Raw genomic sequence first — 48,878 nt, forward strand, 5'->3', positions numbered from 1 at the left:
CGGTTCGACGACGTCGACGGGTACCGGTTGACCGCGTTCGCGACCAACACCACCCGCGGGCAACTGGCGAACCTGGAGTTGCGGCACCGGCGGCGGGCGCGGTGTGAGGACCGGATCCGGATCGCGAAGGACACCGGGCTGCGGAACTTGCCGCTGAAAGGGTTCACCGCCAACCAGATTTGGTGCGCCATCGTGATGCTCGCGGCCGACCTGATCGCCTGGACCCAGCTGATCGGGTTCGACGCCGAGCACGAGGCACGCCGCTGGGAAAAGAAACTACGGTTACGGGTCTTCACGATCCCGGCCGCTATCGCCCGGCACAGTCGCCGAATCCTGTTGCACATCAAGGAAACCGCAGCAAACGCCGACCTCGTAATCACTGCCTGGAAACGACTACACGACCCCGCGCCGGCAGCGACCGCGCCGGCAGCGACCGCGCCGGGGTGACCACCGGCACCCGTCCCGACGACCCCGCACGACTACCGGCCACGTGGAAACCGGCGCCCACCGCGAACGACATCGCGGGGACTTGTCACACCCATCAGGCAGAATCGACACCAGAACCGGCGATCACGCCGTCAACGACGGCACACGTCCGCCCGATGAAAGATCGAGGCTAGTCCTCCGGTGGCACCTCGGCGCGACGGAACGGCTTGGCCTGCACCGGCTTGCCGTTGCAGTGCAGCGACATGTTGCAGCGGCTCGGTGCCGTGCTGGAGTACATCTGCCAGCGTCCGCACACCGGGCAGATCGCCACCTTCGACTTGGGACGCAGAAGACCCAGGACATGGGTGTTGGCGTTGACCAGCGACATCTGGGTGTCCGTCAGCCGCAACGGCTCTGGCAGCACCCCGTCCAGGTCGGCCCAGCACGTCACCTTCGCTGCCGCCAGCACCGAGATACCCAACCCGATGCCGTGCAGCATCGAGCGAACGTGCTCCGGCAACGGGGTAGCGGACTGGTTCACCTCGGGGGCGGTGAACCAGATCGGCTTGGTGGCTTCGGACATGGGCGAACGGTGCGACGCGCCGACCGGGCGGTTTAGAAGTTGTCCAGGTCGAAGTCCGGGACCGGCATCGCGCCGACGAGCGCTGGTTCCTGCTCGAACGCAGGCTCGGGCTGAACAACCGGCTCGGCGACGGGCTCGAGCTCGTCAGGCATAACCTCCGGCTCCGGGTCAGGTTCGGTCGACAGGAAGGCATCCACCGGGTTCGGCTGGGGCGCTGGTGCGGTGCCCACCGCAGCGGGTTCGGTTTCAGCAAGCTCAACAACGGGCTGCTCGGTCTTGGTGGCGCGCGGCTTGCGCGCGGCCTTCGGCTTGGCAGCAGGCTTCGCCGGGGCAGAACCAACCTTCCGCATCAACGCGACTCCCAGCAGCGCGGTTGTCTCGTCGCCGTGCAGCACGGCAGCGACCGCCGTACCCGTGGCGAAGTCGAAACGGGACGCGATCAGCAGCGCATCGAACTCGTCCAGTCCGGACGCGGGAACGCCGCCCTCGATTAGCCGGGTAGCCAGATCCAGGTCGCCTTCGGCGATTGCCACGACGACGCGGCCGGTCTTGAACGGGACAGTCTCAATGGCGTCGATCAGGTCAACGCTCTGGTCGGAAAGATTGCTCATGCCGCTACGGTGCGACGGCTCTTCGCTGCGCTCGGCCCATCGCATAGCCGAAGCTGCTTACGACGCTGCGTCGCACCGTCTCTTGGTGAACTACCCGATCGTCCCCGACAACGCTCCGCTGGCAATCGTCACCGGCACCACGCAGTCGCCGCGGATTGTGCTGGAGTCCATCCCTGAGCGACTGCGGCCTTGGGCGCTGACGCTGGGAGCGACACTTACCGACGACGGGCGATTCTGCTTGGACCGCGGACAACGACTGGACGCCGCGTTCGAGCAGGCCGGGTTGATCGTCGTCGACGAAGCTGGTGAGCAAGCCGAAGTCGGCGACCTGGAATTGCCCTTGGTTGTCGTGTCTGGTCAGGTCGTCGAGATCTACCCGCGCCTGATGCCGGTGGCCGACGTCGGCGCGGCCCTGCCCGGCGCCATCTGGGACGCCGCGCAGGGTCGGTTCGAGATGCTGCTACCCGATGGCGGGATGGACGCTGCGCTGCGCGCCGTGCTGGAGAAGTGGACATGGTGGTACCGCCCGGTGGCGGCGCCAACTCCTGCGGCAGCGTTGCGACAGCCGCAGCCTCACCGCAGCGTAGGGGCCGCCCCGGTGCCTTTCGACACAGACGGAACCGTCGCTGCGCTGCACGGGGTGTCGATGTCCGACCTGGACGCCGTCGACCCGACCACGGTCGCCGGGCTCGCCGGAATGGGGATTGTGTCCGCGTACGACCTCCTCCACACGGTGCCCCGCGGTTACCTGGACCGCTCCAACCCCCAACCGGTCGATCGTTGCAGCGTCGGAGAACAGGTCGCGTTCGTCGGTGAGGTTGTCTCCGTGAAGACGCCGCCACGAGGAAGCAGCGGAGCCTCGATCGTGAAAGTCCGCGACACCGGCTCGGCCCACAAGCAGCAAGTGAGCCTGACGTGGTTCAACGCGGCCTGGATCGCCAAGAAGTTCCGAGTGGGGGACCGCCTGCTGGTCTCCGGCGTGCTGGGGGAGTGGGTCAGCCAGTCGGGCTATTGCGCCCTGCAAGTGCGAAACCCTATCTGTGACCGCATCGACGGTGACGGGTCTGACATGACCAACGCCGTCATTGGGGTGTACCCGGCATCCGGCAAGCATGGGGTCACCACTTGGAGCGTGCGACGGGCAGCGAAGGAGGCCGCGCAACGGTTGCCGCCCACGACGGACCCGGTACCGCGCAACATGACGCTGGCCCGTGGCCTGCCTGACCGGCACACGGCCCTGGTCGACCTGCACTTGCCGGCGACCATGAGGCACGCCCAGTCTGCCCGTCGCAGAATCGCGTACGACGAACTGCTGCGCTGGCAACTAGCACTGGCCGGGTCTCATCGAGCGTTGGGTGCATCCGCGGGTATCGCGCATGTCGCACGGGGCGAGTTGTGGGCGAAAGTGCTTGGCGTGCTGCCGTACTCATTGACCGGCGCGCAGCAACGCTCGGTCTCGGAGATCGCCGCCGACCTAAGCGCGCCACACCCGATGAACCGGCTGCTGCAAGGAGAGGTCGGCTCGGGCAAGACCTTGGTCAGCCTCCTGGCGATGCTTCACGCGGTCGATGCCGGATCCAGCGCCGCACTGATGGCACCCACGGAAGCCCTTGCGGCACAGCACCATCGAGACTTCGCCGAGCTCGCTGACGGTATCGAACTAACAGACAGCGACGGCGTCACACGCCCGGTGCGGGTTGAACTGTTGACGAACAAGATCACTGGCCGAGCCCGCAAACAGGTACTGGCCGGGTTGGCCGACGGGTCCGTAGACATCGTCGTCGGCACCAGTTCGTTGCTGGCCGAGCAAGTGCAGTTCCACCGGCTCGGGCTCGTGGTGGTCGATGAGCAGCATCGGTTCGGAGTGGAGCAGCGAAAGGCGTTGACGGACAAAGCAACCGGGGGAGCTATCCCTGACCTGCTGGTGATGACGGCAACGCCTGTGCCGCGCACCGCGCTGATCACGGCTTTCGGCGACCTGGACGTGTCGGTGCTGGACGAACTACCTCCGGGCCGCTCACCGATCGTGACGCACTGCGTCGACCCTGACCAGTTGACCAACGCCGGATCTGCGGTGTGGGCCAGCGTGACCCAGGCGTTGAACGATGGCCGCCAGGTGTTCGTGGTGACTCCGAGCATCGCCGACTCCGAAGCCAAGTCGGCCAAGGGTGCCGATGTGATGGCGGCAGAAGTGTCGACGTTGCTGCCGGGCCGCCGGATCGGGGTCGCGCACGGCAAGCAGACGCCGGCGGAGCGCTCCGCGGTGATGGACGCGATGCGCGCTGGCACGTTGGATGTGCTCGTGGCGACCAGCGTCATCGAGGTCGGTGTCAATATCCCGAACGCGACCGTGATGGTGGTGACCGGCGCCGAACACTTTGGCATCACCCAGTTGCACCAGTTGCGCGGCCGGGTGGGGCGCGGACAGCACGCTGGTAAGTGCTGGTTGGTCCCGTCCAAACCCGCCTCGACGCTGGCCGATTCGTCACAGTCCCGTTTGCAGGCACTCGTCGACTCCACAGACGGGTTCGAGCTCGCACGCCGCGACCTGGCCATTCGTGGGGCCGGATCACTCACGGGCACCAAACAGTCCGGCAAGGCGGGCGACCTGAAAGTGGCCGACCTACTGACCGACACCGACCTCATCGAATGGTCCCGCGCCGACGCGCAAGGGCTGATCGAATCCGACCCTCAACTGCGCCGGCACCCCACGTTGCGGGCCGAAATCGAAGACGTGATCGGCCAAGACGGGATCGACTGGCTCGGAACTCGCTGAGCAAAAGACACCGCCCACCCCGGCTTGGCTCTCGCGCGGGGTGGGCGGTGTCGGCTTGGTAGGGTCAGGCAGCCCGGCGCAGTAGACCAATCTCCGCCAGACGGTCAGCGAACTCGTCACGTACCGCGGCAGGGATCTTTCTGCCCTCGGGGATGTTCGTCAGCAGCTTGCGGGCGAAAGTCCACGTCTTGTCGGGGAACCCGGCCTGCGAGCCAGCCAAGGCCAGGGCCAGAGCCTTGGACCAGGTCGCCCCGGTGGCGTCGTCCTGCGACAACGCCAGGACCGACTGACCCAGCGCCCACACGACGTCCGGCTCGATCCGGGCCCAGTCGACGCTGGCCGGGTTGGCCAGCGCGGCCCGCGGATCGAGCAGGCGGTTCGTCCGCAGGAACTCGCGGAACTGCCGGTGCGCCGCATCACCGACCAGGCCCTTGACTGTCGCCGCGATAGCGTCCGCGTCGTCGGGGTGCAGGTTCGCTAGGACGTCGACCGTCTTAGTCCACGACCGCAGGCTCGGCCACGGACCCGAGCACGCCGACACATCGTCAGGGGTCGCATCGCGCATCGAGGGAACCTGACGCAGGAACGAAGCGACCTGCGTGGACCAGAACAACCGGCTCGGGACGTCGCCACCGGGGGCCAACTCGTCCATCGAGGGCACCGGCATGTCGGTGAACCCGGCCACCAAACCGTTCGCCCAGGAGTCGAAGTCGGTGACCCATTCCAGGTGCAGCATCCGGTTCGCCACTGCCGCAGGCAATTCCACCGCGCCGGTCGCGACACTCGGAGGGTTGATCGCCGCGATGATCGCGGTGTTGGCAGGCAACGGGGTGTCGCCCACCCACCTTTCCTCCAGCACCCGGTGCATCGCCTTCATGGTGTCCTCCGAGGCGTGGTTCAACTCGTCCAGGAACAGCCCCGGACCCTTGCCGGACTCGCCCGCCTTGACCAGTCGCATCGCCCAGCCGAGCGCGGCGTAACCCGTGAAGCCTTCGACGGTCTCGACCGGTAAGCCCAGGAAGTCCGAAGGCTCCCGGTTGCCGCCGCTGACGACCTCCAAGTGATGGCCCCACGCGGACAGCCAGTTCGATAAGGTTGCCGACTTCGTTTGGCCAGGGTTGGACGAGAACACGATCGGGCAACCGCCCTTGATCGCGGCGGCAGTCACGCGCATGGTCACGGTGCCGGGGAACGAGGTTCGCTTCGTAGTAGTCATGCGCTTACGGTGCGACGCGCGCTGTCTGTCCTCGACGCCGAGAGCGCCGAGGACGTGCTCGCCGTTGGCCGACGGGTGGCCCCGCGAGAGCGGGTCCGTCGGGCAACCACCAGATCGAGGTCACCACGTGCGGGCGGCGATGCCTTGCATCGGCCCGCACCGCCGCCGGAGACTCGGCTCCGGCGGCAGATAGCTCAGAAGTCGACGTAGACGACCTGTGCCCATTCCGGGGTCGGCATCCCACCGTCCGCTTGGGTGCCGGTGATCGCGATGATCACCGGGAACGGGGGAGCCTCCGACGGCCAGTAGGTGCCACCGTCGGTGCCGACGATCACCAGCGACGGCAGCGGCTTCATCTGCGCTGCACGGACCAGACCTGCACCCATGTCGGTGCCACCCCGGCCCTGCACGGCGTTCAGTGTGTCGAGCCCGGCGTACGGGCGCGGCTCGTACGCGACAGAGTCAACGTCGATCACTTGGAGCCGGTTACCTTTGATACCAGCGGCTTTGGACACGCCCTCAACTTCGTTACCGATCGCGTTCAACTCAGCCACGCTCATCGACCCCGACGTGTCCCGCACAAAAACCACGTCCAAAGTCGGCTTCACCTGGCCAGGCAGGATCAACTTGCGGCCACCCAGGGTCGCGTTGTGACGGCGACGGTTACGCCGCGTCGGCGTCCGGTGACCGCGGCCCGCGACGGCCAGGTTGCGCCGCACCGCCGACCGCAACACCTGCTGCCACGGCACCTTCGGTGGGGCAAGCCGCTGCTGCATTTCAGTGATCATGCTTCCCGGGATGTCACCGCGGCCTTTGCGCACCGCATCGGAGATTTCGTGCGCCACAGCGTCCAGCGCAGCATCAACGTCAGCGCCCGACGAGCCACCGTAGCCCTCGCCCAACTCACCGCCGTCGTCGGGCAGTTCGCACGGCGCGGACTGCCCGCCGGAGGCCGAACCGCAGCCACGGAACGGCTGACCGTTTCCATCGCCGGACTGGCCCTCGCCGCCGGACTGACCCTGCTGGCCCTGCTGGGACTGACGCGCGGCACGCTTGCCCCGGATCACGCCGTAGTAGTGCTCGGCGGTCAAGTGTTCCGGCTCACCCAGCGTGGCCGGCGTGATGAAGTTCGTGCAGTCGAAACCCAATGATTCCAGGTCGTCGTTGATCGCCGCGTCGCCCCCGGCGTTGAAGTCCCTCTGAGCCTGAGCGTCGTTGTCGGACAGACCAATCGCCCTCGCGCGGGCGTCGTGCTCCTGCCAGACGTGTCCGCACTCGTGCAGCAGAGCGAAGGCCAACTGCTCCTGCGGCCAGTCCGCCACAGCATCGAAGTTCACGTAGCAACGCAGCCGACTGTCCACGGCGAAAGAGTCAATCGACGTTGTGCGCACCGGCACGAACCGAAACAGGATCGGCGCCAGGTACGGCATCTTGTCGGCCGCGGCGTCACGCCACAGCGCAAACCGCGCCCGGTCCGCCTGGGAAGGGGTCTGAGTCGTCGTCATGCTGTTACGGTGCGACGCAGCGGCGCTGTGCTTGCTGCATCGCACAGGTTTCGCCCGCCCGCGCTACGCGCAAACAGACGACACCGATCGCGACGCGGGCCGCTGCGGCAGGCCCCGCGCTGGCCGACTCGGTTAGCGGGGTGCACCGGCCACGGCGAGTTCCAGCGGGACGTTCAGCGACTCGACGGCAGCCCCGTCGGTGACGGCGCGGCCGGACCATCGGGTACCGGAGTTGATCACCCCGTCAAATGTTCTCGGCTCGGCGGTCAGGAACAGTCCCTGCGGCATCGCCGCAGCCAGGCCCGCCTTCGAGGAGAACGACAGTTCCCCGCACAGGCGACCGTTGACGTAGGTGATGGCCCCTAGCGTTGCCCGGACTACCGGGTCGCCCGGTTGAGCGAACAGCAGGACGGAAGTGTCGGGCCGCAGTTTGCACGGGTCGTTGGGGTCGCCCAGCGGCACCGTGACGACCTTCGTGGACCGCTCGGTAACCTCGGTGCGCACGACTTCGCCGGATTCGATCGCTTCCTGACGGGCCAATTCGTCCATCGCCAGCGCGCCGTTCCACAGCGTCGCGATCGAGCACGACTTGCGGTACTGCTGCGCGGCGGCGCGGTTCGTGCGGGCGTAGGCCAGGTCGTCGGCGCGAAGCGCGAACTTGTCGATCGACGTCAGCAGCGAACCCACCTTCGCGGTCAGGGTGCCATCGGTGCGGTGCTGCCACTTCGGGGTCACGATGCTGGCCAGCGAAGCAGCGACGCGCGATGGGTCGCTCTCACGCACCCGCATGATTGTGGTCCATGTGGCCAACGTCGAATCCATCGTGTCTGGCAGCCAGTACGCCCGCTCCAACGCCTTCGTCAACACGACCTGGCGACCGGTTGCGGGGAAGCTGCCGGTGACCTCGATCGCGTGTGCGAGGTTGAGCAGGTTGTTGCGCTGCAACAGGCCAACCAGCGCCGCGCGCTCGGTCGGCGTCGGGAACACCAGCCGATAGTCGAGCAGTGACGAGAGCGCCGCCTGCGGCAACGCTTTGCCACCCACCAGCACTTCCACCCCGCGAGGCGTGATCTGCACGATCGCATCGCACTGGATCGCGCCAGCCCCGTACAGGGTCGGGGCGCAGCCGCCAAAAGCCGTGCGACGCAGGGGTAACCGGCCCGCGGCAACCGCCGTCGACGACGCCGCGCGTTGAGTCTGAACATACGAATTGGTCATGCCCGTACGGTGCGACGGGCCGACCGCGCTGCGCGCGAACCGACGGAACCGATTGCGACGTCCCCACGCTGGTCCGGCCGTCCATCGCAAACGCGGACGGGACCAAGCGCGCCGCTTGTACTAGACCGTGTCGGTCAGTTCCCGCAGAGCGGGCAACCGTCGGTCGGTCCGCCGGCGGGCACGCACATCGCAGCGGCCATCTCGACGCGGTTGCGGTTGTCGCCAACGAGTTCGATCCGCAAGTCCGCGACATGCACGTCGCCATGCTGCGCTCGGGCGTCGGCCAAGCGCTGAGCCAGAACCGAGAACGCGCCGCGGACTGCGATAACGCCGTCGTTGATCTGGGTCGCCACGACGGTCACGCCAGCGTTTCGCTGGTGAGGGCACGGCGCAGGTTGCGGTGCGCTCGGACCTGCTTGGGGGCCAACTCGCCCATCGGGCCGGTGCGCCACGCGCCGTCGTGGACGAACGAAAGGTGCGCGGTGTGACGGGACGCCATGACGCACAACCGGCCCATGTCGGCGTGGTGCGCCGACGCCTGCCCACCGGCCAGAGGGTCCACCGCAACGACAGCGGCCCACTGACCGCCCTGGATTTCATCAGCGGTGCCGATCCCGACCTGCCCGAGTCCGCCCGCGAACAGCATCGCTCGCAACGCAGTGACCTGGGACCGAAGCGCAGCACACACCACAATGTCGCTGTGCTCGATGGGCCGCACGCCGTGGTCGCCCATCAGCTCGGTGCCGACCAGTCGCCACACTGCCGCGATGGCGGCGCTCAGTAGGCCCTGATCGGTTGCGCTAGTTGGAACCGAAACCGTTTGCACCCCAGCCAGTTCCGGCAGTCTCGTGGTACCGGCGCGCAAGTAGGTGTCGGGGCGTCCAGAGTCGAACGGGAACGGGTAGAGCGGGTTGATCGCTGCTGCGGTCGCCGCACCCAGTCGGTAGGTCGTCGGCAGGCTGGAAGTCCAGGAGTCTGAACGTGCGCGTAGCGTCGCCGCGAACGGGGCGTGTGGTGCGGACTTCCAGGCGTACGTCGCCACTGGCACGACCGGGCCGATCTGGCCTGGGTCGCCGACCGCGATCACCTGCTCGAAATTGGCTGCTGCGGCCGCACCTTCCTCAGTCGTCGTCTGGTACGCCTCATCCACGATCAGCGTCCGCCCCGACGACTTCGACATCTTCAACGACGCCAACGTGCGGATCTCCACCTTCGCGGTCGGCGCGTGGCTGGAGAAGCCGTCCATCGGTGCCTCTTTGGACAACGCCAGGTGAATGGTGGACGGGTCGACGCACTGACCAAGACGCTTGGCCAGGTCGCGGGCTTGGTTGCGGCGCGGAACGCCGATGGTGACGCGCTGACCCAGCCGGGTCACCAAGTAGTTGGTGATCTGACAGATCGTCGTCGTCTTTCCGCCACCGGGCGGAGAATCCACCACAATCGCCGGGGTGCCGACCGCCGCCTGGTACAGCACCTGCGCCACCAACGAACCCTCTGTCAGCACGATCGGTGCATAGGGGTCTGCAACGGGTTCGATTGCGGCGCTGTCGGGTTCGACGCTGTCGGAGTGCTGCTCACGGGCAGGCGAACGACCGAACAGGTCGTCGAGGTCGTCCAAGCCGGGGCCGAGAACGGCTGCTGTCTGAGTCATGCACCTACGGTGCGACGCCCGCCCGCTTCGCGATCGTCCGGTGCCAGGCTTCGCACACGCGAGCACGCTCGCGTCATGAAACTGACTTCGACGTCCGCCCGCTGATGCTCGGCTAGAACGGTGCGTCGCAGGCTTTGGAGACCGGCCAGGGAGCCAGCTTCGCCTCGAAGTCGAAGTTGTCGTCGCTGTAGTGACCGTCGTCGTCGGTGCCAACCCACAGGTCCGGCTGGGACCAGTCGGACCCCGTCTGGCTTGGTCCGGTCAGCGACGTCTCAGGTTCGTCGCGGTGAGTGGGGGCGAAACGGCCCGCGGTGTCGCGAGCCTGAACAGCCGTTGATGTACCCATGCCTATTTGGTTGGCGGGGCTACCCGCTTGCCGTTGCAGAACAAGTCGACATGCAAGGTCACCGGGTCACCGTGTGCGGTGCCGGAGGTTCCGGTGCGCCGGAACGTGCAGTGCTGGCGGAACTGCTCGGCGCCCATCGACAGCCCGTACGTGGCAACAGCCTGCCGGTACAACAGCAGTTGCAGCGCGTCGTCGTCGACGCTGTAGGCCCGAGCGGTGGCGGTGTGCTGCTGCCATGGGAAGTTCGGTGTCCCAACTCCTGGCCCGGCCAGCCCGGTCAGTCCGTGGAATCCGCCGAGCAACGCCGTGGTCGCCACCAACGACGCGACCAGCGCGATCCCGGCACGTAACCACCGGCGGATCACCCACCACAAGAACAGCGCTACCAGAGCCACCACCAGGATCGCGGCAGGTGTCTTGACGATCCACCGCAACATCGCGGTCAGCCCGCCGTCGTACAGGGAGACCGGGGTTGAGGTGTACGGGATCGGGATGTCCATGCACCCGACGGTGCGACGCGACGGCGCGGCGGCGCTACGTCGCACCGTACGGGCATGAGTACCCTCACGGCGCAGCCCAGCCTGTTGGACAGCTTCATCGAGTCGTTCACGACTGGTGCCGCTGAGACGACTCGGCGCGCCGCCCTGGAATGTCCGCGTGAACGTGCGCTGGGTGAAGCGCACCGGGTTGCCCCGGAGTTGGCACCTGCGTTGCTTCGCGCGTGGCATGACCGCCACGACGCCGAGCACGAAGGCCCGATGGACCAGTGCGCCGATGATGTGTGCAGCGTCGAAGACCCCTTGGCCGCGGCTGTGCGCGGTTCAGAGTCGGCGGCTGATCAAGCCCGGACGTTGCACGTCCAGCACTGCGCCGGCGGTCCGGTCGAGCTGTGCAGCAGCGGCACCTGCGCGGGGGCCAGAGAATCTGACAATCCGTTCGTCGCGGCTCATCAACTCGCCGGGCACGGAATGCCGTTCTGGTGCTGCACGAACGAACTCTGCCGGGCAGCAGACGACTTCGCGGCACAGTTCGAGGCGGCCTGGCCCGATTACATCCAGGACCAGGACGAGTGGGCCGCGCTCGACGGCGGCCGCAGCCAGCGATGAGTTCGCAAACCCCGCAGGAGCTTCATGCCCTGCTCGACGATGTGCTGTGCGCGTCAGTTCGCCGGATCACAGGTGGTGCAGCCGACAAGCCGCGAACTGGTCAGGCGGACCTGGCGCACCGAATCCTGGATTCAATGCTCGCCGCTACGGACGTGTCCATGCACGGTCCCAAACAGGTTGCGGCACTGGCACCGACCGGGTCAGGGAAGTCGTTGTCGGGTCTTGCGCCGGCGTTGCTGATCGCTGCCGTGCGCGGTGAACGCACAGTCATTTCGACCGAGTCTCTGTCGCTCCAGGCACAGATCGTTGACAAGGACGCCCCAGTAGTGGCTACCGCTGTGGCTTACGTACTCGGGCTGAACGCGGCGCAGGCCCCGAAAACGGCCGTACTGAAAGGTTGGGGTAACTATTCATGCGGAGCAAGGACTGCCGCGACCCTGGCGGACCTGACGGGGTTCTCAGCGACCGGCCCGGACGACCTGGACCGGGCGCTGCCCGGCCTGGCCCGGCTGTCCTCCGTGGCGGCGTCCAGTACCGGCAAGGTGGGCGCGAAAATCGGACAGGCGGCGATGGCTGGGCGCACACCGATCCCGCGGCGCACACCGGGAGGCAAGGCGGCGTTCGTCGAGGTTGATGGCCGCGAGTACGACGCTCCGGCAGCGATCGAAGCACTCCGGTTCGCGTGCGGCGAAGGCCCGGAACCGTTAGAACACAGGGACGTCCATCACGTTGAGACTGCCCCGGACGTGTGGCCGCTGGTGTCTACCACAACCGACGCCTGCGAAGGTGCCGCCAAGTGCCCGTTCGGGTCGGCCTGCGCCCCGACGAAAGCACGCGAGCACCTCGCCGATGCCTCGGTGATCGTCACCAACCACAAACTGCTCGCCATTCAAGCTGCGACGGGTGCGCCGGTCGTGATCGGCTCCAAGAAGATCGGGCCGGTCGATCACTTGATGGTGGACGAGTGCCATGCGTTGGCGAACATCGTGCGCGACACCGGTGCCGTCACTATCTCCGGCAGCCGGATCAGTGGTTTGGCGCGTCGGGTCGGCAAGCTGCTGGTTGACGCGGGCACGGTGGTCGATGACGGTCGGGCCGTCGCCGATCAGGTCGACGTAGCGTTGGCCAGTGCTGTGTTCGAGCACCGGTCTGCATCGAACAGGAGCGCCGTGACGAGGCTGGGGGAGAACGACGACCCGCTGTCCGGGGTGGCCGAGTCGATCCTGGCGTGGGTGGGCGCTGCACGCAAAGCGCTGCCGAGTCCGGCGACGATCTCCGACTACGCAACGGGGATCAAGGTGCGCGGGCTGCTGGCGAACCTCGGTTCACTGGCTAGCGAGGTGGGCGACGCGCGAACCCACGTTCCGGGTGTGGCCCGTTGGTTGGAAACCGACCCGATGATGGCGTTGAAGACCTCCCCGGTCGATGTGGCCGCCATGATCCGCTACAACCTGTTCAGCGCAGACGTGCCGGCCGACGGTGACCCCGCCGACTTCGACCCGGAATCGTTCGACGACCAGGAGATTGGTGATGGCCACCTCCGCGTCGGAGTGGATGGCCGCTACGAGCTTTCCGTGACGATGATGTCGGCCACGTTGCCGATACGGTTCGCCCCCAGCGTCGGGATGACGGTGCAGCCGGTGGAGTACCCGAGCCCGTTCGGCGCGGGCCACGGCAACTCGGCGTTGTTCATCCCACAGATCGCTCCGGGCGACGAAGCCGCACTGTCACCGTTCGGCCGGTTCGACACCGGGTCTCACCCGGCGTGGGCGGCGGCGATGATGACAGAGTTGGTGCAAGCCAACGACGGCTCCGCGCTGATCCTGGCGGCAACCACGACAGCGGGCAAGTTCTACGCGGACGCTCTGCGAAAAGCGCTGCGGCGCAGCGGATCCGATATCGAGGTGCTGTCCCAGTGGGACGGACCGCCGGTGCGGATCCTGCTGCAGCGGTGGCGGTCAGACCACCGCAGCGTGATGATCGGCACTCGGTCGCTGATGACCGGTGTCGACGCACCGGGCCAGACGTGCACCCTGGTCGTCATCGACCGCGTGCCCCGCGCGGCCGGCAACCCCGTCGATGACGCGCGAGTCGAACAGATCAGGGCCGGGGCCATGCTCGATCGCTGGTCGGCTGACCGGTTGGTGTACGTCGCGGATGCCCGACTACTGCTGGCGCAAGCCGCCGGGCGGTTGCACCGTTCCAGCAGCGACACCGGAATGATCGCGGTCCTCGACCCCCGCCTGCTGCGCAACAACAAGTTCAGCTACCCCGAGCCGACCCGCAAAATGCTGATTGGAGCGGTCGAGCACATGGGGCACAAACTGTCGACGCTGACCCAAGCGACCGGCTGGTTGGGCACCCACAGGGCCGCCGGGGCGCGCGTGACCGCGGTGAACTAGACCGGCTCCGGGTACGCCGACGCGACCGCCTCGTCGATTCTGCTGTCGAGCTCAGCCTCTGAGGCGGCGGTGACCAGAGTGATCTCACCGCTAGTGGGGTCTTCGATTTGCGCGGAGTAGACATCGCGATCCACGGGGCTTCCCTTCGAGATCTGCTCGCGGCGGCTGAACAAGCCCATGACTCAGTCCTTACCGACCGTCTGGTCGTCAACCGTGCCGACACTGTGTCGGCCGCTGTTCTTGCGGCGACCGACCCCGAACGCTGCACCACCAAGAGCCAGCGCACCAAGACCGGTGACACCAGCGGCAGCCATGTAGCTGTCCGCCTCGAACCCGGTGTGCGGCAGCGTCTTCATCGTCGTGCTACTGGGCGACGGCGCGCTGGTGGTGCCGGTGGCAGTCGGTAGTGCCGGGATCGAGTTGGTCGGCACGGCAGTCGTCTTCGCCACGCACCCGGTGTCACTGTCTTTGCTGCCAGTGTTGAACAGGTGGCTCCAGGACGCCGACTGACTCAGGACGTACCCCGGTTGGGCGACCGCGAAAATCTGCACGAATGGGCTGGACGGGTCGACCTTGCGTATACCCGCGTTGACCTTCACTCCGGCGTCGTAGTAGTCGACACCGGCGGTCACCGGGATCGTGTACGTGTCGTTGGTAGAGCCGCACGAGTCGGTGAACGACGGCGCGGTCGGGTTGACCAACGTCGCGGCCGAAGCAGTCGGGGACAGGGCAACGGTCGCTCCGGCTAGCAGCGTTGCCGCAGTCAGAGCCAGCCCGGCGGACGCGCCGGCACGGTTCAGAATCGGGTTCAAGATGCTCATACCTCCCTACATGGGCCACATCTGTTCAGCCAGGGTCGAGTTACCGGTCCAGCCGTCACGTTCGGTCGTCCAGAGCGTGCTCCCCGGGTAGGGCACCGGTGACTTTGCCCGGGGCAGTGCTGTAGTCGACCCAGACGGTGAAACCGCCCTTGCTGGTGGGTACGAAGAACGCCGCATCCAACAGCGGATTGGTCCCGACCAGCCGGGGCGCGCCGGTGACTGTCTGGTCAGGAATCTCATCGGGCGAGCCCAAGGCCAACTGGTTGCCGAACTCCGTCGAGCACAACGGAGTCAGCGCGTCCGTCCACGCCGTGCGGCCAACACCAGCGGTGTGTCCAAGCACTGTGACGAACTTGGATACCAACGCTGTCGTCGCCTGCGGCGGCGGGGGTACCTGACTTGCGCTCTCCGGCGGTGGGTAGTCGGGATCGGTCTCGGTCTCGGTCTGCGACGGCGCAGCGGTCGACGTTGAGGCAGAGGGAGACGAGGAGGTAGCTGACGTGGACGGAAGCGTCGCGCCCGTGGCTGTGACAGCAGGCGACGCCACGCTGGAGGCGCTCGACGGCACCGTCGCGTTCGACGTCGTCCGGGCCGCGGGCTCGCCAGAACCGCTGCACGCCGCGAGCAACGCAGTGGCTGCCACGGCGGCCGCGCACGATCCAACTACTCTGCGAGACATCACGATTCGCCCTGTGCGAGATGGTGCATCACACCGGTCACTGGGAAGCCGTTGAAGTCCATCGTCACCGACTTGCCATCCCAAGTCCCGTACCACATCGCCTGCGGTGTGTTCTGGCTTGCCATCTGTACGCGCCACTGTCCCGGTCCTGTCTGCTTGATGAAGTTCACGATGCCAACGTGGCCGGTCGAAGTGCTGCCCCAGGCCATCGACAGAATGTCTCCGGCAGCCAACTTAGTGATCGCCCCCTGCGGTTCGGAGATGGCCCCGGCAGGGGTTCTCCAGTTCCACAAGGTCTTCCCGACGCCGCCGGTCCAGTTCTGCGGCGCCCAACCTTTCGCCTTCCAGAACCGACGAACAAGTTCGGTGCACTGCCAGTGGGTGCCGTGCACCGACCCGCCGTTGGCGTAGATCGGAACGCCCAACCCGCCGTACCAGCAGTTCGCCGCGTACACGAGCGCGCCATCGGGCAAGCCGCGGGAGTTGCCGTCGCCGCAAGTCGCTTCGGTGCCCTCTCCGATGCCGAAGGAGCCGCCGTTGCACGAGTCCACACCGCCGGTGCCGACAGCGCCGGAGTCGTACTGACCGGCGTAGTAGAGGACGTCACCCACGTACCACCCGGCGCCGCCGCCGCCATACTGCAGCAACGCGTTCTCGATGCTGCCTTTCTGTTTGACCAACTGGCTGACGAGGTTGCCGGCAGAGTAGATGGCATCAGCGGGATCGAGGCGGTTCGGGCTACCGGTGTGACCAGGGGCGAGGACCCCGTACTCCGCCCACGCGGTAGGCAAGAACGCCATCGGCCCAGCAGCACCTGTCGGGCTGGACGACACGATGCTGCCGTGGCCGGTCTCGATCATTCCGATACCGGCCAAGATGGACCAAGGGAGCCCGTACTTGGCCGCGGCCGATTTGTAGAGTGCCGCGAAATCGGCTGGGATCGGCAGCGGAGGGTTGGTCAGCGAGTTGCGTCGCGGCCACGTACCCACCGGCGGCACAGTCAGTCCCGTGCCCGTCGGCGACGTGCTGGCCGTCGAGCTCGGTGTTGCACTTGATGTGCCGGTGCTTGTCGCGGTCGGGTTACCGACGTTCTGCGCCGTGTCTGCCGTCACGTCACACCCGGGCGGTGCCGAATTGCCCAGGTACCAAGCCAATGCTGTGTGGAACACCGACTGCGCCTTTGCGGGGGACATGCCACCTAGTGGGAGACTGGCGATGGCACCCGTCCATGCCTGCTCGGTGGCCTGAGCGCCAGGGTCGTCAGAGTCGATGCTGCGTTTACTTCCGCTGCCGGGAGCAACCCGTAAACCGGCAGACAACGTCATGTAGTCCGAACGTGTCGGATCGTCGTACATCGCGGATTGCAGATTCTGGGCGACCCAGGCTGTCGATGAGCGAGTGTTCTTCTTGAAGTCAGCGACTTGGGCCGAGGACAAACCCTCCGTCGGAACCTGCCAGGCAGAGACGAACTTCGAGTCGTCACATGTCGCACCGGTGGTGGAACTGACCGATGAGGTGGACGCCGTTGCGCTAGCCGATGAGGTCGGGGTTGACGACGGTGAAGGGGTCGTCGCGCATGCGCCACCCCCAGCGGATTGCGACTGGTACAAGGCCGCCAAGATCTGCCACGGCACGTTCGTCTGCGACTGCAGATCGACGTACTGGGCGAACTGCTCCTGGGTCACGCCGGCACCCTTAGCGGCGTTGATCGAGGTGGAGATGGCGGAGCCGGATGAGGACGACGCCGTCGCCGACAGCATCGTGACGACCATAGCCAACGCCACGAACACCACGATGAACGGCACGGCCATCGGCGCGACAGCCAGCAAAGCGACCTTCGCCGTGTTGCCGCGGTTCTCCTTCGACAGCGCGGATTTCACACCGGAGTAGATCGCGCCCTGCGCACCGCCACCGAGAGCCTTGGAGACGGTGTCACCGCCCGCTGCGCCCTGCGCAGCGCTAGCCGCGACCGACTTGACCGATCCGGCGACGCCAGTTTTGGAACTCGGAGCTGCTGACCCGGCGGTGTCCTGACGGGCCGAGTTGATCGACTCGCGCGCCTTGCTCAGAATCTTCGAGGGGTCGGTCAATGTTTTCCCGCCAGCGACGGACGACACACCGGAACCGCCAGGCCCCGGCGAGGGAGCTTTCGGCTTCGGTGCGGGAAGTTCGCTCACACCTACCTACATGGGCCAGGTGTCAAACCGCAGGGTGCCGGTAGCGGCCACCGGGGAGAGAGCACACCGTCGACTAGCGTGCGTCGCACCGTGAGCATCGTGGATGAACACCGTTGCTGCTCGAAGGTTTCCTGCAGCGTCGAACACCGACACTGCGACGACCGGCGGCCCTACGCTGTGCCGTCAACCGTGCTGTGGCTGTTCGGCGCGGTGGTTTATGGGGTTGGGATGGGCTTCCTGCCGCCAGGGCGGCAGCCCAGCGCCAGCGACTGGTGGTTCGGCGGTGCGTGCATCGTGTTCGCTGCGTCCTGCGCTGGTGTACTGGCCTGGCGTTTGTGGGCTGTGTCCTGCGAAATCCTGGACCAGGTTCGCCGAGACATCCGAGGCTAACCGGCCTCTGCCGCAACGAGTTCGGCCGATTCGACCTGGTCGAAGAGCGACAGTAGGTGGCGGGAGAACTGCTCCGGCGTCCACCCGTGCATGCACCCACTCGCTTCCGAAACACGCTGCGCTGCCTTCTGATACGCCATACGGTCCAGGCTCGCTTGGAGCTGATTCTTCTCGCGTGCGTTCGGATCGCGCCACTGAGAAACGGACAGGTCGGCGCGATCGTGAGCCCAAGTGGTCACCAACCGTCGGCACAGGCGCGGACCGGCTCGATGGTCGGCGCGGTTCAGTAAAGCGACCATCGCGTCAATCGTGGACTGGCGCGGCAACGGCGTCGGGGTGGCCGCAGCTTGCATCAGCGTCTTGCACACGTTGTGCTGATGACTGAGCAGGTGATCCAGTTGGGATCGGGTGTGTTCGGAGACCATCGACTCCACCAACCCGACGTTGTCCCGGTCCGAGTCGTCCAGCAGACCAGCCGCTGCGTGGGCCGGGTCACGCCCCAGCAGCAAAGCCCGCAACACCGCCTGCACGGCGGGTTTGGAGCCGTCCGCTTCCAGCCACGCCAGGAAAGCCGCCCGGCGCTGCGCCGAGTCGAATGCCGGGCGAGCCATCGGGGCCAACTGCAACCCGCGTTCCAACGCCTGTGCCAGTCGTAGGATCCGGGCGCTTCCGCGCAGTGAGCTGAACGAGCGATCCAGCCCGCGGATGATCGCTTCCGGGACCACCTCGTCGGGGTCGTCGGGAGCCGCGTTCAACGAGCGCGTCGGCGCAGGCAGCAGAGCAGGGTCTGTCGGGATGGTCCGACGCACAGGCCGCCGAATCAGGTTCACCGACCAGTCGTGCACGATCTTCGTGGTCAACCGGTCCAACCACGCCGCGAACGAACCACCCGCAGCGACCGCGGCAACATCGAGCCTGGCCGGTCTGCCCCCGCTGCCGACGATCGCGGTCGACAGCGCCAGCGCGAGCCGATCCCTCAGTTCGGTGGCGTAATCGTCGACACCCCAACCCGAATGAGGCGCGGCTAGCGAGCATCGCAGGGCACCTGAGGTGATTCGGCGCGACACCGTTGCGCTGCGCAACGCCAGATCAAGCAGCGCCAGACGGTCAACAGGGGTGGTTAGGCACAAACTCCTCGCGGCAGCGTCCAACTCCATGACTTCACGGTGCGACGCATGTTCATGCTGCCGGCGACCAGACGTGGCGGGACGGCCGTACAGCGATGGTGCGGCGGGGCCCGACCACCACGAAGATGCCCCCCCGCACCGAACTAGGAGAGACTGAACACGTCGTCGACGACCAAGCCGTCGGAGTCAGCCTCGCTGTCGAACCCGAGCAGGTCGTGATGCTCCAGCGCTGCCTGGCGGGACGCTTCCCGGGCAGCCATCCGCTCCGTGCGGCGACGGATGTCTTCTGGGTTGGTCGACACCATTTCCAGGAACTCAGGGGGCAGGTCCTGCACTACAGGCACGGCACGACCGTGCAGATCGACGTGAAGGCCGACGGAACCGCGCACGTTGATCCGTTTGGTCGAGTCACGCGGGTCAGTCCTGAACAGAGCCTTGAAGCTGCCCCAGTTCAGTGCGCCCTCCTTGGACTCACTCGACCCGCCGGAACGCTCCGACGTGGTGATCCGAGTGATGCGCTCGGGAGTTTCCTCCAGCTTGAACAACTGGCATGCGGCGCGCGCCTCAGACTCGTCTTTCAGGTGCATGATGAGCCCACGGCTGATGTAGCCGGCCAAGCCGATTTTCACCACGTCGGTGACGCGCTGGGTGTACAGCACCGGCAACACACCCTGCGAGCGAGCCAGACGCCCCAGTCGGTTGAGTTCTTCCGGTCCCGCCAGCGTCGCGATCCACGCCTCGTCGAAGTGCAGAACGCCGCGGCGGCCGGTCAGTGCCATGGCCGAGCCGAACACCAGCATCCGAACCAGCGCCACCGAGATGCGCTGCTGGATGCTCGACGGCTCCTGTCCCATCGGCGGCAACTCCAGATTGGTGTTACCGACCATGATCAGCGTGATTCCGTCGGCGACCGACAACCCCTTCGTCTGCGGGTCGCGACCGACGATCGCGCCGAACAACGGACTGACATTCGCCAGGTCCAGCACCGGTTTGACCAGTTCCTCGCTCGCTTTGCCCGCGTCCTGAGCGAGCTTCAACGCCTGGCCGATACAGGTTGCACCCTCCTGGACCCCGTACGCGAGAGCGACCATCAGTTCCGTCTCGAACTGCCGCGCCGGCCTGTCCCATGGGCCCACCTGCACGAGGATGGATCCTGCGACTTCAAGACCGGCCAGCTTGTTCTGCGTGAACCGCAGAGGGTCCAAGATGCCGTCGGACTTGGTCAGGTCGTCCAAGGTGGCCACCTGACCGCCAGCGGCCAACACTGTCGCCGAGTGGTCTGAGCCCAACTTCGGATCCACGACAACCTGCGACACTCCGGCCTGAGCCCACTGGTAGGCCATGTTCAGCATCGACAGGGACTTGCCCGAGCCGGTGGCGCCGGCGACCAGGAAGATCGGCAATGCGTCGCCGACGGACGCGGCGTCGTTGGAGATGTAGACCGGCTGCTTGTCGTGCTCGGTGAACCCCAGCAGTGCTCCGGTGGTGTCACCGCACACCGCCAAGTCGGGGGCTCCCGTGAACGCCATTGCGGTAGCGGGCAAGTCACGAAGCAGCGGGTTACACCGCACCTGGGAGCCCATCATCATCTCGGCTAGCGCCTTCTCCTGGCGTTCGACCAGGTTGGACAGCTTCACGGTGCGGGTCAGCCCGGCCACGTCGTACGAGCCGTCCAGCGAACCGTTCAGGGCTGCAACGATGCTCGCGTCGATGACGGTCGGCAAGTGCAGTGTGGCGGAGGAGTAGAGCGACTCCATCTGCTCGATGGCGGCCTGCTTGTCCTCCTGCTCCTGGCGGTCCATCGCGCCCTGGGCCTGAGCTTCGGTGATGTCCGCGCGGATCCGGCGGCGGCCCGTGCGCAACTCGTTGCGGGTGATCGCCGTCGGCTCAACCTTGCCGCGGAAACTGACCGCCATCGCTCCCTGGCGGACCAGTTCGACCACGAAGTTTGTTTCCAGGGACTTCACATCTCGCCAGTTGTAGTTGAAGGTGTCGAACCCGACGAAGCCGAGACTGTGATGGTTGTGCAGATCCGACCATTCCGGTTCACGACAGTCGACGTCTGCCTTCTCCAGCCGCGCCGCTTCCGTCATGGAGGTGGTGGAGGTGAACATGTGCAGGTGGTCTGAGTGCACCAGGTAGGGCACGTCCGGGTTGGCGCCCAGGTTCCACCACGAGTCGGCCAGGTGCATCTCGGCGCGAGTGGCGACCATCAGTCCGGCTCGGGTCAGAGCAGCATCGACCCGGCGGTAATCGGCCGCGTACTCCGGCAACTGGACGCCGACGTTCTGCAGCGTCAGCGCCTCATAGAAGACTTCGATCGACTGCCGCCAGCCCGAGCGGAACGCACTGTTGCGCAGCTTCACCCCGACCAACAGTTCCCGGCGGTAGGTGATCGCGTCCGAAAACTGCCGTGACAGAAAGCCCTTCAGCGGCTGGTCGTCGTCCGGCACGTACCGTTGCGGCACGTTGACCAGCAGCATGTGGAACTCGCGGTAGTTGTTCTTGGAGAACCGTCGCGACTTCACCGCAGTGCGCGTCAGACCCTCGATTTCCACGAGCGCATCGAAGATCGGCTGCCCAACGCGCAGGGCGTCGTCCTCGGTGATAGCCGAGGTGACCGGCCCCATCGGGCAACGCCGGTACAGCCACACGTCGTTGTCGATCGAGATGACCAAGCCGGAGTTGTAGATCTGCTTCACAGCGGTCGGCCAGTCCGGCACGGTGTCGGTGAAGGGAAGGTTCATCCGCTTCGGAGCCGTCTTAGTTGCCATGTGGAACCTGCCTCGTGGTGATCGTGCGTGTCGTGGTGGAACTGGTCCGGTCAACGCGGCGGATCCGTAGGCCGCCCGGCGGCTGGTTGCGCGACGTCGTCAACAGCCGGTCGATCGGCAACGACCGGGGCAGCGGGGCGAGCTCGCCGCGCATCAGCGGGTCACCTTCGAGGTGGGCACCGACGTGGGAGCCGGCGCCGGCGCGGATGCGCCGCCGGTGTCGTACGCCTTGGAGGACGGTGACGTGGCTGCGGTGGGGGTCGACTCCAGGTCGGCGGGCACCTGGATGGCGTTCTGGTACGGCTTGGCGGTCAGCCCCGAACCGGGAGCACCCCACGCGACCACCTGCGGCGCGGCGGTGTCGGCGCGCAGTACCAACAGGTCGAACTCCAACGGCTGCGTCGAGGTGTTCGCCGAACGGCCAGCCCAGTGCAGAACAACCTGGGCACGAACCACCAGGCCCTCCTTCGTGGTCGTCGACGCCGTGGCCTGCGTCTCCACCGAAGCCACCCCGGACATCGGCACGTAGGAGTCGGCGGCGTTGGTGTCACCAACGGCCAGCCGCAACTGGTCGGGATCGCCAGAGGTGTACGCCTTCGCCCACGAGTTGACCGCGGCGCTGACCGAGTCCGACACCTGCGTGTTGGCCTGGATCCCCGGCCATGGCGTCTGATCCTGTGCCCACCCATCCGTGGCAGCGGAGACCACCGGCACCAACGAAGGGCCAGCGACCGTTTGTGCGCCGCCGCGCGGGTCGATCGCCACCTGGAACGCAGCGGTGTACCCACGGCCCGCGCCGTCGACAACGGTGAAGTTCTCCGTCATCCGGGACACCTTCGATGTGGTGAAGTCAGCCGGCTTCACCGAACCGTCCCACGACACGATCTGCCCCCCGGGCAACGGGTTCGGCACCGACGCCAGCCAGGCCTGCAGCGACTGGTACGCGGCGAACTTGCCCGGGTCGGACACCGTCAACGACACCTGCTGGCTTGCGCTTTCAGACTGCGCTGCGGTGACCTTCTTCGACAGGTCGGAGGAGGAGATCTGCGCCTGGCAGCCGGCGAACAACGACAACGGCACGGCGCAGAGCAAGACGACCAGCAGCCACTTGATGACCTTCGCCTTGCGGATGTTCTTCTCACGCAGGTCCAAGTCAGTGCGCGGGACGAACTCCTCGACCTGGTACAGGTCGCCGCCGTCCAGGATCGAAGACCCGACCGCGTCGTCGCGGCCTTTCTTGCGGTTCAGCAGGTTGGTGGCCATGGTGACAAGCCCTTCGGAGGTGGTGGTCGGTAAGTAGAACGATCAGGAAATGAGTGCGGCGATCCGGTGCAGACGCGCCAGTCCTTCGGGGTCGACGTCGCCGGCGGCCTTCGCCAGGTCGCGTCCGGCGTGGATCGGGTCGCCGGTGGGGGCCTTGGAGCTCAACGAGGAATCGACACTGGACAGCAGCGCCCACACCGAGCGCAGCAGGGGCTTGTCTTCTGCGACACCCACCGCTTCAACCAGCGCGTCCATCACCGCTTCGGGGTCGGTCGAGGACGGGCGCAACGAGTCCAGGCACGATAGGGCCTTGATGTTCGGGGCGGACGTCAGGCTGAACACAGCAACCTCGGCGGGGTCGGTTTTGCAGCCGAGCAACCGGGCCGCAACTTCCAACGAGTCGTCGTCGAGCTCCGACATCGAGCGGTGGCGCTCGATTACGGCGAACAGACGCCTACGGGTCTGACGGTCACGCTCGGCCGCAGCCTTCGCAGCTTTGGCCTCGTCCGAGACACTCGCAGCCGGACGCTGCGCGGCCCGCTTCGATTTGCGCGGCTTGGATGCTGCCGGGGTGTCCTGCGGTTCAGCGAGAGGCTCCAAGGGAGGCGGGTCGTCGCCGACGGGCTGCTCGGACTGGAAAGGGGTGTCGAAGTCGATGTCGGTGCTCACGTAGATCTACATGGGCCACATTGAACAAGCCAGGGTCGAGTTACTGTTCCGTGCCTGCCTGGCGGACACCGTCACGCCACGATTCGACGTGCTCGACCTCGCCGTCGGTGTCCATGCGCACCACAGCAAAACCGCGAACCGTGCCGTCATCGTTCAGCGCGTCGCTCAGCAACCCGGCCCGGAACCGCAGCACCTGGAACGGACGGCCGCGCATGTCGTAGGTGACGATCGCCGGCAAATCACCGTCGTCGGTAAGCACCCCGTCGACGAACGACCGCGACTCCAACACAACCCTGCGGCCACCCACCATGCGGTACAGCAAGAGAGCCGGCTGGCCGTGCCCGCCACCAGCGTTGGTCAAGCGACCGTCGGCGTTGGTTAGCGTTTCCTCGAACACGCCCGGCGAACTCTGACGGGTCAGCCGGGTAAGCATTGCGGCCGGGACGGGGGCGGCGGCGGGGGGGGGCGTGGCCGGCTCGATGGGCTCGGCTGGTGACGCGACGGTCCGCTCCACGGGGAAGAAACCATCGCCAGCCAACGCTGTCGCCTGGGACCGGTAGTGATGCCCGCAGAACGCCATGTCGAGGCGCTGGTTGGACACCACCACTTCCGAGGGCGCACCGCACTGATCGCAACGCCGATTGATGTCGTCCGTCGCCGAGACCTCAACAGGGGCAGTCGAATCGCTCATGCTTGCAACGGTGCGACGGATCTGGGCTCGGGTCAGCGGCGGCGCAACACGATGAACGCACCTGCCGCTACCGCCAACAACAGGACGGCCCCCAACGGCAAGTGACCCAGCAGACGCCAGGTCGCGACGTGGACGATCGAGCGAGCGATGATCCCGCCCAGGGAACCGAAGCCAGAGGAGTGGCCGTAACCATGTGCGGCGTGGTGAACAGCGGCGAGTGCGGCAGCGGAAAGCGTCATGCCCGCACGGTGCGACGGGCATGACGCTTCGGCCAGGCAAGCGTCGTCCGTCCGGATCAGCAGGCGGACGACGCCAGGTCAGGCAGCGTTCGCGGTCGTGCCGGAACGCAGCGCGTCGATCTCGGCCTGCGAGGCGGTGCCGAGGTCTTTGAGACCCTTCAACACGCGGACCTTCTGGCCGGCGCGGCCGGTCATCTCCTGCATTTCGCCGAACACGAGCACCTTGTGACCGATCAGGTCACGGGCGATGCGTGCGGTGACGCGGCCGAACGGGTTCGACAAGTGCTCGGTACGGATCGTCTCCGTACCGTCCGGGGTGCGGTCCGACACCCGAGAGTGCAGGGTCACGATGACTCGACCCGAGGACGCCTCCGTCGACACACCCGCAACGATCGAACGAAACACCTTCTCCCCGTTCGCGACCGGCGCGACGTCAGCGAACAGACGACCACCAGGAGATGTCGACATCAGCAACTGCTTCGCCTGCTCAGCGACCAGCGCCTCACGGTACTCGGCGGGGGAGAACGGCAGGTTCTCCGCAGCCATCTGCTCAACAGTGGGCATCGGCACCATGGAGTACGCCGCGATCAGCGCGGACTGGATGACGGCCGGGTCGGCCGGGAACTGGTTGGACATGGTCAACAACTTTCGAGGCGAGGACTGCTTACACCCGTACGGTGCGACGAGTCTGCGCATGGACGTTCGTTGCATGGGCTCTGTCCACGCATCCGGGTGCCTTACCCGATACTCGCTTTGTCCTCCATCCTTGGCGACTCGGCCGTGGTGGTATCTACCTCGATATCACCAACCAACTTCGACTAAAACGTAGGAGTGCGGCCCGCCCAACCCGGGTGCAGCAAGCGCAGCGCCAGGACGGCGAAACCTGTGCGATGGACCGAGTGCAGCGACGGTGCGTCGCACCGTGCATGAGTGAGTAAGCCAACCGGTCCAGACCCCCACGACGCGCCCGAACTGAACCAGTGGCTGGCGTTCCAGGGCCGCTCCTTGATCGTGACCGATCGTGAACATCCGGGCGCACAGGCGTTGTTGAAGCCGCGTCCGCTGTCACCTTCGACGGCGGCCGCGATGCACGACGGCTGCCATGCCCGGTGGGCGGTGGAGCGTTCGCTGCCTCGTTCGGCAGACCCGTTCGGTGCCGCCGAGAAAGGAACCGCGGTGCACGCGGTGCTGGAGGAGGCGTTGGCGTTGCCGGCGGAGCAGCGCACCGCGCAGACACTGCACGACCTGCTGGCACGCATCGAAACCGTCCGCGACGATGTGGTCGCCCCGGACGACCCGATGAAGGTCACGTCGTGGCGTGGCGAGGTCGCCGCGAAGATGGAGAAGGTGTCCGACGCGATCGACCTGAGGGCGTTGGACGTCATCGGAACCGAAGTGCCGTTGGAGAACCTCACCATCGCCAAAGTGCCGCTGCGCGGGTACATCGACGTCTACGCGCGGGAACCTAACAAGATCGACACGCGGATCCTGGACTGGAAGACAGGTAACCCGCGCACGCCCTACAAGGGCGACCGGGACGCTTACGCGGACCAGCAACGCATCTACGGCATGGCTATCGCGGCACTGACCGGGAAGCTGCCCGTGGGCGCGACACTCATCTACACCGCCATCGGCGTAGCCAAAGAAGTCGACTACAGCCGCGAGGCGATGCGTGACACTGTGGAGGCGTTCAAGCGCAGTTACGACATCGCCCGGAACAACAGTGACACAGGCGTTTTCGCGATGAAGGCGTCCGGGTTGTGCGGCTGGTGCCCACTGGCACTGGTTTGCCCGACCGGCAACGCCAAACGCACGGTCTCAGCGAAAACGACGTCGGCTCTGATCGGGCCGAGCTTGGTGATCCCGACGGTTCTGCCGGGTGTGCGTCGCACCGTACCTGTGGCTGCCGAACAGGGCAGTCAGTCGATGAACGGAGCAACCGTGGTAACCGAAGCCAAGTCGTGGGAGGAAGTGCTGCCCGCCGGGCAGACGGTCCCCGGAACCGGCAGCACCCTGAACCCCAACAGCTACGCGGCCATCGCCGCGATGACCTCGACAACGATGGCGCTGGACGCGCTGCACGCCTACGACGTGCAGAACGGGACGGCGCTAGCGGGCAACGTTTCAGCGATCCGCTCGTTGGGCTTGACGTTCGCCAGCCTGTTCGCCACCGTCCAAACCAACCTGGGTCTGCGGGCGTCCATGCAGGACGGTTCCAACACCCGCCTGCGCGCCGCGATGCACTCAGTCCTGGCCATCCAGCCGCCGCCGCTGCACAGCGCGGACAAGTCCGACTGGGAGGCGTGGTCGGCGCTGGCCGTTCGTCGCCTCGAAGTTCTGTTCAAGGTGTCCGCCGAAATCTGGGAAGCGGGCATCGTCGCCGAACCGTACGCCGACCTCGCTGGAACCATCGCCGCGAACCGGGTTTCGGTCTGACATGAGCCGTCTCGGACCGTAACCCGTTGAAACACAAGGGGTTTAAGGTCCGGTCAGCTTTTCACGGACGCTTGCTCGGCGTGCCGGTCCAGGTGTTTCACCACGATGCCCTGGATCAGCACTCGTTGGCGACGAACCTGGGCGGTCGACACTTCCAGTTGGGCTGCAATCGTGTCGAGCGTGGGTGAGTCCAAGCCTTCCAGCGTCGGCGACAGCAACGCCCGGGCGACCTGTCCGAGCATCCGAGACAACCGATCGCATTCGGTGACGACCGCGTCGACGACCCCGGACAACGCAGCCAGATCCGCGACGTCCTGGTCGTCGGCCACCTGGGTCAGTTCCGGATCGGCATTCAGTGAAACCGGTGGCGGCACAGGTGAACTGAGCCGTTCCACGTCCTGCGGGGTGAGGATCAGGCCGGACTTCGCGGGGTCTTTACGCTTGGCGATCATCCGAGCGTTGTGCTCGGCAGCAAGCTGCTCCGGGGTCGGGTCGACGCCCAGCGTCATCTGCATCGCTCGACGCAACTTCTCCAGGTCACCACGCTTGCGTTCGTCGGCGCGGGTGCCGGCAGGCTGCATACCCCGGATCTCCCGCTGCAGGTTCTTAACTGCCCGGTCCACCAACACCGCTCCGGGCGAACGCACCTCGGTCAAGTACAGATCCGGCATCGTGAGCAGTCCGTGCGCTTCGGACATCACCGCCTGCAGCGGTTCGTCGCCGACGTTCATGTCCGGCGGGCACATACGCATCGCCAACCGCAGCATGTACGGGCGGTTGACGGCCAGGAACGCGTCGATCTGAGCGACGCGCTGTTCATGCGGGAGCGCGGCGAACACGGCCACCGGGTCGGCAGGATTGATCTGGGACCTCATTCGGCGGCCCTCCACACTTCGCGAAGGACCGCGTCAGTATGAAACGGGAACGCAGGGAACGCACGTTGACGGGAGCGCAGGTCACCCATCTCGCTGACCTCCAACACAGCCCCCAACCGGCGCACGGGAGTGCCCTTGTTGCGCATCACCCATCCAACCGTCACCTCACGGTCAAGCATCCCAGTGGGTACCGACAACCGCTGCCTGGCCAACGCCATGTCCCGGTTGAGCGTGCCTTGCGTACGTGTGGCACCGAGTAGGGCGTCGATACGCACCGCCAACAGCGGCCGACCACCCGGTTGGCACGCGGCAGCGATGAGTTCGGGCACGCTCGCTTCGCCGCGGGAGAGTGCCAGCAGCCACCGGGCCCGCAAGGCGCGTGCCTTGGTCGCCTTGGCAGTCATCTCCGCGGTGGAGTTGATCGGACGCTGCACGGGTGCACTCACCGGCCCACTCCGTCGATCAGGGCACGGTTCTTCATCACCGGTGACAGGTTGAGGTTGGTGGCTCTGCGCACCGTGCCCGCGGACCAGGCAGATGTGTCCGCGCCAGCGGCGATAGCGCTGCGGATCATCTGGCCACTGCGGGGATCGCCGAATCGACGGGCCAGTTCTCTGTTGACCAGGCTGTTGATTTCCATCGACAACCACCGCGCCGGCTCGACGGCCTCGAAGTCGACGTCCACGGCTTTGGCGACGAAACGCCCGACCTGCCCTAACGTGCCACCCGGATCGCCGAACGTCATGGTGGCCGCGATCTGTGTGATCGTTTCGTCGTCGAACCCGGCGCCGTCAGCGAACTGCGAACCTTGACCGATCGACACCAGCGCGCCCACCAGGGACTTGAGTCGGGTCACGATCGCTGTCCGGGTGATCTTCTCCGCCAGCAGAAGCATCTCCCAGTTGGCGACGCGGCCAGCCTCCACCAATCCCGGCAGGTGTTGGTGGCCCGTGTGGACGGCGGCCGATTGCACGTCGCCACCGAACCGTAACGCCTCGGGCGCAGACAGGGCGTGAATCCCACCGGCCTCGAAGGTGAACGCGCGGTGCTGGCCGAACGCGTCCGTGGACTTGGTTACCGGCAGGTCATCGACTCCTACCAGCACCGGTCCGTTCAAGCGATGCGGCATCGTCCGCCGACCCCCGGAGGAGTCAGGCCGGCGCCCTACGAGGGCAAAACCCCACCACCACGCCGGAAGGACCGCGTACTGACCTGCCGGCGTAGCACCGTCAGCCAGCAGTTGCGCGGCTTCCAGCCCGATCACCTGGGCCGAGATCAAGTCGGCCAGTTCCTGGGTCCTGCTCACCTCGGGAACCTCCCCAGAAGGCCTGTGGACGACGCCGGAAGCGCCAGCAGAGCCACCGGAACGGCGACCATGGGCGCACAGACGCCCAGGACCAGCAGCGCGCCCCACAGCGCCCGCTGAGGGCTCACCGGCGGGCGCAGCGCCCACGCGCCGATAACGGCCGCCAGGGCGGCTGCCAACCAGGCCACCAAGCCCCAGCCGTGCGGGACGAGAGACCCGACTGCTCCCGCGACGGCGAACGCCGCGACGCCGCCTACGAAACGCATCTGGGTGGGCGTGGTCATCGCCGGGGCCAGCCCACGAGCCGCTTACGGGGGCCCGACTGCACTGGCGCCGCCGCCGGATCGAACTCGTCCAGCCCACCGGCGACCAGTTCGGTGGCACGGGCGTGTTTGACCGCCGCGATCGGCTCGAACTCCGGACGTCCGGTGACGCGCAGCAACACCGAGGCCAACACTGGGGCAAGCGCGGTCGACTTGGTCGGCAGGATCCCGACGCGCAGCTTGGAACGGATCTGCTCCTCGTCGTCGGTGACGCAACCCAGGGACACGGCGAGCTTGGCCAAGGTACGGGTCATTGCTTCGATCTGGCGGGTCAGGTCGTCACCGGGTCGTCGCGGAACGTGGTTGACGGCGAACATGAGCCGCTCCAGGCGGACCCCGGTTCGGGAAGCCAGCGCCCGAAGCACGTCCACTGCCCCCACCAGGCCCGGCTGGGTCGGGGTCGTTAGCAGCACCAGCCACGCTCCGGAGCGCAGCAGCGGTTCGATCACGTCCTGGGTGACCGAACCGTCGACGTACGGCGTCAACCGGCCGCCGTCGACGATCACCAGGTCAGCCACCGTCGCCGCTGTCTCGATGGAAGCCAGCGCGGTGGAGTGCTCAACGGTGGCCCGCTCGGCTAGGCCGCTCGGAGTCAGGATCGTGTGGAAGCTGATGTCCGGGGTCTTGACCGAATCGGTGTTCATCGTGCCGGGGGAGACCAGCGCGGTGCGCACGTCGCCGGTGCGCTGCGCGGTCAACAGCGTCGGCAACACTCCCGAGCCGCGCAGCAGTTGGCGGACGCCGGAACCGACCAAGTCGGCATCAGCGAGCACTGTGCGGGACACCTTGCCGGCATTGCTGGCCAGCTCGGCCGCGGTTGCGGCGAAGCTGGTGACTCCGGTGCCACCGTCGGCGCTGGCGAAGATCAACACCGGGGCCAATCGGCCCTTGATCCTGACCCGAGGGTCGGTGTTCACGAACAGGTCGTCGAGGTTGTCGGCGGGGCTGGTGTCGGTCGTCATGGCTCGGTGGTCTCCGTGTTGAGTCGGCCCTCGGGTGGTCGCGGACGCCTGGTGTGTCCACAGACTTATTCCAAGATCGACCGCCTGCCAGGGTGCCCGAAGGCTGTGACCTGCGGTTTCGTGAGTACTCCTGGGTTGTCTGCGTGTCCGAGTCGGCGGTTGCCGGCCACGGTGGTCGGGGTTCGAGGCTTGCTGGTGCGTGCGAGGCAGGCTGCGTTAAGGCTTCCGGGGCACGTCGTCGGCGCCGGTTCGTCACCAGGGTTGGTTGGCGGCGGTTTCGGATCCGCGTCGCATCCGCCGGGATCTTCTGCCCGCTCGCTGGTCGAGTCGGCAGAACAGGCGCCCGCGACCCTTGGGCGGCGACCAACAGTTCCGGATCGTGGAAAGTTGGAGGGGGATACCCCTCGCGCGTACGCGCGCGTAGGGGTCTGACCCTACCTCTGGAGTTGCGAAAACAGAGGCGGGTGGGTGTTCTGGCTGCATCCGCCACCACTTGACCACGCGTGTGGTCAGACGGTTCAGGGACGTTTGCGCAGGTCAGGGGGTGTTCGAGGGTCGAAAAACGGGGATCTGGCCACATGACCACGCCCGCAACAACCCGTATAGGGGATTTGGATACATATATCTCCCCCGGAAGTAATGTATGCGAATCCTCATAAGGGGGTATATACGGTGTGGTCAAGTGGTCAGATCAGTAAAAAGTAGTAGTAAGTAGTAGTAGTAGAAGGCTCTGACCTGCGGTTTTGTGTTTCGAGGTTCCGGCGAAAACTGACCACACGGTGTGGCCAGTTGCAGCCAGTTGCAGCCAGAAACGGTCAAGTTTCCCGGAATGACGCGGTTTTCCAGGTCCAGATTGCGGTTTTGGCGATCTCATGGGTAGGGTCAGACCCCTACGCGCGCGTGCGCGCGAGGGGTATCCCCCTTCGATTCGGTCCAGGTCAGGGACTCGTGATCGGCCGACAGCGACGTTTTCCCCCGAAACATGCGTAAGGTCATACCCCTCGCGCGCGCGTACGCGAGGGGGTCGTCCCTTTTATTTGCGTTTTCAACGACCTGTAAGCTCGGGCATCGCCACCACCAACAGTGCAGGGTCATACCCCTCGCGCGCGCGTACGCGCGTGGGGGTGTGCCCCTACGGGGTTTGCTGCAAGAATCAGTCCCGCGGGCTTCCCCCAGTCGGCGAAGGTGGCAGGCTTAGCCACGTCCCGAACCAACTGGCCCAAGGAACGAGCGAAACTACGATGGTGGCAGGCGAGCCCGGTTTCGACGCACCGGTCGATGTCGCCGTGCGCTGGATCCTGACGATGAGCGATCCGCTCATCCCACCTGGTTACCGAGAGCGCATGGACGCGCAGATGTCTGCGCAGATCAGCGTCCAACCCCAGTGGGGGTCCTTCTTCCTCGGAGGAGCGATCAGCGACCTGATCCACACGTTGCCGAGCGAAGACCCGTGGCGCAGCATCAGTGCACGCTTCGGCGACCACGCCATCGGCGACAAGGCACCAGGTTTCGATGGCGCCGTCACCGACGACGGTGCCCCGTTCGGCACCTACCTGAACGCCCTGGACGTCTCCGGCCAAGTCATGGCCTACCCCGAGATCGACCCCGGTCTCATCGCCTTCGCCCAAGACCTCATGCCAGCCTCGTGCTACGCACTCGCCTGCGGCTCCCTGAGCCACAAGGAGGCGGCCGAAGCGCTACGGGCCGCATTGGTGCCGTTCGGGTCCTACGACGTCGGCGACGATGGTCAACAGGATGCTGTCGGGGCTGCAGTCATCCACCCCGAGGTGCCGCCGGAGGGTTCTGGGGCGCTTCTGGTCGAGGCCGGGCTGCCCGCCCTGAGGTGGGCCGCCGCCCGACGACGTTCCTACCTGGACAGCTTCGACGACGGCTACCTGTTCGAGGTACTCGCTCGCTGGTCCCATCTCGCCGGACGACTCGCCGCCGGCGAAGATCCGGGCGAAGACCAATGGCGGCTCATTGCCGCGCGCAACGAGCAGAACGCCATCGAACCGCTGCCCGCCGACGACTTCTGAATCTCCAGGCATCAGCCAAGGACCGGGAACGAAGTCCGGCGTCACCCACGCTGCCGTCGCAGCAGCGCGACCTTTCCGGAAGAACGAAGCCTGGTGACGGCCGGCCGCGCCAGCGACCGCGGCCGTCGCACCGTAGGTCGGTGAGCGATTCGGTTTCTGGTGCGTTGTTCCCGGCGGCAGCGTTCGGCCCTGGCATCACAGGGTTGGACGCGATGAAGTTGTCAGCGTCGGCGGTTGCCCCGTTGGTGGCTTATGCCTCCGGCATGTTCTCGGTGGACGAGACCAACCTGGCGACTGCTGCGCAGGTGCTGGGGGCCGGTACCGACCGTCGCTCGAAAGGCTTCAAGTCGCTGCGCTCGGACCTTCCCGCGTTGGCGATGCCGTGGTACCCGCTGGACCGCGTGGCGGCGGCGGCGACGCAGATGACCCAGGGCGCGCAGGTGGAGCCGCAGGCCGGGTTCGGCCAGTGGCGTCCAGCGAACCCGACCGCGGGCAAGTACATGATGGTCGCCGGCGCGAACAGCGTGCTGGGCGTCCACCCGTCGACGCCGTCGACTTTTTTCGCGGCGCCGGACGCGGTCCTGATCGCAGAGGGCCAGATCAAGGCGTTGTCGGCATTGACCGCGTGGCTGGTTGAGCAGGGCGTGTCCATCTCGGACCTGTCCGAGACCGGTGAAGGTTCCCGGGTGCGCTTGCGATCCATCATGGAGTCGTTGGACGCACGGCTGCTGGTGGTGTGCATCATCGGAGTGCACAACTGGTCAGGGATGCCCGAGTGGCATGCGCTGCGATTGAAGAACCTGCCGGTGACAATTGCATTCGACGGTGACACCGCCACCAACCGCCAGGTGTGGGACGCGGCCTCGAAACTCGCCGCGTTCCTGGAGTCTCGACACGCCGTGGTGTCTTTTGCTGACCCGAGCCTGGACGGTGTGTCCAAGGCCGGGGTGGACGACTTTTTCGGCGCGGGCAAGTCGTTCGCCGACCTGATGGACACCACCAAGGACGACCTGCCCGACAAGCCCGAGGCGGAGGTCGAGTTCTACCCGGGCGACGTGCGGATGAACGACGACGGCGCGACCTTCGAGGAGTACCACGTCAGCGACGACGGTTACACCAGCCGCGGCTCGTGGGTGCCGAAGGCTGGCATGGCCGGGCGTCTACTGAGTGAATCGAACCCGAAGTCGAGTGACTGGTCCCCGGGCTCGGAACTGGTCGAGGGGAAGCTGGACCCATCACTGATCGACGAGAACGAACCGGTGCGGGTGCAGATCGAAACGTCCTGGAAGTCGCACGACGGCTCCATCGTCAAAGGCGTCGTCAACGGTAATGACGACCTGCTGAGCGAGAACCCGAACCGCTGGCACCTGCGCAAAGCCGTCATCCCGACGACGGTGTCCAAATGCCCGGACTGGGGCAACCTGCCAGGCGCCTGGCTGAAAGCGATGAAGCTGCACCGGGCGGGGGAGACGATCACCAACTACCTGTGGATGCAGATGGGGTGGGTGCCGACTGTCAGTGGGCTGCCGGTGTTCGTCGCCGGCGAAACAGTGCTGGGCATCGAGGGTCGGCTGATCGGTTCGGGCACGGTGCCCGGGTGCACCAACCGGGTCATCCCCGGAACTTCCAAGTTCGGTCTGGCGCCGATCGAAGCCGACACCGACGAGCAATACCGGGCATACCTGCGGGCCAGCATCGAGACCGTGTTCGAGACCTACACCGGCGGCGCATGGGGCAACCAGTCGGTCGCCGCTACCGTCATCGCTGCCGCCTTGCGGCCGGTCGTGCCGATCAGGCCCAAGACGACCATCCTGTTCTACGGACCGCCGCGCGGCGGCAAGTCGTGGTCGGCCAAAGCGATCATGGCGTTCTGGCAGTCCGACCCTGGCGCATTCCAGGACACGCTGCCTGGCGGTGCGTCCGACACCAAGTACAGCCTGGAAGACGTGGTGGCTCGCGTGCCCATCTGGGTTGCCGACGACCTGGCACCCAGCAGTGACGCCCGCAAGAACGAACGCGAGGAGTCCTCGATCGAGGCGATCATCCGTTCGGTGTTCAACGGCACCTCCACCCGGCGGCGCACCGCTGACGGTGGGCGTCGCCGCGTCGACGTGCCGTTGGCAGTGCTCGTGGTGACCGCCGAGAACCCGCTGACGTCCAGTTCGGTGATGGAACGCTGCGTGGCTTTCGACACCGGTGCACGCGGCTTCCTGGGCAACGAAGATGCAACCGACGCGTTGGTCGAGCTCAACACAACCACGCTGACCGCCAACGAGATCACGGCCGCGGCGGTGCAGATGGTGCAGCGGGCCGCTGCCGAGCAGGGCTGGAAGAAGGCCAACCGGGAATGGGCCGAACTGTTCGACATGCACCGTGAAGCGGCGACGTCGTTCCTGCGCCGCAATGGCGGCACCGAGGGAACACTCACCCGTCACGCCGACATCGCAGCGGACCTGATGCTGGGCGGCGACGTGCTGGAAATGCTGGCCGAATGGGCTGGCTGCGATGAAGCGTTCCTGGACCGACTGGGCAAGCTGCAGCACTGGATCCTGGAAGCTGTCGGAGCCAACTACGGTCAGGCAGCGACGGTCACACCGGGTGAAAACCTACTGGCGGCGCTGCGCGGCGTGCTTGAATCGGGCACCGGTCACGTCCTGGGGCAGGACGGCAAGCCTCCGATGGCAGACATGCCGTCTGGCCACCCGTTGCGCGGCAAGGCCAGCATCATCAACGAGCGACTGGGCTGGCGTGCGTCATCGGACGAGAGGCGCCCATGGGAGCCGCGTGGCGCCTCCATCGGCCGACTGGTGTGGCACGGGCAGACCCCCGTGGTCCTGATGAACCACACGGCCGCGTTCGACGTGGCCCAACGGGCCTACCGCGGGCTGCTGCCGCCAGGAACCAAGGCGAGCTCGGTCTGGGCGTCCGCGTGGGGGACCGGCCTGTGCCCGGACTTCTGGAAACGGCGGCTGGGTCGCGGCGGTGAACTGCGCCCGATGGTGCGGGTGCGCGACTTCGAGGGTGTGCCGTTCAAGGTGGCGACTCTGCTGGACCTGGACGAGAACGGTTAGGTCCGTACCGCTCGGCGCGAAGGCCGCACGTGTTTGAGCGAGCGTTACGAGAAATCCCGGATCGCTGCTCGACGCGCGCTGGAACGATCGCGGCTGCGGCGCTGCCGGGAATCGGCGTGGAGTCCCGCAGCACCGGATCGACGCAGGTCGCGCAATGCGGCTGCCATCTGAGGGTTGGCGTGCGCGTGAGGGTTGCGCGGCTTGCGTGCCATGACGGTTCCTTTCCTGGAGCTCATGTGGCTGATGACGAGGTGACGGTGCGACGGCTCCGGACTCGGTGCTGGCAGGGGCAACGACCGTGCGCGCAATCGGATTCCAGTGACGGTCAGGCTGCCGAAGACCGGCGCATGCCCTCCGGTTCGGAAGCTGCACGCCCGGCGGCTAGTGCTGTCCGGTCTCCAACTCAATGCCATGCGCGGCCTGGTGTTCCCAGGCGACCTGAACAATCCTGGCGAACGGGATCGAGGAGGAGCCAGCCGCTAGCTCTGCGGTGATGATCTCGATGATTGCTCGGAGCGCGTCCTCGTAACGAACGAGGACCTCGTGCGTTTCAGCGTCGGGGAAGGCGAGAGCTTCTCGCCACTCCCCGTCAGTCTTGTCGAACTTGCGCCACATCACGGAGTTGTCGAGAGCGCCATGGTTCGGGTTCGACTTGCCTAGAGCGAGCCGCTCCCCGATCACGCCGGCCCGCGTCGTACGGACCCAGCCCTTCGGCGTTAGACGGGAGACGCCACGCACCTGCGCCACGGCGCCTCCTTCAGGGGTCAGATAGATGTCGTCGAAGGTGCCGCCGAACAGGATGCACGCGACGGCATGTCCCGCTTCGTGGGCGGCCACGACTGACTCGGGAACATCGTGCAACGGCGGGCTATCGATCTGCTCCGGCATGGCGCCCATCGTGCCCCTGTCAATACAGCCCTCGTACCTCCGGACAGTGATTGCCACAGTGTCAAAGCGGAGGCGCGGGATGTGGGCGCTAGCGAACTCGGCGGTCCGGGGGTGCACGCGCCAACCCCGCGCCGCCGAAATTGGTAGGACGAAATACGCAACATCCGCGAATCGGCCGCGCACCGACATAGCATGCGGAAAAGTCTCTTAGACCCCTTGATCGTTGAACTCCTCGCGGACCTCATTCTCTGGGCGGTTCAGGCTGCCTCCGCGTGGTGCTGGAAGCGCGCCCGGAGAAGACGTCGTGCAGCGCTGCGACGCAGGACTCGACAGGCTCGCCGGGTCCGTAAGTCCAGGACATTCAAGCGCAACCAACACCGTCGCCGTAAGCCACGGCGGTGACCACCGAACTAGCTGCAGTCACCGGCTGGGTTCGATGACCCGGCCGCGCGGCGTACCAGCGCGCCACCGACGCGGGACTCGTCGACGGCGCGGGTCTGCTGGCGCGCACACCCACCGGAGGCACGCACGTGTACTTCCCGGCGACACCGGGCAAGGAGCAGCGATCGTGGCAGGCCGCTGACGTGGGCGTCGATTTCCGGGGCGACGGCGGCTACATCATCGCCCCTCCGTCCCGGCGAATCATCGACGGGAACGTGAGGCTCTACGAGGTCGCCGACATCGCCGCACACTCGGTCGGCACGGTCGATGCGGGCCGTCTGCGGGACTTCCTCGACCCGCGCCCCGTCGCCCCACCACGCGCCGAGGGCACCTCAGTGGCCGTGGATGGGAAGCGGCTGGCGGCGTGGGTCGCCGGGCGAAGTGAGGGCGAGCGGAACCGCAGCCTGTTCTGGGCCGCCTGCCGCCTCGCCGAGAACGGCGTCTCGGCCACGGACGCGCTCGATGCTCTGGGGGCTGCGGCGCAGTCGGCGGGTCTGGGCGATCGCGAGATCACCACGACCGTTCGCTCGGCCTACCGAGCCACCCAGCCCGCGCCCGAGGCAACGTCAGACGGCCGAGCCCAGAGCGCGGGTCGATGGTTCGGTCGCACGGCGAGCCCGCCGTCCGCAGCGCTGGGGAGGGCGGGGCTGTGATGCGCGAGTCGGACGGGCGGCGCTGGGCCGCGATGACGGCGGTCGCGGGGACGGTGTTCATCGCCGCCGGGGCGTTCTGGCTGTCGTTCACGTCGCTGGCCGATCTGGCCGCTCGCTCCGGGATCGGGTCGGGGCAGGCGTGGGCGTGGCCGCTGATCGTGGACGGCATCATCGTCGTCGCCACGGTCGCCGTCGTCGCCCTCGCTGGGCAGCGATCGGCCTGGTACCCGTGGGCGCTGCTGGTCGGCGGCGCGCTCGTGTCGGTGACAGCGAATGCCATTCACGCCGTCGTCGCCGCGGATGCCGACGTACCCAGGATGCTCGCAGCCTCGGTCGCCGCGGTGCCACCCGTCGTGCTGCTGGCCATCACGCACCTGACCGTGATCCTCACCCGCACCGCCGACCCAGACACGGCAGTTGCCGCCGCCGACTCGTTCTCGACGAACACGGCGGAGACCATGCCCGCGCTGCCGTCTGGCGAGCCGGAACTCACCCGTCGAGACGACGGTGTGGCGGATCGGCGTGCCCTGGGCTGGGAGCTGCGCGAGGCGGGTTGGTCGAACAAGCGGATTGCCCGCGAACTCGGGGTGCATCCCTCGACCGTGGGCCGCTGGTTCGCCGTCGCGCACCTCAGTGAGACCACCGACGCCGCCGACGAGCGGGAGGAGACGACCCCATGAACACCACTGAGAACCCCCAGCACCACGACCCGACCAGGCCCGATCCCGCACGGCTGGTGCCCGAGGAGCCGAGGGAGCGCCCCGAGCCCGTCGAGGCGACGAGCACTCCGGAGGCGGTGCGGGCCGCGCAGGTCGCCCGCGACGACAAGCGGCACGCTCTCGTTCGCGGTTGCGGCGTGGAGTGGGTGCGCCCCACCGATCTGATCGCCCGGCACTCGGCGCACGCGGCCGGGCGTGGCCTCGACTTCCAGGCCGAACTCGCTCGCCGCACCCGCACCCCCATCGGTGCCGGTGTTCGTCGTCTCGGGGATCGAGCCCGGCGGTTGCCGCCGATCTCGGCGTTCGGGCGCAGCACCGCGCCCTCGTCGCAGGTGTCCCGCTCCGGGGTCTCGATGAGTTGACGGCGGTGACAGGTCATGGTCGCGACGGCATCGGCATGCAGGACGCGCTCGTGGGAGCGAGTGCGCACCTGCCTGCCAGGAGGTGCCGACACCATGACCACATCAACCCGCACCAGCACCGAGCAGCCGACGGCCTTCGGGGCTGAGGACTTCACCACCGGCGAGGGCCTGCGCGCCCTGCTCAACCGTCTCGCCGAGGGCGGCGAGGATGCCTGGGTTCACGATCCGGTGGCCCGCGGCCTGATGGAGTTCGCCGCCGACAAGTACCGCGCTCTGGCGAGGAAGCACAAGCTCGACACCTGGGAAGCGGTGACGGCAGCGTTCGACGCGATGCAGTACCGCTCGACCCGCCAGGCCAACGATCCGTGGGCGATCATCACCCACGCCGTGCGCATCACCTGCGTCTACGAGGAACGTGCCCAAGGGCTGCTCTGCTCGGTGCACCAGGCCCGCCGCGCGCACGTCTCGGCGTTCCACGACCCCGAACGGTTCTCCGAACGCGACACCGCACTGGCCGACTACCATCCCGCGTTCCACACCACCGACAATCGTCCCAGCGACCTCGAACCGGAGCCGCGCGACAGTCTCGGGTCGGCGCAAGCATGCATGTCGGCCGGGTCGGCGGCCGAGGACGCCATCGCGATGCTGTGCCTGCTCGACTGGCCCGCCGACACGGCGCGGGCCGCCGTCGAGCATGTCTGTGGGGCGTTGATGAAGGCCGGCACCCGCCAGTCCGCCTACGAGGCGCTGCGACGCGATCGGCACGCGCGGGCACTGCTCGACCTGCCGCGCCGCTCCTGGGCCGCGCTGCTGAAGGCGCTGCTCGGGAACCCGCACCCGGCCTACGTGGCCACCAGCAGTGGCCGCGGCGTCCTGCTCCGGCTGCTGTTGGGCGAGACTCTCGACCTGCTGCTCCGCGACGACGATCTGATCCTCGCGCTCGCTCTGGCGGCTCCGAGTGGTGGAGGCGGTGAGTCGTCGTGACCGAGCCACTGATCGGCAGCATCCAGCTCGACCGCACCGTCGATTCGATCCTCGTCGGCACCCGGCACCGCGCCGACCTCGGCGACATTGACGCTCTCGCGGCATCCATCGACCGCGACGGCCTGTTGCAACCGCTCACGATCACCATCGACGGCGTGCTCGTGTGCGGAGCACGACGCCTGGCCGCGATCAGGAAGCTGGGCTGGCGCACCGTGAACGTGTGGGTTCGCAGTGGCCTGTCCGACCGGCTCGGGCAGCTCCTCGCCGAGCAGGACGACAACATGCTCCACAAGCCCTATACCCAGCTCGAGGCCGCCGGCCTGTACCGCGAACTCAAGCAGGTCATGGTCGCGGATGCCGCCCGCCGGAAGTCCGCTACCCAGTTCAGTGCTGAGAACCAGCCTGGAAACGACGGTCCCGCAAAATTTGCGGGACCGTCGAGCGCGCTCGGGGATGCGCGGGAGCAAGCGGCGGCGATGATTCCCGGCGGCGCGTCGCACACGACACTGGAGAAGATCGGCTACCTCGAAGACATCGCCAACAACCCCGCTCAGCCCGAGGCGTTGCGCGCCGAGGCTGCCGCCGGGCTGGAGCGGATCGAGGCCGGGGACCCGGTGCATCCGATCTACCAGGCGATGCGCGACGCCGACACCACCGAGCGGGAGCGGCGCGAGGCAGAGCTGCACGCCCGCGCCGAGGCAGCAGTGGCTCGCGCGAAGTCGATCAAGAAGGGCAAGCGCACCCCACCGCGTCCGTTGCCGCTTGTCACCGGAGATGGGCAACCTGTCCGTTACCCGCTGCGCGCGTTCGTGCAGACCTGGGGCGAGCTGACGAACTGGTGGACCCACTATGACGCCGACACCCTCGCAGGTGGACTGACCGGCGAGCAGTTCGAGAACTTCCTCGCGACCGCCGACGGCCGCGATGATCGACGCTGACCCCAAGACCCGCGACAGCATCTGGCAAGGCGTCTCCCTCGCACTCGCCGCGCTCGCCGACCCACGCGTGCTCGATGCCGTCACGCCAGGCCCGCACGAGCACTTCGACCCCGAGACCTTCCTCACCGAGCAAGGCACCCTCTATCTGCTCGCCACCGGGGCGGGTGCGGGAGCCTCCGCATCGCTGGTCGCGGCGTTCGTCGAAGACCTCATCGAAACCGCCCGACGGCTCGCCGCCCGCTCGCCCGGAGCACTGCTCGACCCGCCACTGCTCCTCGCGCTCGACGAGATCGGAAACCTCGCGCCGCTGCCGTCACTGCCGACGCTCATGGCCGAAGGCGGCGGCACCGGGATCACGACCATGCCGGTCTTGCAGTCCCTCGCCCAAGCGCGCGACAAGTGGAGTGAGCACCAGGCCGGCGCGATCTGGGACGCCAGCATCGTCAAGATCATCCTCGGCGGCGCATCCAACAGCCGCGACCTCCAAGACCTCTCCACACTCATCGGCGAGCGTGATGAGTTCACCGACAGCGTGACCCTCGGCGACCACGGCACCCGCTCCAACCAACGTTCCATCCGCCGTGTCCCGATCCTGCCGCCAGACCGCATCCGAACACTGCCATTCGGCACCGGCATCACGATGCTGCGCTCAGCGCCTCCCATCGTCACCGATCTGCGCGCCTGGCCGACACGGCCCGACGCCGTGCAGCTCCGCAGTGATCGCGACGAACTCGAAGCATTGCTGCGTCGTCGTCCTGCCTCCTGGGCGCGGGAGCGCACCTGCCTGACACAGCGGCCACGCACGGCTGGTCGCCCGAGTTCAGGAGGACGCCATCATGGCCATTCGCACCCACCAGTCCATTTCCGGTTTCGTTGCCTCGGACCCGCAGCTCAGCTACACCGAGCGCGGTGATGCTCGGCTCTACATGAAGGTCGGGATCGAGCACTACCGCAAGGAGCCCGACAACACCTTCACGCAGTTGGAGACGACCTTCCACGATCTCATCGCGTATCGCGGTGCTGCTGAGCAGGGAGCCGAGCGGCTCGCCAAGGGCGACAACATCATCGCCGACGGACGGGTGCGCGACTACTCCTACGAGCGAGGTGGCCAGCGGTACGAAGGCGAGGAGTTCATCGCAACGCGCATCGGTCACGACCTGGCCCGAACCCGCTACGAGGTGGACCGCAGCGAACGCACTTCCGGCCGCGACGCGACCGCGTTCGCCGCCCCTCAGCAGCCCGCGCCGTCCACCGCGACCGCCATCGGAATGTGAGCGACTCCGCCATGACCGATCAGTTCTTCCCAGAGCACGACGACACGCCGCCCGAGGCAGGCCCGGCATCAGCTCGATTCGACTCGCCCGAGCCGCCGCACCCGGTCAACTGGAACCTGCTGACCGCCAACGATCTCGAAGCCGAGTTTCTCGAACTGAACCGCTGGGTGGACTGGCTCCGCCACACCTACGGACTCCCCGCAAGCGTCGTACCGCCGTACTGGCACCGCCACCCCGAACTCCTCTGGGAACTGTCCGCGCTGCACCTGCACTGGCTGTGCGCGTACGACCCGGAGCAGAACGGGTCCGCGCCTCTGGGCTGGCACCGCGACTTCGCCGACGCCCGCGCTCGCCTTCGCGATTGGGTAGCGGCGTGCGGCACTCGGCTCGACCGGGACCGCCCGACTCGCCAGACGAGCTGGCCAGGTGAAGACCCCTCTCAACCCATCGAAGACTCACCGATCACGGATCGCGATGAGGACTTCGTGCGGTTCGTGATCGACATGGTGGACGCACGCCAGGAGGCAGAAGATGCCTTCTTCGCGGGCGTCGACCCGGAGACCGGCGAGGTGTGAGTCGTGGCGCGTCGCTATGAACGGAAGACCGGGCAGCGCCAGCAGAGCGAGCGCGAGCTGACGATCCGCGCCGAGTTCCACGAGCCGACGATCATCGAGGAGTTCGTCGACGCGGGCGAGTCCGCTCGCAAGGCCGACCGGCCCGAGCTGATGCGGATGATCCAGTACGTCGCGAAGCACAAGACGAACTACTGCATCGTCCACAAGGTCGACCGGCTGGCCCGCAACCGAGCCGACGATGTGACCATCCACCTTGCGCTCAAGGATGCCGGCGTCACGCTGGTGTCGGCCACGGAGAACATCGACGAGACTCCATCGGGGATGCTGCTGCACGGCATCATGTCTTCGATCGCGGAGTTCTACTCCCGCAATCTCGCTACCGAGGTGGTAAAGGGTCTGTCGCAGAAAGCGGCGCAGGGCGGAACCGTGACGAAGGCACCTATCGGCTACCGCAACGTCGGCGTGCGCGACGAGTTCGGGCGGGAGGTACGAACGTCGAGATCGACGAGGAACGAGCCCCGTTGGTGCGGTGGACGTTCCAGGTGTTCGCATCCGGTGACTGGACGACGAGCCAGCTCCACCACGAACTCGTGGCGCGCGGCCTCACCACGGCGGCGTCGCCGCGGCGACCATCCCGACCCATCGGCAAGTCGTCGGTGCATCGGATGCTGACGAACCCGTATTACAAGGGCAGCGTCCGCTACCAGGGCGTCACCTACGCGGGAGTGCACGAGGCGATCGTCCCCAACGAGGTGTGGGATCAGGTGCAGACCGTGCTCGGCACGCACCGCTCGGCAGCAGACGCAACGCAAGTCCATGAGCACTACTTGAAGGGCACCGTGTTCTGCGGGCAGTGCGGGTCGCGGTTGCTGGTGTGCAACGCGAAGAGCAGTCAGGGCACGATCTACCCGTACTTCGTGTGTGCGAGCCGGCATGGCGGCCGGGGCGGCTGCGCCCGGCAGGCGATGTTGATCGAGCAGGTCGAACGACTCATCGAGCGCTTCTACACCAAGGTGCAGATCGACCCGGAAACGATCGAGGCGGTCTCGGCGATGATTCATGCCCGGTTCGACGAGATGATGGCGGAAGGAGCCGCCGAGCTCGCCGACCTCGCGCCCCGGAGAGCCCAGCTCGAAGACGAGCAGCAGAAGCTGCTCCAAGCCCACTACGCCGGAGCGATCCCGCTCGACCTCCTCAAGCGCGAGCAGGACCGGATCACCGCGTCGTTGGAGACGATCGAGCACCGGATCACCGCGCACGACGGCCACTACGCCGCTGCGCGAGAGAACCTCGACGACTCCCTGAAACTGCTGTCGAACGCCGCCGACATCTACGAGCACGCCGACGACGCGAACCGGCGTCTCATCAATCAGGCGCTGTTCAAGGCGATCTACATCGACGAGGACAACGACGTGCGCGTCGGCTGCCGCAACCCGTACGACGGGCTGAGCCTGTCCGGCCTCCATGCCGACGCACTGAGCTGGGCCGCCGAGGCAAAGAAGATGGGCCAGGCGGGAACCGCGACCAAGGGCGGACCCTTGGTCGCAAGTTCACACCTGACCCGTTTGGGGTGCCTGAGTAGTACGTTCGGCAACTCCGCCCCCAAGACAAAGACCCTGGTCAACCGCCTAGACCGTGGGGTCTACGAGGTCTCTCGACGCCCCCAGGATACCGCTCCGAAGGACGATCGTGGCCCCGTTGTGAGGACTGTCGAGACGGCTCAAACTTTCCTCACCGCCGCTGAGGTGGACGCGCTCGTCGGCGACTACCTGGCAGGGATGAGCGTCAAGGCACTCGCCGCGAGGTATGGCATCCATCGCGCCACGGTGTTCGCGCACCTGCGTCGCCGCAACGTGCCTAGCCGCCGCCCGGGGCTGGGGATCGACGAGAAGGCGGAGGCGGTGCGACTCGCCCGAGCGGGCGTCTCGATGCGCGCGATCGGTCGCCGGATAGGCGTGGATCGTAAGGCCGTACGTGCGGCGCTGGTCGAGGCTGGACTCATCGTGGACGAGGCGAGCGATGACTCGTAGCTGCGGTTCCGATTTGCTGATCCGTCGGTAGCTCTCGGCGCACCTCGTCGGTAACGAGCGCCGAGAGGAACCGATGATGGCCAGCTTGAGTGATGTCGCGAGCGATGAGCGCACTGCGAGGATGGTGCTGTCGATGCTCGTCGAGCCCAATGACCCGGTGACAGGACGCATCTTGGCCCGGCTCGGCGCAGTTGAAACGCTTTGGCTCGCTGAACACGACGGTGCAGTAGTCGGGCTGAGCCCTGTGGACGCGCAGGTCTGGCGCGACCACCTCAGCGTGCCAGACGCGAAGGAACTCGCCGCGCGTATCGACCAGGTGCAGCAATCGGGAGTTCGAGCACTCGTCCCAGGCGATAGCGACTGGCCTACCGCCGTCGACGATCTTGGTGAAGTTGCGCCCTACCTGCTGTGGACTCGCGGCGCGTCATTCTTCCTCTCCCGTCCGATGAGCGATTTCGTCACGATCGCCGGCGCTCGGGCATGCACGTCCTACGGCGACTACGTAGCTCGGGAACTCGCCAGTTCCGTTGCCGCAGACGAACGAGTTGTCGTTGCGGGAGGCGCCTACGGGATCGAAGGCGCGTCACATCTGGCAGCCCTCGCGGCGGGTGGCGACACGATCGCCATCCTCGCCAACGGAGTCGATCGTCCGTACCCCGTCGGCCATCGCGACCTGCTTGATCGCGTCGCTGATGTCGGTCTTCTTGCAAGCGAGGTTCCGCCCGGCGCCGTTCCGTCTCGGCACCGGTTCATCGCCCGCGCCCGGCTGATGGCTGCGCTGTCCTCTGCGACGGTCATCGTCGAGGCAGGCGGTCGGTCAGGTTCACTTGTGGTTGCCCAGCGAGCCGCCGAACTCGGCCGACGTGTCGGAGCCGTCCCTGGCCCGGTCACGAGTGCCGCGAGCGTTGGGCCGCATCGTTTGCTGCGCGATGGCATAGCGTCCCTGGTGGCGGATACTTCGGACCTCGCGAGTCTGGTTGGACCAGGCCAGGTGTCACGAGAGCGACTCGACATGGAGCAGGTCCGCCCACCTTCGCCTGCTCCGACGCGCACGCTGTAGCGCGCCGGGTCGGCACAGGCCGCCTGGCACTTGAACTCAGCGAGGGCTTCGAGTGAGTTCGCGCAGTGTCATATCGGAGCGTTCCTGCCGCTGCGCGCGGTACGCACGGGCGCGAGCTTTCGTGAGGAGAACGACGCTCACAGGGCCGATGGCCAGCATCTTGAGAGCGTTCCAGATGCAGAGCAGGACTACGAGGTGGAGCCACCCCGGGCCGCCACTCTCGATGAGCGTGGTGCACCAGAAGGCGACGGCCAGGTAGGGGCCGGCAAGAAGCATCGCTGGCACGCCCCACTTCAGTCCCTTCCGGGTGCGGATCAGGTCGAGCAGGACATTGCTCGGCATGTAGCGGCGCAGGAAGTAGCGAACCTCGGCGCTGGCTGTCCACAGTAGGCGGATCATGATGGGCTCCTCTCAACACGCGAGTCATTGTCGAGACGGTGCGTGGAGAGTGACCCGAAGGTCTGCCGCGAGCGGCCCAAAGGTAAGGAGAAATCCGCCTCGCCTTCCAGGGTACGCCGAGGTGTCGACATTTGGAAGGCTCCGAAGGGCCCGGGCGCGACCCGCATGTGGGAAGCCTTCAGCCCCTGCGGCGTGCTGAGAGGTGGCGGCTTCGTTGAGCGCCGGGAGCGCGCGGAGGGCGCTGTCACGACTCCGACCCTGCGGTAGTGGAGCCCCGGTAGGCCCTCGCCTCAGACGGTCAGAAGGGTGTCGGCTAGCGACTCGGACACTACGTCGATAGCGCCGGTCACGACAGCGAGGCGCTTCAGATTCGTCCAAAGCTGATGGCGAGTTTCCTGGTTCGAAGCCCGCCACAGGGTAGCAAGGCGTTTCTCCAATGCGGTCGTCTCACCGGGTGTCCGCGCACGTACCTGCCGTGCCGGGAAGTCGGTCTCGGGCAGCACTCGGTCACGAGGCATAGCAGTTAGCAGAGCGTCACTCATCGCGCTGTTCACCGAGAAGTAGGTCCCAAGTCTCATTGCCTCAGTCAACTCGCTAGACGTACCAAGAAACCAGTGGAGAATGACGCCGGGATGGGCGCGTTGCTTCACCAGGTCGAGGACTTCGCGTGTGCGCCCGGTGGAGTGGATGGAGATCATGACTGGCTTGCCGTCGCAGGCGTCGAGGACGTCACTGAGTATTTGCTCTTGCTCGTCGCGAGCGCCGCGACGGTCCAGACCGACCTCTCCCACAAGCGCAAACCGAGGAAGGAGCTGACGAAACACTTCTGGGTTGTACTCCGCACGCGCAGTCGCGACCGCTGGGTGGACGCCGATACCCCAGGTAAGACCGCGGTCGTCGCGGTTCATGACAAGTCGTGCCTCGGAGAGACTGCGGGTAACCGCGAAGACGTGAGAGTGACCGAGAGTGGCGAGTTGGCTGTGAGTCACGTCTGGTGCGACGTGGGCATGGCAGTCCAGAGTCGGGAGTCGGTCTTGGCGATTGCTCATGGGAGCTCCAACATCGCGAGCTCATCCAGTCCCCGCTGAACAAGGCCCTCAACGCGATCGAGATCGTAGTCGGGTGGCCAGGTTCCGGAGTCGATTGCGTCCGCGTCCGCTCCAGCCTCGATTGCATATCGGACGGCCTCGATATCGCCCCGTCGGGCGTCAATGAGTTCGGCGAGGTGGGTTCCGGATATCGCGTGACAGAGGTACTGAGTCTTGTCCGGAACCTCGGCCTTGATGAACGTTGCGCGGCGCACCATGCAAGGCACGCAGAGACCGCAGTTGAGATTGGGCGATCCTCCGAACCAGTTGCCGCCGAGCTTGCTACACGAGAGCGTGGCGGCTGCAGTCTCCTGCCAGCCGGACGGTGGGCGGAGGCCACGGATGCTCTGCATCATTTCGCCCTTCGTCATCCATTCGAACGGGTTCGTGACGGTGACGTCGATGTTCAGTGCGGTCAGAATCTCTGCGACGCGCCTGAACGTCTCGGGATGGGTGGAGCGGGTTGACAAGGCGCCGCCTCGATTGGGTCTCAGTGGCAGATTGATTCCTGTGTAGCCGTTCTCGGGGATAATCAAGCTCCGTGAACCAAGGCTGCTCGCGACAGCGACGCCCAGGCTCAGAAACATGAAGGCCCTGCTGCGACTGCTCGGCTCACGGCGCCTGATTGCTTGTGCGAGTTGGACTCGCGTGTAGGACGGTGCAGGAGCGAAAGACTGGCCCAGCCAGGTTCCGACAGTGGACTGCGCACCGCGGATCGACGTGGCGCTGTCCTTGTGCCCAACGAAGATCGTCTCGGCGCCCGACATCAGCAGTTGGATCGCACCGAGGAACGAGTCCAGCCCGCCGCTCAAGAGCGCAACCGAGCCGTTCTCGCCGACCTTCAGGGTCTCCTCGAAGTCGACCTCGGCTCCTCCGGCCACGGTTAGGTTCCAGGTGTCGCCGGTAAGCCAGCCTAGAAGCTCCGAGGTCGTGTCGAGGAGCTCCTCGGTCCACAGTTCTGGGGCCACGACCGTAACGTGGAGCGCGATGTCTCGGCTGAAGCGGGCTCCGCGCCTGGTGCTGCGATCGGCCATGTATGCGCCGGCGGCGATGTGGACAAGGTCCGCCACTGCGGGGGCAACGTCTTGCAGAGGTGCGAGGTTCCAAGCGAGGTCTGACACGACGGACTTCGTGTGGCCGGGCGCGGTTGGCCACTTGAGGGTGTCGTATCCCTGGAGCCGTGACTTCTTGTCGCCTTGAGCCCTAACGACATAGGCCCCGCATGCTGTCACGATCGCTCGCCTTTCAGGAGTCGCAGCACGTCGGCGCTCATCTGGCGTGCGACTTGGTGGAAGTCTCGCGTCGTGACGGTGCCGTAGCTGCCGAGGTCGAGCTTGTTGACCTTGGCTTTGACCCACTGTCGAAGTCCTGTTTCGTGCTGGTGCGCCTGCTTTGCCGTAACGGAGTTAGCGAGTATCTGGTCTCGTAGTTCTATCAAACCGAGTCGGACGGTCAGTTCACCTATGAAGTTGCGGATCGCCTCAAGCCCTGAGAGATTGCTGGACTCGGGGCCGCTTGCGAGCAGGACTTTGATCTGTTCCAGAGACGCCTGGCGCATCGCTTGCTCATCTGGGTGCCCGGCCTGCCCGATCGCGACATCGAGAATCCGCGCGCACCGCATTCGCGGTGACAGCGCGTCCAACTCCTCCAACGTCAGTCCGTAGCCAGCGAGCGTTGCGGAGTCGCGATCTCGGTACGCCGTTGCGGCACCGATAGCGCTGCCGCCCCGAGCTGCCTGTGCCGTGACCCGGCGCCCACCACCCGATGAGCCGCCACCTCCTGAAGCAC

The 48,878-nt window shown here is 66.6% G+C and carries 46 protein-coding genes and 2 pseudogenes; 18 read left to right on the forward strand and 30 right to left on the reverse strand.

Annotated features, from left to right (window positions below; genetic code table 11):
- The coding region (locus AZH51_RS13145) for a transposase (protein WP_291525017.1) at nt 1-447 on the forward strand (447 nt) is incomplete at its 5' end.
- A gap of 169 nt (nt 448-616) precedes the next feature.
- Here the strand turns inward: AZH51_RS13145 and AZH51_RS13150 are convergent.
- A complete protein-coding gene (locus AZH51_RS13150) occupies nt 617-1,009 on the reverse strand; it encodes a hypothetical protein (protein ID WP_291525019.1) in 393 nt (130 codons plus the stop codon).
- 32 nt (nt 1,010-1,041) lie between these two features.
- A complete protein-coding gene (locus AZH51_RS13155) occupies nt 1,042-1,620 on the reverse strand; it encodes a hypothetical protein (RefSeq protein WP_291525021.1) in 579 nt (192 codons plus the stop codon).
- An 85-nt stretch (nt 1,621-1,705) separates the two neighbouring features.
- Here AZH51_RS13155 and AZH51_RS13160 point away from each other — a divergent pair, with 85 nt between their 5' ends.
- Entirely contained in the window at nt 1,706-4,396 is a 2,691-nt protein-coding gene (locus AZH51_RS13160; protein ID WP_291525023.1) for an ATP-dependent DNA helicase RecG, read from the forward strand.
- Nucleotides 4,397-4,460: 64 nt separating this feature from the next.
- Here AZH51_RS13160 and AZH51_RS13165 read toward each other — a convergent pair whose 3' ends face one another.
- From AZH51_RS13165 to AZH51_RS13195, 7 genes are all read right to left on the reverse strand, one after another.
- Nucleotides 4,461-5,612, reverse strand: a complete 1,152-nt coding sequence (locus AZH51_RS13165; protein WP_291525025.1) for a hypothetical protein — start codon at nt 5,610-5,612, stop codon at nt 4,461-4,463.
- A gap of 194 nt (nt 5,613-5,806) precedes the next feature.
- A complete protein-coding gene (locus AZH51_RS13170; RefSeq protein WP_291525027.1) occupies nt 5,807-7,117 on the reverse strand; it encodes a VWA-like domain-containing protein in 1,311 nt (436 codons plus the stop codon).
- Nucleotides 7,118-7,249: 132 nt separating this feature from the next.
- Nucleotides 7,250-8,335, reverse strand: coding sequence for a hypothetical protein (locus AZH51_RS13175; RefSeq protein ID WP_291525029.1), 1,086 nt, complete (start codon nt 8,333-8,335; stop codon nt 7,250-7,252).
- A 134-nt stretch (nt 8,336-8,469) separates the two neighbouring features.
- Nucleotides 8,470-8,688, reverse strand: coding sequence for a hypothetical protein (locus AZH51_RS13180; protein WP_291525031.1), 219 nt, complete (start codon nt 8,686-8,688; stop codon nt 8,470-8,472).
- Between the two features lie 5 nt (nt 8,689-8,693).
- Nucleotides 8,694-9,986, reverse strand: coding sequence for an AAA family ATPase (locus tag AZH51_RS13185; protein ID WP_291525032.1), 1,293 nt, complete (start codon nt 9,984-9,986; stop codon nt 8,694-8,696).
- Nucleotides 9,987-10,098: 112 nt separating this feature from the next.
- Nucleotides 10,099-10,332, reverse strand: coding sequence for a hypothetical protein (locus tag AZH51_RS13190; RefSeq protein WP_291525033.1), 234 nt, complete (start codon nt 10,330-10,332; stop codon nt 10,099-10,101).
- A gap of 2 nt (nt 10,333-10,334) precedes the next feature.
- Nucleotides 10,335-10,832 (reverse strand): hypothetical protein, encoded by a 498-nt coding sequence (locus tag AZH51_RS13195; protein WP_291525034.1) that lies wholly within the window; start codon nt 10,830-10,832, stop codon nt 10,335-10,337.
- A 54-nt stretch (nt 10,833-10,886) separates the two neighbouring features.
- Between AZH51_RS13195 and AZH51_RS13200 the strand changes: the two genes are divergently transcribed.
- Together AZH51_RS13200 and AZH51_RS13205 are read left to right on the forward strand one after the other, a co-directional pair.
- The gene (locus AZH51_RS13200) at nt 10,887-11,438 is read left to right on the forward strand and encodes a hypothetical protein (RefSeq protein WP_291525036.1); all 552 of its coding nucleotides are present in this window, start codon (nt 10,887-10,889) and stop codon (nt 11,436-11,438) included.
- Nucleotides 11,435-13,840 carry a helicase C-terminal domain-containing protein gene (locus AZH51_RS13205; protein WP_291525038.1) on the forward strand — a complete coding sequence of 802 codons (2,406 nt, stop codon included), beginning with the start codon at nt 11,435-11,437 and terminating at the stop codon, nt 13,838-13,840. Before AZH51_RS13200 ends, AZH51_RS13205 begins: the two co-directional genes overlap by 4 nt.
- Here the strand turns inward: AZH51_RS13205 and AZH51_RS13210 are convergent.
- The 11 genes from AZH51_RS13210 to AZH51_RS13260 form a co-directional block, all read right to left on the reverse strand.
- Nucleotides 13,837-14,019 (reverse strand): hypothetical protein, encoded by a 183-nt coding sequence (locus AZH51_RS13210; protein ID WP_291525039.1) that lies wholly within the window; start codon nt 14,017-14,019, stop codon nt 13,837-13,839. The genes AZH51_RS13205 and AZH51_RS13210 overlap by 4 nt on opposite strands.
- Nucleotides 14,020-14,022: 3 nt before the next feature.
- Entirely contained in the window at nt 14,023-14,661 is a 639-nt protein-coding gene (locus tag AZH51_RS13215) for an LPXTG cell wall anchor domain-containing protein (protein WP_291525041.1), read from the reverse strand.
- Between the two features lie 55 nt (nt 14,662-14,716).
- On the reverse strand, nt 14,717-15,304 hold the full coding sequence (locus AZH51_RS13220; protein WP_291525043.1) for a hypothetical protein: 588 nt from the start codon (nt 15,302-15,304) through the stop codon (nt 14,717-14,719).
- A 35-nt stretch (nt 15,305-15,339) separates the two neighbouring features.
- Entirely contained in the window at nt 15,340-17,457 is a 2,118-nt protein-coding gene (locus AZH51_RS13225; RefSeq protein WP_291525045.1) for a lytic transglycosylase domain-containing protein, read from the reverse strand.
- A gap of 446 nt (nt 17,458-17,903) precedes the next feature.
- On the reverse strand, nt 17,904-19,064 hold the full coding sequence (locus AZH51_RS13230) for a hypothetical protein (RefSeq protein ID WP_291525047.1): 1,161 nt from the start codon (nt 19,062-19,064) through the stop codon (nt 17,904-17,906).
- 113 nt (nt 19,065-19,177) lie between these two features.
- Nucleotides 19,178-21,808 (reverse strand): ATP-binding protein, encoded by a 2,631-nt coding sequence (locus AZH51_RS13235; protein ID WP_291525049.1) that lies wholly within the window; start codon nt 21,806-21,808, stop codon nt 19,178-19,180.
- 153 nt (nt 21,809-21,961) lie between these two features.
- The gene (locus AZH51_RS13240; RefSeq protein ID WP_291525051.1) at nt 21,962-23,071 is read right to left on the reverse strand and encodes a hypothetical protein; all 1,110 of its coding nucleotides are present in this window, start codon (nt 23,069-23,071) and stop codon (nt 21,962-21,964) included.
- Between the two features lie 42 nt (nt 23,072-23,113).
- Nucleotides 23,114-23,740, reverse strand: coding sequence for a hypothetical protein (locus AZH51_RS13245; RefSeq protein WP_291525053.1), 627 nt, complete (start codon nt 23,738-23,740; stop codon nt 23,114-23,116).
- 40 nt (nt 23,741-23,780) lie between these two features.
- Nucleotides 23,781-24,431, reverse strand: coding sequence for a hypothetical protein (locus AZH51_RS13250; protein ID WP_291525055.1), 651 nt, complete (start codon nt 24,429-24,431; stop codon nt 23,781-23,783).
- A gap of 32 nt (nt 24,432-24,463) precedes the next feature.
- Nucleotides 24,464-24,670 (reverse strand): hypothetical protein, encoded by a 207-nt coding sequence (locus AZH51_RS13255; protein WP_291525056.1) that lies wholly within the window; start codon nt 24,668-24,670, stop codon nt 24,464-24,466.
- Between the two features lie 78 nt (nt 24,671-24,748).
- Nucleotides 24,749-25,306 carry a hypothetical protein gene (locus AZH51_RS13260; RefSeq protein WP_291525058.1) on the reverse strand — a complete coding sequence of 186 codons (558 nt, stop codon included), beginning with the start codon at nt 25,304-25,306 and terminating at the stop codon, nt 24,749-24,751.
- 294 nt (nt 25,307-25,600) lie between these two features.
- On the opposite strand from AZH51_RS13260, the gene AZH51_RS13265 reads away from it, so the two are divergent.
- Entirely contained in the window at nt 25,601-27,106 is a 1,506-nt protein-coding gene (locus AZH51_RS13265; protein WP_291525060.1) for a PD-(D/E)XK nuclease family protein, read from the forward strand.
- A gap of 53 nt (nt 27,107-27,159) precedes the next feature.
- On the opposite strand, the gene AZH51_RS13270 is transcribed toward AZH51_RS13265, so the two are convergent.
- From AZH51_RS13270 to AZH51_RS13290, 5 genes are read right to left on the reverse strand one after another with little or no spacing between them, the layout of a single operon-like run.
- Complete coding sequence (locus AZH51_RS13270) at nt 27,160-27,981, reverse strand: hypothetical protein (RefSeq protein ID WP_291525061.1); 822 nt, start codon at nt 27,979-27,981, stop codon at nt 27,160-27,162.
- Nucleotides 27,978-28,427 carry a hypothetical protein gene (locus tag AZH51_RS13275; protein WP_291525063.1) on the reverse strand — a complete coding sequence of 150 codons (450 nt, stop codon included), beginning with the start codon at nt 28,425-28,427 and terminating at the stop codon, nt 27,978-27,980. The genes AZH51_RS13270 and AZH51_RS13275 overlap by 4 nt, the downstream gene beginning before the upstream one ends.
- Nucleotides 28,424-29,287 (reverse strand): hypothetical protein, encoded by an 864-nt coding sequence (locus AZH51_RS13280; protein ID WP_291525065.1) that lies wholly within the window; start codon nt 29,285-29,287, stop codon nt 28,424-28,426. The genes AZH51_RS13275 and AZH51_RS13280 overlap by 4 nt, the downstream gene beginning before the upstream one ends.
- Nucleotides 29,284-29,571, reverse strand: a complete 288-nt coding sequence (locus AZH51_RS13285) for a hypothetical protein (protein WP_291525067.1) — start codon at nt 29,569-29,571, stop codon at nt 29,284-29,286. Before AZH51_RS13285 ends, AZH51_RS13280 begins: the two co-directional genes overlap by 4 nt.
- Nucleotides 29,568-30,572 carry a hypothetical protein gene (locus AZH51_RS13290; protein ID WP_291525069.1) on the reverse strand — a complete coding sequence of 335 codons (1,005 nt, stop codon included), beginning with the start codon at nt 30,570-30,572 and terminating at the stop codon, nt 29,568-29,570. The genes AZH51_RS13285 and AZH51_RS13290 overlap by 4 nt, the downstream gene beginning before the upstream one ends.
- 1,244 nt (nt 30,573-31,816) lie before the next feature.
- Between AZH51_RS13290 and AZH51_RS13295 the strand changes: the two genes are divergently transcribed.
- A complete protein-coding gene (locus tag AZH51_RS13295) occupies nt 31,817-32,608 on the forward strand; it encodes a hypothetical protein (protein WP_291525071.1) in 792 nt (263 codons plus the stop codon).
- 140 nt (nt 32,609-32,748) lie between these two features.
- The gene (locus AZH51_RS13300) at nt 32,749-35,679 is read left to right on the forward strand and encodes a hypothetical protein (RefSeq protein WP_291525073.1); all 2,931 of its coding nucleotides are present in this window, start codon (nt 32,749-32,751) and stop codon (nt 35,677-35,679) included.
- Between the two features lie 381 nt (nt 35,680-36,060).
- Here AZH51_RS13300 and AZH51_RS13305 read toward each other — a convergent pair whose 3' ends face one another.
- Complete coding sequence (locus tag AZH51_RS13305; RefSeq protein WP_291525075.1) at nt 36,061-36,567, reverse strand: M50 family metallopeptidase; 507 nt, start codon at nt 36,565-36,567, stop codon at nt 36,061-36,063.
- A 500-nt stretch (nt 36,568-37,067) separates the two neighbouring features.
- On the opposite strand from AZH51_RS13305, the gene AZH51_RS13310 reads away from it, so the two are divergent.
- The 11 genes and pseudogenes from AZH51_RS13310 to AZH51_RS13360 all read left to right on the forward strand — a co-directional run bounded on the left by AZH51_RS13310 (nt 37,068) and on the right by AZH51_RS13360 (nt 45,603).
- Nucleotides 37,068-37,661 carry a bifunctional DNA primase/polymerase gene (locus tag AZH51_RS13310; protein WP_291525096.1) on the forward strand — a complete coding sequence of 198 codons (594 nt, stop codon included), beginning with the start codon at nt 37,068-37,070 and terminating at the stop codon, nt 37,659-37,661.
- Entirely contained in the window at nt 37,661-38,341 is a 681-nt protein-coding gene (locus AZH51_RS13315) for a DUF2637 domain-containing protein (RefSeq protein WP_291525098.1), read from the forward strand. The genes AZH51_RS13310 and AZH51_RS13315 overlap by 1 nt, the downstream gene beginning before the upstream one ends.
- Nucleotides 38,338-38,742, forward strand: coding sequence for a hypothetical protein (locus AZH51_RS13320; RefSeq protein WP_291525076.1), 405 nt, complete (start codon nt 38,338-38,340; stop codon nt 38,740-38,742). Before AZH51_RS13315 ends, AZH51_RS13320 begins: the two co-directional genes overlap by 4 nt.
- 93 nt (nt 38,743-38,835) lie before the next feature.
- Nucleotides 38,836-39,726 carry a hypothetical protein gene (locus AZH51_RS13325; RefSeq protein WP_291525079.1) on the forward strand — a complete coding sequence of 297 codons (891 nt, stop codon included), beginning with the start codon at nt 38,836-38,838 and terminating at the stop codon, nt 39,724-39,726.
- Nucleotides 39,723-40,664, forward strand: coding sequence for a ParB N-terminal domain-containing protein (locus AZH51_RS13330; RefSeq protein ID WP_291525080.1), 942 nt, complete (start codon nt 39,723-39,725; stop codon nt 40,662-40,664). Before AZH51_RS13325 ends, AZH51_RS13330 begins: the two co-directional genes overlap by 4 nt.
- Nucleotides 40,648-41,427 (forward strand): annotated as a pseudogene (locus AZH51_RS13335) (type IV secretory system conjugative DNA transfer family protein); the annotation flags it as partial. The gene AZH51_RS13330 and the pseudogene AZH51_RS13335, both read left to right, overlap by 17 nt.
- Nucleotides 41,428-41,500: 73 nt before the next feature.
- Nucleotides 41,501-41,938, forward strand: a complete 438-nt coding sequence (locus AZH51_RS13340) for a single-stranded DNA-binding protein (RefSeq protein ID WP_291525083.1) — start codon at nt 41,501-41,503, stop codon at nt 41,936-41,938.
- Nucleotides 41,935-42,513 (forward strand): hypothetical protein, encoded by a 579-nt coding sequence (locus tag AZH51_RS13345; protein ID WP_291525085.1) that lies wholly within the window; start codon nt 41,935-41,937, stop codon nt 42,511-42,513. The genes AZH51_RS13340 and AZH51_RS13345 overlap by 4 nt, the downstream gene beginning before the upstream one ends.
- 3 nt (nt 42,514-42,516) lie before the next feature.
- A pseudogene (locus tag AZH51_RS13350) lies at nt 42,517-42,876 on the forward strand (recombinase family protein); the annotation flags it as partial.
- Nucleotides 42,877-43,055: 179 nt separating this feature from the next.
- Nucleotides 43,056-44,543 (forward strand): recombinase family protein, encoded by a 1,488-nt coding sequence (locus AZH51_RS13355; RefSeq protein ID WP_291525099.1) that lies wholly within the window; start codon nt 43,056-43,058, stop codon nt 44,541-44,543.
- Between the two features lie 133 nt (nt 44,544-44,676).
- Nucleotides 44,677-45,603, forward strand: a complete 927-nt coding sequence (locus AZH51_RS13360) for a DNA-processing protein DprA (protein ID WP_291525087.1) — start codon at nt 44,677-44,679, stop codon at nt 45,601-45,603.
- 36 nt (nt 45,604-45,639) lie between these two features.
- Here the strand turns inward: AZH51_RS13360 and AZH51_RS13365 are convergent, their stop codons facing one another.
- The 4 genes from AZH51_RS13365 to AZH51_RS13380 all read right to left on the reverse strand — a co-directional run bounded on the left by AZH51_RS13365 (nt 45,640) and on the right by AZH51_RS13380 (nt 48,741).
- Nucleotides 45,640-46,002: a hypothetical protein gene (locus tag AZH51_RS13365; protein ID WP_064862412.1), complete on the reverse strand. Its 363-nt coding sequence runs from the start codon at nt 46,000-46,002 to the stop codon at nt 45,640-45,642.
- A gap of 290 nt (nt 46,003-46,292) precedes the next feature.
- Nucleotides 46,293-47,051 carry a TatD family hydrolase gene (locus tag AZH51_RS13370; protein WP_064862411.1) on the reverse strand — a complete coding sequence of 253 codons (759 nt, stop codon included), beginning with the start codon at nt 47,049-47,051 and terminating at the stop codon, nt 46,293-46,295.
- Nucleotides 47,048-48,211, reverse strand: a complete 1,164-nt coding sequence (locus AZH51_RS13375; RefSeq protein WP_197502330.1) for a queuosine biosynthesis protein queC — start codon at nt 48,209-48,211, stop codon at nt 47,048-47,050. The genes AZH51_RS13370 and AZH51_RS13375 overlap by 4 nt, the downstream gene beginning before the upstream one ends.
- A gap of 107 nt (nt 48,212-48,318) precedes the next feature.
- A complete protein-coding gene (locus AZH51_RS13380) occupies nt 48,319-48,741 on the reverse strand; it encodes a hypothetical protein (protein WP_291525094.1) in 423 nt (140 codons plus the stop codon).
- Nucleotides 48,742-48,878: the final 137 nt, after the last annotated feature.

The organism is Branchiibius sp. NY16-3462-2, assembly GCF_001594145.1.
Lineage (GTDB): Bacteria > Actinomycetota > Actinomycetes > Actinomycetales > Dermatophilaceae > Branchiibius.

Coding starts and splice junctions, on each gene's coding strand:
- AZH51_RS13150 (WP_291525019.1), bottom strand. CDS start 1,009: ATGTCCGAAGCCACCAAGCCGATCTGGTTCACCGCCCCCGAGGTGAAC.
- AZH51_RS13155 (WP_291525021.1), bottom strand. CDS start 1,620: ATGAGCAATCTTTCCGACCAGAGCGTTGACCTGATCGACGCCATTGAG.
- AZH51_RS13165 (WP_291525025.1), bottom strand. CDS start 5,612: ATGACTACTACGAAGCGAACCTCGTTCCCCGGCACCGTGACCATGCGC.
- AZH51_RS13170 (WP_291525027.1), bottom strand. CDS start 7,117: ATGACGACGACTCAGACCCCTTCCCAGGCGGACCGGGCGCGGTTTGCG.
- AZH51_RS13175 (WP_291525029.1), bottom strand. CDS start 8,335: ATGACCAATTCGTATGTTCAGACTCAACGCGCGGCGTCGTCGACGGCG.
- AZH51_RS13185 (WP_291525032.1), bottom strand. CDS start 9,986: ATGACTCAGACAGCAGCCGTTCTCGGCCCCGGCTTGGACGACCTCGAC.
- AZH51_RS13190 (WP_291525033.1), bottom strand. CDS start 10,332: ATGGGTACATCAACGGCTGTTCAGGCTCGCGACACCGCGGGCCGTTTC.
- AZH51_RS13195 (WP_291525034.1), bottom strand. CDS start 10,832: ATGGACATCCCGATCCCGTACACCTCAACCCCGGTCTCCCTGTACGAC.
- AZH51_RS13200 (WP_291525036.1), top strand. CDS start 10,887: ATGAGTACCCTCACGGCGCAGCCCAGCCTGTTGGACAGCTTCATCGAG.
- AZH51_RS13205 (WP_291525038.1), top strand. CDS start 11,435: ATGAGTTCGCAAACCCCGCAGGAGCTTCATGCCCTGCTCGACGATGTG.
- AZH51_RS13210 (WP_291525039.1), bottom strand. CDS start 14,019: ATGGGCTTGTTCAGCCGCCGCGAGCAGATCTCGAAGGGAAGCCCCGTG.
- AZH51_RS13215 (WP_291525041.1), bottom strand. CDS start 14,661: ATGAGCATCTTGAACCCGATTCTGAACCGTGCCGGCGCGTCCGCCGGG.
- AZH51_RS13230 (WP_291525047.1), bottom strand. CDS start 19,064: ATGGAGTTGGACGCTGCCGCGAGGAGTTTGTGCCTAACCACCCCTGTT.
- AZH51_RS13235 (WP_291525049.1), bottom strand. CDS start 21,808: ATGGCAACTAAGACGGCTCCGAAGCGGATGAACCTTCCCTTCACCGAC.
- AZH51_RS13240 (WP_291525051.1), bottom strand. CDS start 23,071: ATGGCCACCAACCTGCTGAACCGCAAGAAAGGCCGCGACGACGCGGTC.
- AZH51_RS13250 (WP_291525055.1), bottom strand. CDS start 24,431: ATGAGCGATTCGACTGCCCCTGTTGAGGTCTCGGCGACGGACGACATC.
- AZH51_RS13255 (WP_291525056.1), bottom strand. CDS start 24,670: ATGACGCTTTCCGCTGCCGCACTCGCCGCTGTTCACCACGCCGCACAT.
- AZH51_RS13260 (WP_291525058.1), bottom strand. CDS start 25,306: ATGTCCAACCAGTTCCCGGCCGACCCGGCCGTCATCCAGTCCGCGCTG.
- AZH51_RS13270 (WP_291525061.1), bottom strand. CDS start 27,981: ATGAGGTCCCAGATCAATCCTGCCGACCCGGTGGCCGTGTTCGCCGCG.
- AZH51_RS13285 (WP_291525067.1), bottom strand. CDS start 29,571: ATGACCACGCCCACCCAGATGCGTTTCGTAGGCGGCGTCGCGGCGTTC.
- AZH51_RS13290 (WP_291525069.1), bottom strand. CDS start 30,572: ATGACGACCGACACCAGCCCCGCCGACAACCTCGACGACCTGTTCGTG.
- AZH51_RS13305 (WP_291525075.1), bottom strand. CDS start 36,567: ATGCCGGAGCAGATCGATAGCCCGCCGTTGCACGATGTTCCCGAGTCA.
- AZH51_RS13315 (WP_291525098.1), top strand. CDS start 37,661: ATGCGCGAGTCGGACGGGCGGCGCTGGGCCGCGATGACGGCGGTCGCG.
- AZH51_RS13320 (WP_291525076.1), top strand. CDS start 38,338: ATGAACACCACTGAGAACCCCCAGCACCACGACCCGACCAGGCCCGAT.
- AZH51_RS13325 (WP_291525079.1), top strand. CDS start 38,836: ATGACCACATCAACCCGCACCAGCACCGAGCAGCCGACGGCCTTCGGG.
- AZH51_RS13340 (WP_291525083.1), top strand. CDS start 41,501: ATGGCCATTCGCACCCACCAGTCCATTTCCGGTTTCGTTGCCTCGGAC.
- AZH51_RS13360 (WP_291525087.1), top strand. CDS start 44,677: ATGCTCGTCGAGCCCAATGACCCGGTGACAGGACGCATCTTGGCCCGG.
- AZH51_RS13365 (WP_064862412.1), bottom strand. CDS start 46,002: ATGATCCGCCTACTGTGGACAGCCAGCGCCGAGGTTCGCTACTTCCTG.
- AZH51_RS13370 (WP_064862411.1), bottom strand. CDS start 47,051: ATGAGCAATCGCCAAGACCGACTCCCGACTCTGGACTGCCATGCCCAC.